Origin of the sequence: Microcoleus sp. Pol10D4 (assembly GCF_036701555.1) — a bacterium.
GTDB lineage: Bacteria > Cyanobacteriota > Cyanobacteriia > Cyanobacteriales > Microcoleaceae > Microcoleus.
Genome location: NZ_JAUBRA010000018.1, coordinates 1 through 57,671, shown reverse-complemented (window position 1 = coordinate 57,671; position 57,671 = coordinate 1). Strand labels below are relative to the sequence as shown.

Annotated in this window: 50 protein-coding genes and 1 pseudogene (1 of these 51 running past the window's edge); 25 read left to right on the top strand and 26 right to left on the bottom strand. The window is 44.5% G+C overall.

The window, feature by feature from the left end:
* Together QUA36_RS11980 and QUA36_RS11975 are read left to right on the top strand one after the other, a co-directional pair.
* Positions 1-13, top strand: the final stretch of a protein-coding gene (locus QUA36_RS11980; protein WP_333164777.1) for an ABC transporter permease. The gene continues 767 nt to the left of window position 1, outside the view; the window shows 13 of its 780 coding nt (coding positions 768-780); its start codon lies off the left edge, out of view; the stop codon is at positions 11-13.
* Positions 14-200: 187 nt separating this feature from the next.
* Complete coding sequence (locus QUA36_RS11975) at positions 201-839, top strand: Uma2 family endonuclease (RefSeq protein WP_333457601.1); 639 nt, start codon at positions 201-203, stop codon at positions 837-839.
* Positions 840-898: 59 nt separating this feature from the next.
* On the opposite strand, the gene QUA36_RS11970 is transcribed toward QUA36_RS11975, so the two are convergent.
* The 6 genes from QUA36_RS11970 to QUA36_RS11945 all read right to left on the bottom strand — a co-directional run bounded on the left by QUA36_RS11970 (position 899) and on the right by QUA36_RS11945 (position 8,124).
* Entirely contained in the window at positions 899-2,788 is a 1,890-nt protein-coding gene (locus QUA36_RS11970) for a hypothetical protein (protein ID WP_333457599.1), read from the bottom strand.
* A 159-nt stretch (positions 2,789-2,947) separates the two neighbouring features.
* Complete coding sequence (locus QUA36_RS11965) at positions 2,948-3,622, bottom strand: nitroreductase family protein (protein ID WP_333457597.1); 675 nt, start codon at positions 3,620-3,622, stop codon at positions 2,948-2,950.
* Positions 3,619-3,795 carry a hypothetical protein gene (locus QUA36_RS11960; RefSeq protein WP_333457595.1) on the bottom strand — a complete coding sequence of 59 codons (177 nt, stop codon included), beginning with the start codon at positions 3,793-3,795 and terminating at the stop codon, positions 3,619-3,621. Before QUA36_RS11960 ends, QUA36_RS11965 begins: the two co-directional genes overlap by 4 nt.
* The gene (locus QUA36_RS11955) at positions 3,792-4,778 is read right to left on the bottom strand and encodes a GntR family transcriptional regulator (RefSeq protein ID WP_172185941.1); all 987 of its coding nucleotides are present in this window, start codon (positions 4,776-4,778) and stop codon (positions 3,792-3,794) included. Before QUA36_RS11955 ends, QUA36_RS11960 begins: the two co-directional genes overlap by 4 nt.
* A gap of 208 nt (positions 4,779-4,986) precedes the next feature.
* A complete protein-coding gene (locus tag QUA36_RS11950; RefSeq protein WP_445251277.1) occupies positions 4,987-6,549 on the bottom strand; it encodes an adenylate/guanylate cyclase domain-containing protein in 1,563 nt (520 codons plus the stop codon).
* Positions 6,550-6,735: 186 nt separating this feature from the next.
* Positions 6,736-8,124 (bottom strand): aminopeptidase P family protein, encoded by a 1,389-nt coding sequence (locus QUA36_RS11945; RefSeq protein ID WP_333457593.1) that lies wholly within the window; start codon positions 8,122-8,124, stop codon positions 6,736-6,738.
* A gap of 396 nt (positions 8,125-8,520) precedes the next feature.
* On the opposite strand from QUA36_RS11945, the gene QUA36_RS11940 reads away from it, so the two are divergent.
* Both QUA36_RS11940 and QUA36_RS11935 read left to right on the top strand, forming a co-directional pair.
* Positions 8,521-8,964: a DUF4332 domain-containing protein gene (locus tag QUA36_RS11940; protein WP_333164792.1), complete on the top strand. Its 444-nt coding sequence runs from the start codon at positions 8,521-8,523 to the stop codon at positions 8,962-8,964.
* A gap of 85 nt (positions 8,965-9,049) precedes the next feature.
* Positions 9,050-9,409 carry a Spx/MgsR family RNA polymerase-binding regulatory protein gene (locus QUA36_RS11935; RefSeq protein WP_333457591.1) on the top strand — a complete coding sequence of 120 codons (360 nt, stop codon included), beginning with the start codon at positions 9,050-9,052 and terminating at the stop codon, positions 9,407-9,409.
* A 2-nt stretch (positions 9,410-9,411) separates the two neighbouring features.
* Here the strand turns inward: QUA36_RS11935 and QUA36_RS11930 are convergent, their stop codons facing one another.
* From QUA36_RS11930 to QUA36_RS11915, 4 genes are all read right to left on the bottom strand, one after another.
* Positions 9,412-9,840, bottom strand: coding sequence for a GNAT family N-acetyltransferase (locus QUA36_RS11930; protein WP_333457589.1), 429 nt, complete (start codon positions 9,838-9,840; stop codon positions 9,412-9,414).
* Positions 9,830-11,440 (bottom strand): cyclic peptide export ABC transporter, encoded by a 1,611-nt coding sequence (locus QUA36_RS11925; protein WP_333457588.1) that lies wholly within the window; start codon positions 11,438-11,440, stop codon positions 9,830-9,832. The genes QUA36_RS11930 and QUA36_RS11925 overlap by 11 nt, the downstream gene beginning before the upstream one ends.
* A gap of 140 nt (positions 11,441-11,580) precedes the next feature.
* On the bottom strand, positions 11,581-12,186 hold the full coding sequence (locus QUA36_RS11920; RefSeq protein WP_333457586.1) for a Uma2 family endonuclease: 606 nt from the start codon (positions 12,184-12,186) through the stop codon (positions 11,581-11,583).
* Positions 12,187-12,339: 153 nt separating this feature from the next.
* Positions 12,340-13,911, bottom strand: coding sequence for an NAD(P)H-quinone oxidoreductase subunit N (locus QUA36_RS11915; protein ID WP_333457636.1), 1,572 nt, complete (start codon positions 13,909-13,911; stop codon positions 12,340-12,342).
* A 265-nt stretch (positions 13,912-14,176) separates the two neighbouring features.
* Here QUA36_RS11915 and QUA36_RS11910 point away from each other — a divergent pair, with 265 nt between their 5' ends.
* The 5 genes from QUA36_RS11910 (at position 14,177) to QUA36_RS11890 (ending at position 18,753) form a co-directional block, all read left to right on the top strand.
* The gene (locus tag QUA36_RS11910; RefSeq protein WP_333457584.1) at positions 14,177-14,392 is read left to right on the top strand and encodes a hypothetical protein; all 216 of its coding nucleotides are present in this window, start codon (positions 14,177-14,179) and stop codon (positions 14,390-14,392) included.
* 35 nt (positions 14,393-14,427) lie between these two features.
* Positions 14,428-15,420 (top strand): ABC transporter substrate-binding protein, encoded by a 993-nt coding sequence (locus tag QUA36_RS11905; protein WP_333457582.1) that lies wholly within the window; start codon positions 14,428-14,430, stop codon positions 15,418-15,420.
* The gene (locus QUA36_RS11900) at positions 15,417-16,409 is read left to right on the top strand and encodes an ABC transporter substrate-binding protein (protein WP_333457580.1); all 993 of its coding nucleotides are present in this window, start codon (positions 15,417-15,419) and stop codon (positions 16,407-16,409) included. Before QUA36_RS11905 ends, QUA36_RS11900 begins: the two co-directional genes overlap by 4 nt.
* Positions 16,406-18,496 (top strand): SpoIIE family protein phosphatase, encoded by a 2,091-nt coding sequence (locus tag QUA36_RS11895; RefSeq protein WP_333457579.1) that lies wholly within the window; start codon positions 16,406-16,408, stop codon positions 18,494-18,496. The genes QUA36_RS11900 and QUA36_RS11895 overlap by 4 nt, the downstream gene beginning before the upstream one ends.
* A 122-nt stretch (positions 18,497-18,618) precedes the next feature.
* Positions 18,619-18,753 (top strand): helix-turn-helix domain-containing protein, encoded by a 135-nt coding sequence (locus QUA36_RS11890; RefSeq protein ID WP_333164821.1) that lies wholly within the window; start codon positions 18,619-18,621, stop codon positions 18,751-18,753.
* 70 nt (positions 18,754-18,823) lie between these two features.
* Here the strand turns inward: QUA36_RS11890 and QUA36_RS11885 are convergent, their stop codons facing one another.
* Complete coding sequence (locus QUA36_RS11885; RefSeq protein ID WP_333457577.1) at positions 18,824-19,837, bottom strand: poly(ethylene terephthalate) hydrolase family protein; 1,014 nt, start codon at positions 19,835-19,837, stop codon at positions 18,824-18,826.
* A gap of 491 nt (positions 19,838-20,328) precedes the next feature.
* On the bottom strand, positions 20,329-21,102 hold the full coding sequence (locus tag QUA36_RS11880; RefSeq protein WP_333457575.1) for a VOC family protein: 774 nt from the start codon (positions 21,100-21,102) through the stop codon (positions 20,329-20,331).
* A 389-nt stretch (positions 21,103-21,491) separates the two neighbouring features.
* Between QUA36_RS11880 and topA the strand changes: the two genes are divergently transcribed.
* Positions 21,492-24,263, top strand: a complete 2,772-nt coding sequence (topA, locus tag QUA36_RS11875; protein WP_333457573.1) for a type I DNA topoisomerase — start codon at positions 21,492-21,494, stop codon at positions 24,261-24,263.
* Between the two features lie 191 nt (positions 24,264-24,454).
* A complete protein-coding gene (locus QUA36_RS11870; RefSeq protein WP_333457571.1) occupies positions 24,455-24,709 on the top strand; it encodes a hypothetical protein in 255 nt (84 codons plus the stop codon).
* Between the two features lie 28 nt (positions 24,710-24,737).
* Here QUA36_RS11870 and QUA36_RS11865 read toward each other — a convergent pair whose 3' ends face one another.
* The gene (locus QUA36_RS11865) at positions 24,738-25,385 is read right to left on the bottom strand and encodes an MvaI/BcnI family restriction endonuclease (RefSeq protein ID WP_333457569.1); all 648 of its coding nucleotides are present in this window, start codon (positions 25,383-25,385) and stop codon (positions 24,738-24,740) included.
* Between the two features lie 49 nt (positions 25,386-25,434).
* Positions 25,435-26,256 carry a site-specific DNA-methyltransferase gene (locus QUA36_RS11860; protein WP_333457567.1) on the bottom strand — a complete coding sequence of 274 codons (822 nt, stop codon included), beginning with the start codon at positions 26,254-26,256 and terminating at the stop codon, positions 25,435-25,437.
* A gap of 5 nt (positions 26,257-26,261) precedes the next feature.
* Between QUA36_RS11860 and QUA36_RS11855 the strand changes: the two genes are divergently transcribed.
* Positions 26,262-26,465, top strand: a complete 204-nt coding sequence (locus QUA36_RS11855) for a hypothetical protein (protein WP_333457565.1) — start codon at positions 26,262-26,264, stop codon at positions 26,463-26,465.
* A 261-nt stretch (positions 26,466-26,726) separates the two neighbouring features.
* Here the strand turns inward: QUA36_RS11855 and QUA36_RS11850 are convergent, their stop codons facing one another.
* Complete coding sequence (locus QUA36_RS11850; RefSeq protein ID WP_333366281.1) at positions 26,727-27,074, bottom strand: DUF5615 family PIN-like protein; 348 nt, start codon at positions 27,072-27,074, stop codon at positions 26,727-26,729.
* Between the two features lie 4 nt (positions 27,075-27,078).
* Positions 27,079-27,438 (bottom strand): DUF433 domain-containing protein, encoded by a 360-nt coding sequence (locus QUA36_RS11845; RefSeq protein ID WP_333366284.1) that lies wholly within the window; start codon positions 27,436-27,438, stop codon positions 27,079-27,081.
* Between the two features lie 635 nt (positions 27,439-28,073).
* Between QUA36_RS11845 and QUA36_RS11840 the strand changes: the two genes are divergently transcribed.
* Positions 28,074-28,322 carry a hypothetical protein gene (locus QUA36_RS11840; protein WP_333167058.1) on the top strand — a complete coding sequence of 83 codons (249 nt, stop codon included), beginning with the start codon at positions 28,074-28,076 and terminating at the stop codon, positions 28,320-28,322.
* A gap of 221 nt (positions 28,323-28,543) precedes the next feature.
* Here the strand turns inward: QUA36_RS11840 and QUA36_RS11835 are convergent, their stop codons facing one another.
* Together QUA36_RS11835 and QUA36_RS11830 are read right to left on the bottom strand one after the other, a co-directional pair.
* Entirely contained in the window at positions 28,544-28,783 is a 240-nt protein-coding gene (locus tag QUA36_RS11835) for a DUF5615 family PIN-like protein (protein ID WP_333457563.1), read from the bottom strand.
* A gap of 1 nt (position 28,784) precedes the next feature.
* Positions 28,785-29,006: a DUF433 domain-containing protein gene (locus QUA36_RS11830; RefSeq protein ID WP_333457634.1), complete on the bottom strand. Its 222-nt coding sequence runs from the start codon at positions 29,004-29,006 to the stop codon at positions 28,785-28,787.
* Positions 29,007-29,865: 859 nt separating this feature from the next.
* On the opposite strand from QUA36_RS11830, the gene QUA36_RS11825 reads away from it, so the two are divergent.
* The 4 genes from QUA36_RS11825 (at position 29,866) to QUA36_RS11810 (ending at position 34,915) form a co-directional block, all read left to right on the top strand.
* Positions 29,866-32,340: a phosphoketolase family protein gene (locus QUA36_RS11825; RefSeq protein WP_333457562.1), complete on the top strand. Its 2,475-nt coding sequence runs from the start codon at positions 29,866-29,868 to the stop codon at positions 32,338-32,340.
* A gap of 144 nt (positions 32,341-32,484) precedes the next feature.
* Positions 32,485-33,564 (top strand): ATP-binding protein, encoded by a 1,080-nt coding sequence (locus tag QUA36_RS11820; protein ID WP_333457561.1) that lies wholly within the window; start codon positions 32,485-32,487, stop codon positions 33,562-33,564.
* Positions 33,557-34,273: a DUF3226 domain-containing protein gene (locus tag QUA36_RS11815; RefSeq protein ID WP_333457559.1), complete on the top strand. Its 717-nt coding sequence runs from the start codon at positions 33,557-33,559 to the stop codon at positions 34,271-34,273. The genes QUA36_RS11820 and QUA36_RS11815 overlap by 8 nt, the downstream gene beginning before the upstream one ends.
* 3 nt (positions 34,274-34,276) lie before the next feature.
* Positions 34,277-34,915 carry a histidine phosphatase family protein gene (locus QUA36_RS11810; protein WP_333457558.1) on the top strand — a complete coding sequence of 213 codons (639 nt, stop codon included), beginning with the start codon at positions 34,277-34,279 and terminating at the stop codon, positions 34,913-34,915.
* Between the two features lie 45 nt (positions 34,916-34,960).
* On the opposite strand, the gene psaK is transcribed toward QUA36_RS11810, so the two are convergent.
* Positions 34,961-35,221, bottom strand: coding sequence for a photosystem I reaction center subunit PsaK (psaK, locus tag QUA36_RS11805; protein WP_333167067.1), 261 nt, complete (start codon positions 35,219-35,221; stop codon positions 34,961-34,963).
* A gap of 228 nt (positions 35,222-35,449) precedes the next feature.
* On the opposite strand from psaK, the gene QUA36_RS11800 reads away from it, so the two are divergent.
* Complete coding sequence (locus QUA36_RS11800; RefSeq protein ID WP_333457556.1) at positions 35,450-36,661, top strand: acetate kinase; 1,212 nt, start codon at positions 35,450-35,452, stop codon at positions 36,659-36,661.
* A 236-nt stretch (positions 36,662-36,897) separates the two neighbouring features.
* Here QUA36_RS11800 and QUA36_RS11795 read toward each other — a convergent pair whose 3' ends face one another.
* Positions 36,898-39,123, bottom strand: coding sequence for an ATP-binding protein (locus tag QUA36_RS11795; protein WP_333457554.1), 2,226 nt, complete (start codon positions 39,121-39,123; stop codon positions 36,898-36,900).
* Between the two features lie 50 nt (positions 39,124-39,173).
* On the opposite strand from QUA36_RS11795, the gene QUA36_RS11790 reads away from it, so the two are divergent.
* Positions 39,174-39,365 carry a hypothetical protein gene (locus QUA36_RS11790; protein ID WP_333457553.1) on the top strand — a complete coding sequence of 64 codons (192 nt, stop codon included), beginning with the start codon at positions 39,174-39,176 and terminating at the stop codon, positions 39,363-39,365.
* A gap of 78 nt (positions 39,366-39,443) precedes the next feature.
* Here the strand turns inward: QUA36_RS11790 and QUA36_RS11785 are convergent, their stop codons facing one another.
* A complete protein-coding gene (locus QUA36_RS11785) occupies positions 39,444-44,957 on the bottom strand; it encodes an AAA family ATPase (protein ID WP_333457551.1) in 5,514 nt (1,837 codons plus the stop codon).
* Between the two features lie 1,081 nt (positions 44,958-46,038).
* Here QUA36_RS11785 and bchB point away from each other — a divergent pair.
* Positions 46,039-47,565 (top strand): ferredoxin:protochlorophyllide reductase (ATP-dependent) subunit B, encoded by a 1,527-nt coding sequence (gene bchB, locus QUA36_RS11780; RefSeq protein WP_190659189.1) that lies wholly within the window; start codon positions 46,039-46,041, stop codon positions 47,563-47,565.
* Between the two features lie 52 nt (positions 47,566-47,617).
* On the opposite strand, the gene QUA36_RS11775 is transcribed toward bchB, so the two are convergent.
* Positions 47,618-48,682 (bottom strand): cold shock domain-containing protein, encoded by a 1,065-nt coding sequence (locus tag QUA36_RS11775; RefSeq protein WP_333457549.1) that lies wholly within the window; start codon positions 48,680-48,682, stop codon positions 47,618-47,620.
* A 603-nt stretch (positions 48,683-49,285) separates the two neighbouring features.
* Here QUA36_RS11775 and QUA36_RS11770 point away from each other — a divergent pair.
* Complete coding sequence (locus tag QUA36_RS11770; protein WP_333457547.1) at positions 49,286-49,744, top strand: hypothetical protein; 459 nt, start codon at positions 49,286-49,288, stop codon at positions 49,742-49,744.
* Between the two features lie 254 nt (positions 49,745-49,998).
* Here QUA36_RS11770 and QUA36_RS11765 read toward each other — a convergent pair.
* The 3 genes and pseudogenes from QUA36_RS11765 to QUA36_RS11755 form a co-directional block, all read right to left on the bottom strand.
* A pseudogene (locus QUA36_RS11765) lies at positions 49,999-50,133 on the bottom strand (Mo-dependent nitrogenase C-terminal domain-containing protein); the annotation flags it as partial.
* 120 nt (positions 50,134-50,253) lie between these two features.
* Complete coding sequence (locus QUA36_RS11760) at positions 50,254-51,090, bottom strand: SGNH/GDSL hydrolase family protein (protein ID WP_333457545.1); 837 nt, start codon at positions 51,088-51,090, stop codon at positions 50,254-50,256.
* A 560-nt stretch (positions 51,091-51,650) separates the two neighbouring features.
* Entirely contained in the window at positions 51,651-52,028 is a 378-nt protein-coding gene (locus QUA36_RS11755) for a Mo-dependent nitrogenase C-terminal domain-containing protein (RefSeq protein ID WP_333457544.1), read from the bottom strand.
* A 470-nt stretch (positions 52,029-52,498) separates the two neighbouring features.
* On the opposite strand from QUA36_RS11755, the gene QUA36_RS11750 reads away from it, so the two are divergent.
* Positions 52,499-53,089 carry a rhomboid family intramembrane serine protease gene (locus tag QUA36_RS11750; RefSeq protein ID WP_333457542.1) on the top strand — a complete coding sequence of 197 codons (591 nt, stop codon included), beginning with the start codon at positions 52,499-52,501 and terminating at the stop codon, positions 53,087-53,089.
* A 121-nt stretch (positions 53,090-53,210) separates the two neighbouring features.
* Here the strand turns inward: QUA36_RS11750 and QUA36_RS11745 are convergent, their stop codons facing one another.
* Entirely contained in the window at positions 53,211-56,120 is a 2,910-nt protein-coding gene (locus QUA36_RS11745; RefSeq protein WP_333457540.1) for a PAS domain S-box protein, read from the bottom strand.
* Positions 56,121-56,255: 135 nt separating this feature from the next.
* Here QUA36_RS11745 and QUA36_RS11740 point away from each other — a divergent pair, with 135 nt between their 5' ends.
* The 3 genes from QUA36_RS11740 to QUA36_RS11730 form a co-directional block, all read left to right on the top strand.
* A complete protein-coding gene (locus QUA36_RS11740; protein WP_333457538.1) occupies positions 56,256-56,492 on the top strand; it encodes a hypothetical protein in 237 nt (78 codons plus the stop codon).
* A gap of 439 nt (positions 56,493-56,931) precedes the next feature.
* Positions 56,932-57,312: a hypothetical protein gene (locus QUA36_RS11735; RefSeq protein ID WP_333457536.1), complete on the top strand. Its 381-nt coding sequence runs from the start codon at positions 56,932-56,934 to the stop codon at positions 57,310-57,312.
* 153 nt (positions 57,313-57,465) lie between these two features.
* Positions 57,466-57,671, top strand: a 206-nt coding sequence (locus QUA36_RS11730) for a helix-turn-helix domain-containing protein (RefSeq protein ID WP_333457534.1), incomplete at its 3' end; no start/stop codon positions are given.

The window sequence follows — 57,671 nt, the reverse complement described above, 5'->3', positions numbered from 1 at the left end:
AATAAAATGGTAAATGGTAAATGGTAATTGGGCATTGGGCATTGATAATTGGGCATTGATAATTGGTAATATAATGTAGGTAGGAACTTGCATTTAGCCTTATTTTATTGAACAGGCTTTCCGACCTGTTCAACACAGAGTGAGTTATCTTGTGGGGTGAGAAGAATAGCCCGCCCCAGTCATCACTAAGGAGAATAGACATGATTCAAATAGCAACTAAACCGCTAAATTTTGAAGAATTTGCAGCATGGAAGCCCGAAAATGCACGTTATGAACTGCACAATGGAGAGATTGTTGAAATGTCACAGCCATTAGGAGACCATGAAGAAGTTATCGGTTTTTTAGCCTCTGAGTTAACTGCTGAGTTTAGAAAGGTAAAACTTCCGTACTTCATCCCCAAACAAGCATTAGTTAAGCCACTGGAAAACGAATCAGCTTATTCGCCCGATATTCCGATATTAAATCGCCCCAACTTAGCGTCAGAACCTATGTGGAAAAAATTCTCAACCGTGACTCAAGGCGCATCAATTCCGCTGGTTATTGAAGTAGTTAGTACGAATTGGCAAGATGACTACATCAAAAAAGTAGGCGAATACGAACTAATCGGGATTCCTGAATATTGGATTGTGGATTATCTTGGTTTGGGCGGCCGCAGGTTTATTGGCAACCCCAAGCAACCAACGATATCGGTTTATCAGTTGGTTGATGGTGAGTATGAAGTTAGTCTATTTCGGGGAGATGAGACAATAGAGTCGCCCACTTTTCCTGAGTTGAATTTGACGGCTAAACAAGTTTTTCAAGCTGGATTGACCGCAGGTGAAATTGCTGGCGATGCGTGAGTGTAAATATGCCGATCGCTCTGACAGATTTTTTGCCCTCACGCACCCTACAGCTACAACTACTTTGGTTCGTGACTCCCAATACGCTTGCCTTCGCCATCGTACACCTGCATCGGGATTTTCGCATTTTCGGCGATCGCCTCCAAAGCTTTTTGCAATGTTTGAACGTGGTTTTCTACAGCTTGGCGAGACTTCACAGCATTGTTGTTGTTTGCTTGAATGAAAGTTTGTTGCAATTTCTGCACGTAACCTGGAGTCATCTGCACCGCAATCAAATCTTTGCTAACAGTATAGTCGCAAATCTTGGGGTTGCCTTTGCAAGTTCTATCTAAATCGGTGCGGGCTTTTTGCAGGTTCCTTTCTTCCTGCAACTTTACTTCTGCTTGCTGCAATGAAGTTTTGTAGGAAGCGATCAGGGGTTGGGCTTTCTGAGAATAGGCAGTTGCCGCAGGCACTTGCTCGGCGTAACTCAAAGCTCTTCGCCAGGATTCTGATGCTTTAAACCAGGCGTTTTTGCCCTCAAAAATTTGAGCTTCTGCTGCTAAAGTCACAGCTTGAGTATACGCATTTTCCGAAATTCCTTCGACATTTTTGCGCTCGCGAGCTTCTGAAAGTTTGGTTTCGTATCTGGGAACTAGCAGTTTAGCTTGTTGGTAAGATGTCGTGTTCGTGGGAATTTCTGATAGGATGTCGAGGGATTCTTCCCAACCTGATTGCACTTGAGCCCAAGTCTCGGCTGTCTGAGCTACTGCTTCGCGAGCTTCTGCTATTTGGGCTATACTTTTGGCATCGAGCAGCGTTTTTTCGGCTTTTTTCTCTGTGCTTAATTGCCGATTTCCAGTTGCTAAATTCTTCCGGTATTCCTGCTTTTTTTTCTGAGCAAACGGATAAACTGGACTGTCTGTGGGGATTTCTCCGAGTTCGGCGATCGCACTTTGCCACAGAGCTTGTGCTTCCTGCCCGTTCTCGGCAGAATAAGGCGGATTTTGGGTTTTCTGAGCTGCTGACTGTGCGAGGCGCGCTCCATCGATCGCAGAATTTAAATTCTGATTTTGCGAACGGTAGCTTTCCAAGGCGCTTTGAGCTTCACCGCGATGAATTGACCAGGAGGGAATCGGTTCCAAAAGGACGATCGCCTGTTTTAACTGTCGCTGCGCTTCTTGGGGGCTGTTGGCAACTTTTGACGTTTTCAGCGTCTTCGTCGAATTCTCGCTCAACTGTTTGGCATTAGCTAAAGCACTACATTCTCCGATGACGCAGGGGCGGCTCAGCATATAATAACCGCCTGCCAAAACTAGCGCGGCGACACTGATGATTCCTGCTGCAGCCAGCATCGCAAACGGTGAACGCTTGGGTTTTTGGGCAACTGTTACCGCTTCCATATCCAGCGGATTGAAGGGATTGTCTCCAATATCTGCCGGGATTGCAGCTACCCTAAAGGCGATCGGATCGGAATTGCTGGAGCTCTCAGAAAAATTGGGGAAATATTCTTCATCCCACGCATCTTTCTCATCCGTTTCTAACGGTATTTCCTCCTCTACATCCGCCGTCTGGGCTACATTTTCTGTTAAGACTATCCCGGTTTCTTCTGCGGGGGGATGCTCTGTTTTTTTGAACAACTGCACTGTTTTTGGTCTTGACAAAACAGGGTTGTGCATGGTAAAAGAATGGAAAACATAAGGCTGTTTTTGCCCGGTAATTTTTAGGCAAAGTCCAATCTGTTGAATAGATTCTGGTTCTATTTCGAGAATTGCTGCTTCTAGCACCGCAAAAGTCGGTTTGGCTTTGAGAACTAAACTGCGCGGGTGTTCTCCCACAACCGTTAAAGATTCATCTCGGAAATCGCAACTAATATAAAGCGGTAATTTTTTAAATCCGGCTGCTTGCAAGTGCTGCTGCAACTTTACTTCGAGAATTTGTGCGTTGCTTTGTCGCGTTGCTACTGTCATATTTTCTCCTCTGTCTAATCTCACCACTTTCGATTTTAGATTTTGAATTTTAGATTTTAGATTGCAGAATTGTCGGGATTTTTGATTAGTTTGAACTTTTGCACCGATTCATTCCAAATCTTAACTCTTAAAATTCAATTTGCAACAAAATCTTAACTCTCAAATCTCAGCTTGCAAAGCCTGTCCATAACTTTCGCTGTAATAAACTTGAGTCACGTCAAAACGCCCGCCATATTGTTTGAAAGGTGCTGCTGCATAACCAAGTGGCAGCAAACAGCAAACATCTACTTCTTCGGGAATTTGAAAGGCTTCTTTCACCTTAGCGCTGACAAAACCTTCCATTGGACAACTGTCTACCCCAAAACTTTTAGCTGCAATCATTAAGTGAGCTACTGCGAGCATTGTATGTCTGTTTGTCCAAGCTTCTAGGGAGTCGAAGCAGGGACGGTTCTCGAACAATTGCGGGATTGCTTGTCGCATATAACCGGCTAAATTGTCATTCATTGCCCCTGTGGTTTTGCCCAATTCGATGACGGCTTCGGTGTTTTCGGGCCTGCCTGCGCGCCGATCGCCACAACAGATTAATACTACTGGGGCTTCTACCACTTGGCGCTGATCAAAGGCGCAAGCTTTTAATTTTTCTTTGCTGGCTGGGTCTTGAAGTACGATAAACCGCCAAGGCTGCAAGTTGTAACCAGAGGGCGATCGCACTCCCAATCGCAAAATCTCTGCCAAGATTGCTGGGGGAATCGGATCGGGTTGGAAACTGCGCGCGGCCCGCCGGCTTTCGATCGCGGTTTTAACATTAATTGAAGGTTGGATTTCAATTGTCATGGATAATTGGTAATTGGTAATTGGGCATTGGGCATTGGGCATTGGGCATTGGGCATTGGGATTAAGGCCTTTGGCATTGGGATTGGGATTGGTAACTTAAAAAAGTTGAATTGTTTTTCTTCCTTCTTCCTTCTTCCCTCTTCCTTCTTCCTTCTTCCTTCTTCCTTCGTCATCCCAAGCCCAACTCGCGCTTGAGCAAATTAATCGACTTAGAGCCGATGTAATTTTCGGAGCATATCAGTTGCGGGGGACGAATAATATCTTCTCTAGCCGCATTGATGGCAGCTTTAACTGTAGCAAAACTCGGTTGGTCGCAAAAAATTGTTCTGGCCGATCGCACGATCGAGTTAATCTTGTACTCGTCTGACACCAAGGCCGTCATCACCAGCAAATCCTCTCCCCGGATGCTGTGGATGATGACTTCGGTCGATCGTAGCATTCCCGGACTCAGGCTAACGAGACCCAAATAACTGTCTTTCGGCAAACCCCCGACTAACTGAATTTCCTGGCTGTAGTCGTAGATGTCTACGGGAATAACTCGCACCGAACGTGGTGCCGAAATCGATTCTGCTTCTCCGATAAAATACCGACTCGTGATCACAGTTCCCGAAGAGATTTGATCCAAAAAAGTACCTAGCTGTTCCATCGGCACTAACTGTATAGGAATGCGGAGAGCTTGTTCGAGTTCTTTCGCCATTAGTTCACCCACGCCGATGTCTTCGGTGGGGGCTGTGACGACCACTCGGGCGCTGCACCTGAGCCGCCAGTCAATTTCGGCCAAAAATAATTCCCTCGCTTGGTTGAGCGTACAGCCCTGTTCCAGCAGTTGATCGATACTTCCTTGCACTATTTTGTTGGCAAGGGGATATTCTTCGAGGATCGGAGATTTGAGTTTGTTGCCTACAACTTCGTTGCCTTGGGCGCGGACGTAAATGCCCGATCCTGCTTGGGCTTCTACGAGTCCGGTATTTTCGAGCTGGCGGTATACTTTGCTGATGGTGTTGCGGTGCAAACCCGTCTGCATGGCTAGCTGTCTGGTGCTGGGCAAGCGGTGTCCGGGCGGAAATTGTCGCGAGGCGATCGCAAACCTGATTTGATTGAATAGTTGGGTGGATGCTGGAATATCGCTATCGGTTTGAATATGAAATTGAACCATTATTAAAGGCTCCGACGACTTCAACTTAGTATTTTTATAACGTCGAGTACCGCGCCTAGGATTGCTCCGATATCTCTGTCTATAGCATAATCTTATTTGGTTGATCTAGAGCAGCCGTTCTGCCACAGGACGATCTCGCATTCGAGGCAATCGATCGCAGCCTCCGGCATTTCCTCAACAATCAGGTACTTTCAACTCTTAGCTTTATTTACTCTGCAATTTTGAGATCGCTTACTGTTTTTCTCCCACTCAGCAAATAAGTCTGCATTGGCCCTTTACCTTTAATCTCGATCTCCCCACGATCTTCAAATTCATATTTATCCTGCAGCAGCTCATAAGTATAGTGGCTGACTTGAATGCGACCTGTTATGCCGTGAGATTCCATGCGGCTGGCTGTATTCACGGCATTTCCCCACAAATCGTAAATGAATTTTTTAGTTCCGATTACCCCCGCTACCACCGGGCCGCTATTAATCCCGATGCGGAGGTCAAATTTGGCGTCTAGCTTCACATTTAATTCCTTAATTGCTGCTAGCATATCCAGCCCCATTTCGGCGATCGCCTCTGCGTGGTCTGGACGTTCAATGGGAATACCCGCTGCTACCATGTAAGCATCCCCGATCGTCTTGATTTTTTCTAAGCCGTGCTTCTCACTCAGTTGGTCAAAAACCGAGAAAATTTCATTCAGTAAGTATACTAATTTAGTTGCGGGCATGGTAGTAGAAATTTGGGTAAAATTCACCAAGTCAGCAAAAAGAATTGTTGCTTTTTCAAACTTGTCTGCAATCACTCCCGGTTTGTACTTCAACCTGTCGGCGATCGGTTCTGGCAAAATATTTAGCAGTAAACTTTCAGTTTTTTTCTGTTCTTTCCTGAGTGCAGATTCCATCTGCCTGCGCTTAGTTATATCATGAAAAAACACAGAAATGCCGTCATGAGAAGGGAAAACCCTGACTTCCAACCACACTTTTAAGGGACGATAATATTTTTCAAAAGCCACTCCAATTTGTTTGGCTACAGCTTCATGATACTCTTTATAAAAATCAGAATTTCTGAATTCGGGAAACTCTTCCCAAAAATTTTTACCATAAAGTTCTTCCTGCGAGCGCTTCAAAAATTGCGCTCCTTTGTAATTGATGTAAGTAAATCGCCACTGGGTGTCAAAAGCAAAAAAAGCATCGCTCATTCCTTCTAAAAAATTGACAATTTGCTCGTCTGTAGAACGGAGCTTTTCTTCTACTTGTTTGTTCTTTATCTGCGCGCGCTTTAATTTAGTCAGATTGATTCGCAACTCCATGTGGTTGATAATTTGCCGCCCTAAAGTCCGCAGCGCTTCTAGCTGTTCTGGGGTGAGATTACGAGGAACTGTATCTATCGCGCACAAAGTGCCGATCGGATAACCGTCAGGAGTTACTAGCGGCGCTCCAGCATAAAACCGAATATTGGGATCGGAAGTTACTAGCGGATTGCCGACAAAGCGATCGTCATCTAGAGCATTGGGTACAACTAGCAATTCGTTGGGATTTAAAATAGCGTGGGCGCAAAAAGCTGACTCTCTCGGAGTTTCTGGCGCTTCCAGACCAACTTTTGATTTAAACCACTGTCGGTTAGAATCTATTAAGCTTACTAAAGCAATCGGAGTGCCACAAATATAAGATGCTAAAGCTGTTAGGTCATCAAAAACTGCTTCGGCTTCTGTGTCGAGAATGTTGTAGTTGTGAAGTGCTTCTAGCCTCTCTTCTTCGTTGCTGGGCAAAGGTGCAGCTTGCATCGGCGGCGGCGAGGATACAGGTTTGCGAACAATGCGTGGACGTGGAAGTATCAGTGCTACGAATTTTCTGACTTGCGAGAGCAGTTTTTTAACTACTATCGAAAGATTTCTTGGCCAACCTTTATTCATCTTTATCTTTTTTCACACCTGATAAAACTGCGTATGTGCGATCGAACTCGGCTCAACTTACGTATTTACCGCAACTAACTCCTCAATCTCCGGAGCTTGTGTGGGCAATTTCCCTGTCAATACTTCTCTACCCTCATCGATGACAAGTATATCATCTTCTATGCGTATCCCTCGCACATCGGCAAATTTTTCCAACTCTTCCCAGTTTACGAAATCTTCATATTTGGCGCGGTTTTCTGGGTTATTTAAGATAGCCGGAACTTGATAAAATCCCGGTTCGATCGATACCAGCATTCCCGCACGCAAAACTCGATTCAGCCGCAAAAACCCCAACCCAAACCGGCTGCTTCTCGTTCTTCCTTCTTCATAGCCAGCCAAATCTCCTAAATCTTCCATATCGTGAACATCTAAACCAATTAGATGTCCGATACCATGTACAAAAAATAGCGCATGAGCATCCATTTCTACCAAATCTTCAACATTGCCCCGCAAGATACCTAACTCAACCAATCCTTCCGCCATAATTCTAGCAGCTAACAGGTGAATATCTTGATATTCCACCCCCGGACTAATTTTATCAATACAAGCATCGTGTGCTGCCAAAACTACATCATAAATCGCTCTTTGAGTCGGAGAAAACTTTCCAGAAACAGGCCAAGTGCGAGTCACATCAGCCGCCCATCCCGTTGATGTTTCCGCACCAACATCTGCTAATAACAAATCTCCTGCTTGTAGGGAATTGTGATAATGTTCGCTGTGCAGAACTTCTCCATGCACAGTCACGATACTAGGATAGGCATAGGTCATATTTTCCGAGATGATGACACTTTCCATTGCAGCCCGCACCCCGGCTTCAATTTGAGCATTTCGGGTTGCCGCCATTCCCGCTTTATGAGCTTCTACAGTGACAGCGGCAGCTTGACGCAATTCGGCCAAACTGCCTGCATCGTGGCTCAGGCGAAGAGATATAATCGCCTTAGTTAATTCTAGATCGATGCCGATTGGGGATTTGGGCGGTGTCAGAGGGCGAGCGAGAATTTGAGACTGTTGCAACTGAGTCCAAGAATCCTGAATTGCGATCGTTGCTGCATTTGTAGATCGCGATTTCAATTCGGCCATTGGGAAAGCAGCATCAGCCCCAATTAGTTCGGCAATTTCTGCTCTTTTCGGCATTTCTCCGTGCCAAAGAGTGCTACTAGCAGGTGCGTCATCTAAGAACAATTCTAATTTGCCCGATTCTAAGCGAATGGCAGCATTTTCTAAGGGCAAACCAGCAAAATATAGAAAGTGACTGCTGGCACGAAAGGGATAAGTAAGTGCCGGATAATTGCGGGGAATGCTGCGCCCCGACCAGAGAATTACCGGAAAATTAATTAAATCGGCCAGTTTTTGCCGCCGTTGCTGTAAAGTATTAGTTGACAAATTATAACCTCGTGTAATTGTCATGGGTAAAAACCTATAATTTTGAGTTTGGTTTGCAGTCAGCCACAAGTTTTTTCATTCTCAGCATTAAATAACTAAAATTCTGACTGCAAACTTGGCAGGCAGTTTGGCTAAAATTCTCATCGGTAACTTCTTTTGTGCTAGCATTTATAGGCTGTATTTTTTATAGTCATTGTCGTCATCGCCGGGATGATTTGGTTAAGCAGTAAGCCTGCTCCACAGGCAGAAAAAATAGGCTGAAAGTGCTACTTTGCAGGCAATTAGCATAAATATCACAACACCCGCAATTAGTCAAATTCCTTGGTCGGGTTTTTGTTGATTGGGTGACGTGAGCGAGAGCCTCTATTGACTGTTTGATATATGAGACTTTAAAGTATAAGTAAAATTAACAGAAAAAACATGAAAATTTCTCATAAAGCTCCTCAAACTTCTGTGCAAGTACGCGACTGGCCGATCGCACATTTACCGGGATTGAGCAAGGAAAACCAATCTCAACTGGAAGAGTGCAGCATCACCACAACCGGACAACTAATTCGCCAGACGAAAACGCAGGCGGCGAAAGTGTTGCTAGCCAATCAATTACAGATTAACATTCAATATGTTAATAAATGGGTAGCGATGGCAAATTTGGCTCGAATTCCGAGTGTAGGGTGTCAGTATTGCGGGCTGTTACTGCACGCAGGCGTTGCTTCTCCGGCTCAATTGGCTCAAATGCCCGTGGAGAGATTGCACCAACAAGTTTTAAGGCTGCACGTAGCGACAATGCAGCGCAATGACTTGACTCCTTCAGTCGATCGCGTGCAAAAATGGGTTCAACAAGCTAGATTAGTCAGTAGTCATTAGTCAGTAGTCATTAGTCATTAGTTAGTTGTCAGTTGTTATTAGCCAACAGTCAACCGCCAACAGTCAACAGTCAACAATCATTATTATGTCAATTCAAGTTTACGGAATCCCCAACTGCGGAACCTGCAAAAAAGCTTTCCAGTGGCTCAAAGATAGCGATGTTAATTACGAGTTCATTAACACAAAAGAACAGCCTCCGACTCGCGAAACAATCCAAAGCTGGGTAACTGCTTTGGGTTTTCAACCCATGCGAAATACTTCCGGTCAATCTTACCGCGCTTTGGGCGATGACAAGAAAAATTGGACTAGCGAACAGTGGGTAGATGCTTTTGCTAAGGATGCGATGCTGCTCAAACGTCCTCTTTTCGTTAAAGATGGAATGGCTGTTTTAGTAGGTTTCAAAGAAGACGTAATTCGAGAAAGATTGGGGCTTTCAACAAGCTGAGTTCAGCCTGTTGTGCGCCGCAAAAACTTAAGTTCGCCCATATCATCCGAAAAACCCCAACGCTCGTAAAATGGCATCATGTTCGGCAAACAATTCAGATAAAAATGCTCGACAGCTTGCAGTTCGGGATGAGTTAAAACCGCATCCATCAACTTCGCACCCAGTCCCATCTTTCTGTGTGTCGGCTTGATAATGACATCAAAAATCATGGCTCTGTATACGAAATCGGTGATGACGCGGGTAATGCCAATTAGCCGATCGCTCTCATCGACAAAACCAATCATAACATCAGTCGCAGCCAGCATTTTCACAACATCCTGCCGCGTCCGCTTGTCGCTCCAAAACTCGTTTTTGTACAAATCCATCAAGTCGGAAACCTGGCTTTCGGTCAAAGTTTCGACAATTCGGTAGTTATCCATTTTATCGGTCATACTCTACTTTACCGTAATCTAGTTTAATTGCGCGATCGGCTAAATCAAAATAGCGATCGTCGTGACTAATCACAAACACCGTTTTCCCCCGCCGCTTCAACTCCGGTAGCAACTGCTTGTAAAAAATATCCCGGAAAAACGGATCTTGATCCGAAGCCCATTCATCAAACAAATAAATCGGTCTATCTTCCAAATACGCCGTCAGCAAAGCCAGCCGCTTTCGCTGTCCCTGAGACAAAGCCGTAGTTGACAAAACTCCATCTTTCACCTCAACTTTACTCTCCAAATGAAACTCTCGCAAATATTCAGCCGCCTGCTTGTCCAAATCGTGATTAGTCATCCCCAAAAGCCTTTCAAACAGATAGAAATCCGAAAAAATAGCCGAAAAATGCTGCCTGTACCACTCTCGATTTTCCTCAGTAATTGGCTGACCATCTAGGAGAATTTCTCCCGATTCAGGAATGTACAAACCAGTGATTAACTTAGCTAAAGTAGACTTACCGCTGCCGTTACCGCCAATTATAAACACCAATTGACCCGGATGAAACTTCAAATTAAGCTCGCCCAAAATAAAATTGCTGTCTTCTTTTTCTCCTGGATAGCTGTGAATTACTCGATTTAACTCCAGTGTCTCCCACTCAGCAGTTTGAAACGGTTTAACCGTTGAATTTATCTCAGCTTGACTCGCCAAAGCCAATCCCATTCTCTCTATCTTTTCCACAGAAGTATTAGCTCGAAATATTGCTGGCAACCTTTGCAAAATATTTTGAAACGGAGACATTAAATAGGTACTTGTCAGAATATAAGCTGACAAAACCGGAGTAGAAACTGGCACAAACTTCGGTAAAGCAAACAGCAGCAAACCCATCAGCATAAAAAATAGCAACTGACCCACTCCAATTGCAACTGCACCAGTATTCAAAGCAGTCACGTTATAATCGCGGGAAGCATCAGCACTCACCTGCAATTGTTCCGTAAAAAACTCTTGGCGGCGCAAGGAATGCAGTTTAAGTTCCTTAATTCCATCAGTAATACTGCGAAAATGCTTAAATAATATATCTTGTTCTTCTCTGGCTAAATCGAAAAATTTTCGCATTTTGCTGAGCAACAATTGCACCGTGCCAATCATCAGCACAAGGAAACCAAATACAACAACAAAAACCGTACCCGAAATGGTGCTTAAATAAGTTAAGCAGCCGACAACAACGGCGATATCAACACAGAGAAAAGGAATCAAAAATATAGTATTAGAAAGCGTTCCCACATCATCGGTGAGAGTGGCCAGCAAGCGGTTAGCGCCCAACTCTTCCAAATTCCGCAAAGGAGTAGACAAAATGCCACGGCTCAAACTCAGCCGCAGATTGTAAACAGCTTCTTGAGAGAGATAAATTAACAAAAATTGGGATACAAAGCCACTCAAAAGAGCCAAGATTGCTAATCCCGCAAAATACCAGACTAAATTAGCATTGGAATTGTCGCTGATTGCACGATTAATTAGGGAAATTAACATAGCGCTGCAACCGCCGCTGATTAAGCCTGTGAGTATGGCGATGGAAACATTTAACCAAGAAGCTTTTAATAGTAACCAAATTACATTCATCTAATTTTACTCTTAATTTAAATTTGGAAACTCTGTTGCAAAAAAACCCAATCCCCCACTTCTTGGTAACAATCTCGATTACTACTGAATAAATTTGATTTTGAAGTCGAGCCTCTTGATATTCGCATCCCCCAATAGCATTAATTTTCTTCTTGTACTTCCGTTTCCTGGCTTTCAAATACAACCAGCTCATAAATATCGAGCATCGACATTTGCACTTCCACTGAAGCAAAGGAAACTATTGCTGATTCTGCCTCATATTCCCGAAACAACCATTCATTTGATTCTGTTTTAATATATTGTGCGACTAAAAACTCAGATTGATTGACTAACACATATTCGCGGAATTCAGGGATCGAGCGATAAAACCGAAACTTATCCTCTCGATCGAAATCCTTGGTAGACTTAGAAAGCACTTCCACAATCAGCACAGGATTGAGTATTTCATCTTTCCGTCCCTCTGTGCAAACTAATTCTCCTTCAACTACCATCACATCTGGATAAGTCCCGCGTCGATACCGAGGAATCCACAACCGCAAATCGCTCATAAATGGTCTGGCATTCTTTCCCCGCAAAGCAGATTTTAAGAACGCATAAATATTACCGATTATCTGGCTGTGATTAATACTACCACCACTCATTTGTACAATTTCTCCATCGCGGTATTCATTTCTAAACTCAGCAGTTTCCTCTAAGTCCCGGTACTCATCTGGAGTATAAAACTTTTTCTTACTTTGTACTAACATTGTTGCCTCTGTACTAACTTTTATCTGCATTTATCTGCGTTTATCTGCCTACATCTGCGGTCAAAAATCATAATTAACAGTATATCACAACAAAAAAGAAACGCCCAACTTCAAAGAGTCAGGCGTTTTCCACTATGTCAAAACCAGGAAAAATTAATCCCGGCGAGACACCAAATTAGATTCAATTTTCGCAGCTACAACAGGTTGCACATGACTCAAGGCCGACTGCAACATGGGAGTTTTGGTAATAGCATCATTAGCCAAATTAAACAAAGGGTTTGACAAAATTCCCGCCAATGTAGTCGCCACCAAAGTGAGTACAACGCTGACTTGCAAAGGCCGCATTCCCTGAAGGTTCCAGCGAATTTCGGGATAATTTTTTACCGCGTCTGACATTTCTTGAGGTTCTTTTACTACCATCATCTTGACAACGCGGATGTAGTAGTAAATCGAAACTACGCTGGTAATTAATCCCAGAATAACTAAGCCGTAAAGTCCTGCTTGCCAGCCGGCCCAGAACAGATAGATTTTGCCGAAAAATCCAGCTAGGGGCGGAATTCCACCGAGAGAAAGCAGGCAAATACTTAAGGCTAAAGTTAACAGCGGGTCTTTTTGGTACAAACCTGAGTATTCGCTAATTTGGTCGGTTCCAGTCCGCAGCGAGAACAGGATGATGCAGGCGAAAGCACCCAAATTCATAAACAGGTAAACCAACAGATAAAATATCATGCTGGAGTAACCGGCTTCTGTTCCTGCAATCAAACCCAGCATCACAAAACCGGCTTGGGCGATCGACGAATAAGCCAAAAGCCGCTTCATGCTTGTCTGGGCGAGGGCAACCACATTTCCCAACACCATGCTGAGAATGGCTAAGGCCGTGAACACGAACTGCCACTGTTCGATAAGTGCGGGGAAAGCAGTTGTTAACAAGCGGATTGCTAGGGCAAAACCTGCTGCTTTGGAACCGACAGAAAGAAAGGCAACAACGGGTGTAGGAGAACCTTCGTAAACGTCAGGAGTCCATTGGTGGAAGGGAACCGCAGAGATTTTGAAGGCGATGCCGGCGATCGCAAAAACCAAAGCAATCACCAAACCGAGAGATTGACCTTCATTCACAGTAGAAAGGTTAGCCGCGATCGCACTCAGCTTAGTTTCGCCGCCCGACAAGCCGTACAGCAGCGACAGCCCGTAGAGAAACACCGCCGAAGAAGACGACCCAATTAACAAATATTTCAAAGCAGCTTCATTGGAACGGGGGTCGCGTTTTGTGTAACCCGTCAGCAAATAAGACGAGATACTCAGAGTTTCCAACGAAATAAAAATCATCACCAATTCATCAGCGCCGCTGAGGAACATTCCCCCCAAAGTAGCGGTTAGCAAAATGCCGATAAATTCCGCTAAAGCAGTACCCGTTTGCAGTACATAGCGGACGGATATCAAAATAGTGACAGCCGTACTCAAAGCGATAATTCCGCGAAACACTAAACTCAAGGCATCGCTGTTAAAACCGCCCAGAAACGAGATGGTATCCGTGTTATCCCACTGCAAACACAAGGCAGCGACGGCGGCCAGCAAACCCGCAACGGCAACGTAGGGAGTCCAAGCCGAGGAACTGCGGCCTACGATTAAATCGCCGACGAGAACCACCAAGAGGGTGATGATGACAATTCCCTCTGGCAAGATAGTTCCAGCATTTAGCTGGGCAGCAAGAGTAGCAAAATCCATATTTTCAGGCAGGTTGGGTAGTACAAGCCGCAAAGGCTGTAATGGGCTGTGAACTTGTAAAAATTCTTTACCAAACACAGATTGTAGCGGATTACAGCTTCGCGATCCCAGTTGGACAGATGTTTGTTGCCGGAGAGTTGATACTCGGTAGCGGTTTTGCATAGATTTGCGGGCATTGTAGAGATTGCTGACTGATGTCACCTCCGACGAGAGTCGCGATCGACCATAACTGGCACAATGTAGAAAGTTAAACCAGTAATTCGGCATGACTGACTCGCTAAGTGCCTACAAACGGCAGATTCTCAATGACTTCAACAACCGCCCCGACTACGAGAATGAATGTCACAAACAGGCTGCAACTCGGTTAGTAGAGTTGGCAAAAGTGCGATCGGGCAAGCTTGTTATAGATATAACCACCGGAACAGGTTTAGTGGCGATTGCGGAGGATGCACTTAGGTCGATCGGACTCAAGAAAATATGAGTCCCCTTTTCTACACCAGGAATGCTTTACATAGTATGTCTAAACTACTCAATTACATCTGTATATTTATTATTATCGGCTGCCTGCTGTTTGCTTGTCATTCCCCGGAATCCCTAAAAGTAAAACGCCCTCCCCTGAAAGTATCTTGTGTACCTTTTGTTGGCTATACACCTCTCATCATTGCTCAAGAGAAAGGATTTTTCAAAGCGCAAGGGGTAGACGTGGAGCTCAGCTATGTAGACTACTCACAATTCCAAGACGCGGATTTCAGTGCAGGGAAGTATGATGGGATCGGATTGACTTTGGGCGATTTTATAATCTTGAGTGCCACAAATCCTGATATCCAAGCTGTGATGGTTTTGGATGAATCGACAGGTGCAGATGTGGTAGTCGCGCAATCGGATATTAAAACAATCCCTAGCTTGAAAGGAAAAAAGCTTGGTACACATCTAGGCAGCTTTAGCGAAGTTTTCGTTACTGAGATGTTGAAAACCTCTCAACTGACGAGCGATGATGTTAGGCTGGTTAAAGTCGAGGCTTTAGAAGTTCCCAATCGCTTACAAAACAATTCTATCCAAGCAGGACATACTTGGGAACCGCATCTTTCTGAAGCATTAAAATTAGGGGCGCATATCCTGTTTACAAGCAAACAAACCCCAGGCTTAATTGTGGATTTGATCGCGTTTCGGGGTGAGGTGATACGCGATCGCCCCGAAGATATTCGCGCCTTTGTGCGAGGCTGGCTTCAAGGCTTGTCATATTGGGAAGCCAATATTCCCGAAGGAAACCAGATCGCGAGCAAAGCGTTCAATATTCCCAGCAAGACAATCTCTTTCGACGGAATAAATCTTACTGACTTTGCAGAAAATCAAAAATTCTTTCAATCAGACAGTCCTAATTATATCTACAAAACAGCCAAGAAATATGCGGACTTTTTTATTCGCGCTGGCAATGTGACGCGCCTTCCCAATCTAGAAAATTTGTTCAATTCTTCTTTCTTAGCCCCCCCTCCTCGTCTGAAACCATGAAGCGATACTTTTTCAACAGCATCTTTATTATTATTACCTGCTGGCTGCTGTTTGCTTGTCATTCTCCGGAATCTCTAAAAGTTAAACGTCCTCCCCTGAAAGTAAGTTTTATCTCTTTTGTTGGTCATAGACCTGGCATCATTGCTCAAGAGAAAGGATTCTTCAAAGCGCAAGGGATAGACGTGGAACTCAGCTATGTAGACTACTTACAATTGCAACAAGCAGATTTCAGTGCAGGGAAGTATGATGGGATCGGATTAACCCTGGGAGATTTTATGATCTTGAGTGCCACAAATCCCGATATCCAAGCTGTGATGGTTGTGGATGAATCGACAGGTGCAGATGTGGTAGTCGCGCAATCAAACATTAAAACAATTCTTAACTTGAAAGGAAAAAAGCTGGGTGCAAATCTAGGCGGATTTAGCGAAGTCTTCGTTACTGAGATGTTGAAAATCTCTAAGCTGACGAGCGATGATGTTAGGCTGGTTAAAGTTGATGGTTTAGAAGTTCCCCAGCGCTTACAAAACAATGCTATCCAAGCAGGGCACACTTGGGAACCGCATCTTTCTGAAGCATTACAATTAGGGGCAAAAATTTTGTTTACAAGCAAACAAACCCCAGGCTTAATTTTGGATTTGATCGCGTTTCGGGGTGAGGCGATACGCGATCGCCCCGAAGATATTCGCGCCTTTGTGCGAGGCTGGCTTCAAGCCTTGTCTTATTGGGAAGCAAACATTCCCGAAGGAAACGCGATCGTGAGCAAAGCGTTGAATATTCCCAGCAATACAATATCTTTCGAGGGAATAGACCTCACTGACTTTGCAGAAAATCAAAAGTTCTTTCAATCAGACAGTCCTAATTATATCTACAAAACCGCCAAGAAATATGCGGACTTTTTTATTCGCGCTGGCAATGTGACGCGCCTTCCCAATCTAGAAACCTTGTTCAATTCTTCTTTCTTAACACCCCCTCCTAGTCTGAAACCATGAAGCGAGCCTTTTCCAACAGCATTCGTACAAAGTTAATCGTGTCGTTTCTCGTCGTTGCTCTGATTCCCTTGTTGCTGTTAGCATTTATCAACAAAGAGACAACTGAAAAGGCATTGACCGACAACGCACGACAAGCCCTATCTGCGGCGGCTACCGAAACCGCTCACAGAATAGATGGGTTTATCGATGCGAATCTCAATGCCGTGCGCGTAGAAGCGATTTTACCAGGTTTGGCTGCCTATCTGGGCCTACCTCCAGAACAGCGAAATGGTAGCCCCCAAGAGATGTTAGCGACTGAAACCTTAACCAGGCTCAGTCGCAAAGATATGCTTAATATTATCTCCTATGCCTTGCTCAACTTAAAGGGACGGAATGTACTCGATACGAATACACCGGATGTTGGACGAGATGAATCCGGTCAAGATTACTTCCAAGAACCGCTCAAAACTCAACTATCTTTTGTTTCTAGTATTAGGCAATCGCCGACAATTCCCAACCTCGTTACGCTCTTCTTTAGCAGTCCTGTTCGCGATGCGAAGGGAAATATATTGGGTGTATTGCGGGTTACATACAATGCCACATCTGTCCAGCAGTTGGTGACTCGCGAAACTGAACACGCAGGTGCAAAATCCTTAGCAGTTCTTTTAGATGAACACTATATCCATTTGGCACATAGCACTAAACCTGAACTCCTTTTCAAATCAATTGTGCCTTTGTCACCCAATGTTGTAGCGAAACTGCAACGCGAAGGGCGTTTGCCTAAAACTCTAACGAAAGAACTTGCAATCAATTTGCCCGACCTCAAGCAAGCATTAGACACTAAACAGCCCTATTTAACCACACGATTGGCAGCTACGGGTAATAATGAGTTGAGCCTCTTAGCGATCGCCCGCCTGAAATATAAACCTTGGTCAGTCCTTTTTGCACAGCCCATTGCCGTTGCCCTAGCACCTGTAGAAAAACAAATACGTGATGCACTTCTTTTATTAGCAATCATCGCCACAATTGTAACTATCATCGCTTTTGCGATCGCACAACTATTAACAAAGCCTGTGATTTACCTCACCCAAGCAGTTGCCCAGTTTACGGCGGGTAACTTAGATATGCGTGTGAAGATGCGATCGCGAGACGAAATCGGTCTGCTGGCACGATCCTTCAACAGCATGGCGAGGCAAATCCAAGAATCCTTTGAAACCCTCGAAGACAAAGTTAAAGAACGAACAGCAGAACTCGCTAGTGCTAATCAGGAAATCATTACCCTCAACGAAAAACTCAAAGTAGACAACCTCCGCTTAGGTGCAGAAGTGAATGTGGCCCGTCAGATCCAGCAAATGATTTTGCCCAACCCTGATGAACTGGAAATTGACGGACTAGATATCGCCGGATACATGGAACCCGCCGATGAAGTAGGAGGCGACTACTACGACGTGCTACAGATCGATGGTGTGGTCACGCTGGCTATAGGTGATGTCACCGGACATGGCTTGGAAAGCGGCATTCTGATGCTGATGGCGCAAACCTCAGTTCGCACTCTGCAAGAGATCCGTGGACTAGACCCGGTTCGATTCCTGGATGTACTCAACCGTACCCTCTACAAAAACGTACAGCGTATGAATTCTGAGAAAAGTCTGACGCTGGCGATTTTGAGCTACTCCGAAGGACTGATTAGCATCAGCGGTCAGCATGAAGAAACGCTAGTTGTGCGAAAAAATGGAGAAGTTGAGCGCATCGACACGATGGATTTAGGTTTCCCGATCGCTTTAGATGATGATATCGCAGGCTTCATCAGTCACATCCTGATTGAGCTAGAACCTGGAGATGGCGTGGTGCTATATACTGATGGCATTCCAGAAGCCTATAACATCCGCAAAAAGCAGTATGGACTTAAGCAACTGTGTGAAGTGATTAGTCAAAATTGGTACAAGTCTGCAGCAGAAGTTAAGGATGCGGTGATTGTAGATGTACGGCAACATATCGGTAAGCAGAAAGTGTTTGATGATATTACGTTGCTAGTCTTTAAGCGGCAGGCTGACGTTACTGAAAATGGAGATTTAGTTAATAATATCATTTCCCAACAAGTATGCTAAAAAGAAGCTTAGACTTTGAGAAATACTTGATGAAAGTAAACTACCAACAAAGAATTGATTTAACAGCAGACGAGTTAAAAATAATTCTGTCCGAGTAGCGAACTCTACCTAATAAACAAAAAATACAGGCACTTTATTGCTTAAAAACTGGATCGAGTCAAAGCCTTACAGATGTAGCTGAACCTTTAGGTGTACATAGAATTACTGTACATAGATGGTTAAAACAATATAGTGCCGGCGGTCTGTCAGATAAGTGATGCCCAATAATAAAAATGTAGGCACACTATCTATTAGCCTTAATCTATCTTACGTTTTTTTTAAGTGGAGCTACTTAGAAGATGGTTTGGGAACTGCAACGGTGGTAACACGGACATTCGGATCGAGGGCGTCACCTTGAGAGTAAATATAATCAAATGCCGATCGATCTTTAAGCATATGTGCCCGCAAAAACAGGGCGCTCCAACGGGCGATCGTTTCAATACCCACGGCTCGCTCTAAGGTAGCAGTATTGCGATCGGGCATTGCACCAGCGGGGTTATTAACATTGGTGATGCTAAAGTGATTTGCACCCATAACAGTAATCAAAGCTTTGGGTGGTGTTTGAATTTGGTCAAAGGTGCTTTGAGCTCGATCGGGCAGGGCGACACCATCGATAGATCCTTGAATCAACGCCACTGCAATGCCATCATTAGCAATGGCGACAAATTCATTTGAAATCGGATTGCGTAAGTTAGCTCCAAAAAATGCACCTGCTAATAGTTCTTTCGGGCGCGTAAATGGCTCTTGACACAAATACAATTCTGGGAGACATTTGTTAGCAATCACCGATAACCCCACTGCACCACCAAAAGAATGACCCAATAAACCAAGGCGCTGCGTATCGATAACAGACGCGATCGGAGATGTGGGCTTTGTGTTTTCGATCGCCATTTGAGACAAAACCGCTGCAATTTGCGAAGTTTCCGACGCCAAATTAGGCGGTGAAGTGGGATTGAAGGGCGAAGGGCGCAAATGGTTCGGAACGACTACCACAAAGCCGTACCGCGCCACATGACTAGCGTAATCTGAATAAAATGATTTATCTACAAGCACACCTTGCAATAACAGTACAATGGGGAAAGAGTAATTACCCGAATTAAGATCAGATGGTTTAGGATAATAAATGTCAGCTAAATCGTTATTACCAGATATTATCGTACTGTAAAAGCTAGTTTCTTTAAAAGGCGGTGCATAATCGATTGTTGTGGCAAAGACTTTGCTAGCAAGGACAACAAACGCAGCAATTGCACAAACAATTGCTAGGGTTTTTGCGGAAAAAAAATCAGGGTTTAAATTCATCATTATTTTGGGTTTGAGAGTGCGTGCATAAGCTACTGAAAAAAAGCAAGTCGGCGACGGTTGGTAATTTATTTAAGGAGCGTTGCCGGGAAAGATTTCGGACTCTGTGACTAAGAGTATCAACTTGCCATTAATGGAAGTTTTTGTAAAAATTGCAAATAAACTGACTCATAAATAAACACGATTCCCGATTTTAGACCCTTTTTGACTACTTTTATTTTAGCGTGGCTTATAACCCGACCAAATCTTCTTTATAAAAACGTTTTTTAGAGTGGTGAATCGGAATTTCGGTGCAGGGTGGTTTCATTCTCAGGAAAATCATGGTTTTATATGGGTAGTGCTACCCCTACTCCCCGTGCCTACCCCCCACCGACGAGCGAAGGGCCGTTTCAGGCATCGGGGCAACCACGGGGGGTTTGCCCCGAAGCGAGAATGAAACAGCCCTGGATGTTAAATGGGTTCTATAGAACTCCTTGTTAACTGGCGGCTTGAGATTACCAACTGATAATAAGCGGCAATCCTGGCCGAAAATCTACCTGTTGTCCCTGCACTTCTCCATCAAAACCAAGCTCCACAAAATACTCGGTTCCTATCCGTAACTTTAGCTGATTTGTCTCAAGCACTGCTTGAAGTTCAGGTGACGGATTATTGGCAGCAGGACTGACTAATTCTACACGAGTAATTTCGCGGAAACCAACACTATGATCCAAAGGCTGTGACTTATCAGCAGAGTATTGATCGGGACGTTTACCAAAGGAAATTTGGAAAAGCATGGGCTCAGTCAAAACATCAATATTTGTTCCTACTGCGATACTCATCGTTTCAGGTAAATAAGGTGGACGATATGCCCAACTAGAAAATGCAACTGTGTCCTCAGAACCTTTGGCGGGACGCAAACAGATGCCAAATGGACACGCACCATTATTCCGATTTGTCGATCGCTCCCAAAGACGAGTCAAATGAATTCGCTCCGACTTCGCCTCTTCTGGATCGTGAATCCATAACAATTCCAACATTGCGTTATGGAAAAAGAAACAGCGATTGGCTGTACCTTGTCCGCGATGAATGCGAGATCCACCCTCAACTAAACCGAATGAGGATAAACGATTAGCTTCCGAAGCACCAATATCAGTAAGGATGAAAAAATGGTCGAATTCAAATCTCATAGCATTGTTGATAGAATTGAGCGATCGCTCAATTAATTTTAATCCTCTGTGATTGCTTTTTTTGCGATCGCCACGCTGATGCTGCACAGCGTACTGTACCAAATTCCAAAACCTCTACTCAGTAAATCTTTCCCAATCTAAAATCTAAAATCTAAAATCTAAAATCGCGCAATCGATCGCCCCAGCCTTCAAGTTACAACCAGATTGAGGAACCATCCGCCCGCATCCCGCAGTCTCAACATCCAGTTAGCGACAATTCTGCTAAAGTCAGGTCATCCAAGGAGTGCATCTTGTAGAGACGCGATTCGCAGCCTCTGCCCCCAAAGCAGTAAAATCCCATCAGCTTGTCACCTGCCACCCGATCGGCAGTAAGTTAAAAATTAAGGTAGTTTGAAAATAATCGCCCAAAGTTGAAAGAAGCCTTGACATCTGACCTACACTCTGTAATTTAGACCCTCTAGCTGCGCTGCCATCCATATTTAAAAGATGCCATGTCAACCTTAGTCATCGTCGAATCTCCCACAAAAGCCCGTACCATCCGCAACTTCCTGCCCTCCACCTACCGTGTAGAGGCATCGATGGGCCATGTCCGCGACCTACCATCCTCCGCCGAAGAAATACCAGAAGCCGTTAAAGGAGAAAAATGGGCGCAACTCGGCGTAAACGTGGAGGCAGACTTTGAACCCCTCTACGTCATCCCGAAAGATAAAAAGAAAATTGTTAAAGAACTCAAAGACGCCCTCAAAGACGCCACAGAACTGATTCTAGCCACTGACGAAGACCGGGAAGGCGAAAGCATTTCTTGGCATTTGCTGCAAATCCTCAAACCCAAAGTGCCCATCAAGCGGATGGTGTTTCACGAAATCACCCGCGAAGCAATCCGCGATGCTTTGACTCACTGCCGCGATATCGACAATCGAGTTGTACAAGCCCAAGAAACTCGCCGAATTCTCGACAGACTCGTCGGTTACACACTCTCTCCGCTACTGTGGAAAAAAATCGCTTGGGGTTTGTCCGCCGGTAGAGTCCAGTCAGTCGCTGTACGCCTTTTGGTGCGCCGAGAACGGGAACGCCGCGCTTTCCGCCAAGGTAGTTACTGGGATTTAAAAGCCCTTTTGGAAAAGGGCAAGATTTCTTTTGATGCCAAACTCGTGACTGTCGGCAATGTAAAAGTTGCAAATGGCAGCGATTTTGATGAAAATACCGGGCAAATTATTGCAGGCCGCCGTGTACTTTTGCTGAACGAAGAACAGGCGCGGGCTTTACTTTCACGCATTCAAAACAAACCTTGGACTGTCGGGAATATTGAAGAACGGCCAGTCACCCGCAAACCTTCGCCGCCGTTTACGACCTCGACTTTGCAGCAGGAAGCTAACCGCAAACTGAGGCTGGGTGCGCGGGAAACCATGCGAATTGCCCAAAGTCTCTACGAACGCGGTTTTATCACCTATATGCGGACGGATTCGGTACATTTGTCCGAACAGGCGATCACAGCGGCGCGCAGTTGCGTGCAAGAACTTTACGGCAGCGAATACCTCAGCCCCCAACCGCGCAAATACACGACGAAAAGCAAAGGCGCCCAGGAAGCCCACGAAGCTATCCGTCCAGCAGGCAGCACTTTTCGGACTCCGCAGCAAACGGGATTGGATGGGATTGATTTCCGCCTCTATGATTTGATTTGGAAGCGGACAGTCGCTTCTCAAATGGCCGATTCCCGCCAAACTCACGTCACTGTATTAACTCAGGTAGAAGATGCCGGTTTCCGTTCCAGCGGCAAACGCATTGATTTTCCAGGCTTTTTGCGGGCCTACGTGGAAGGTTCCGACGATCCGAATGCGGCGTTGGAAGACCAAGAGGTGATTTTGCCGGCGCTGAAGGTGGGGGATAAACCTAATTGTAAGGATTTAGAGGCAGTTGGCCACGAAACTCAACCTCCCGCCCGCTACACGGAAGCTTCTCTGGTGAAAATGCTGGAAAGCGAAGGTGTGGGCCGTCCGAGTACCTACGCGAGTATTATCGGTACAATTGTCGATCGGGGATATGCCAAATTAATAGCTAATGCCCTAATTCCGACATTCACCGCTTTCGCCGTCACCACTTTATTGGAAACACATTTTCCTGATTTAGTAGACACCGGTTTTACTTCCCGAATGGAACAAACCCTCGATGAAATTGCCACCGGCGAGGCGAAATGGCTGCCGTATTTGCAAAAGTTTTATACAGGGGAAACCGGACTCGCAACCCAAGTTAAAGAACAGGAAAGCCAGATTGATGCGAAAGTTGCCCGAACTGTGGTGTTGGAGAATCTCACCGCCAAAGTTTGCATCGGCAAATTCGGCGCATATCTGGAATCTGAAAGCGAAGAAGGCGTCGTAAAAGCATCGATTCCCCAAGATTTGACGCCGGCAGATTTAGATCCGGAACAAGTGGAGTTTCTGTTAAAGCAAAAAACCGAAGGCCCGGAAAAATTGGGTCTTCACCCGGAAACCGGGGAACCGATTTATGTGCTGATTGGCAGTTATGGGCCATACGTTCAGTTAGGGGAAGTTTCGGAAACGAACAAGAAACCGAAGCGGGCTTCTTTACCGAAGGGGACGGATAAGGATAGCGTGACGCTGGATATGGCGGTGAGTTTGTTGACTTTACCTCGGTTGTTGGGCACTCACCCGGAGACGGGGGCGAAGGTGCAAGCTAATTTGGGGATGTACGGGCCTTATGTGGTGCATGACCAGGGTAAGGTGGGGAAAGATTATCGATCGATCAAGCCGCCGGATGATGTTTTGACGATCGAGCTCGATCGGGCTTTAGAGTTATTATCGCAGCCGAAAGCCGCCCGCGGCAGCAGCAAAACAGCTAAACCTTTGAAGGAATTGGGCGCGCATCCAGAATCGGGAGAACTTATCAATGTTTACGACGGCCGTTATGGGCCCTACGTCAAACACGGCGATATCAATGCTTCTTTGGCTAAGGATGAATCTGTGGAGAATTTCACCTTACAAAAAGCACTGGATTTGTTAGCAGCGAAGGAAGCAGCGGGAGGCGGTAAATCTAGCAGCAAGTCGAAGAAGTCAACCAAGACTGCGGCGGCGAAATCGGAAACTGCGGCGAAGAAAACAACTACTGCGAAGAAAACCACTGCGGCGAAGTCAGAAACTGCTGCGAAGAAAACCACTGCGGCGAAGTCAGAAACTGCCGCGAAGAAAACCACTGCTAAAAAGACGGCGACTGCGACAACAGCCAAGAAAACAACTAAGTCAAGTTAGCAGGATTTACGCACTGTACGGTCAGAAACCGGGTTTTTTGCAATAATTTGTTTTAGCAGACAGATACGGTAAAAAACCCGGTTTCTTCGATCGCGCCGTGCGTAAGTAGGTCGGCTCTTTCTAAAGGAATCCTTTGGTTCTCATGATATAATCAAAACTATCCATGTAGTAATTGGAGTAATTGAATCGCCATGATAGCTGAACTTATGGTACAACCTTCCTACTGGATCGATCGTGAGATTTCGATTCAGAAAGTCAGAAATCTTTACTTATTCAAATTTACCGAAAACCTGCAAACTAGATTAGAAGAACTAGCCGACAGAAAAAAGGCTAATCTTTTAACTTCAGAAGAGGTTGTAGAATTAGCAAGCTTACTAGAACTTGATCGGATTTTTACCTTAATTAACGCTAAAGTTATAGCAGCCTCATGTCAGTTAGACACTTAATTAATTAGCAGTGCCAATCAGAAATATGTTAAGGCTTGATAGGCAGTGGAACAGAATACCCCTCTCCTAAGATATGTGCGACAAAGCTAGTTCGAGCGTAGAAAGCACGAGAGGTGCTGCCATGCCCTGGCCCTTTAGTTCTTGGCTGCACAAGTTTGCCCATTTTTCCAGTAAGGTTTGAAAATCCTTGAGTTATAATCGTTTCTCGAACAAGGTTGTAGTCTGCTTTCACTTGCTCGTAGATTTGAGGATTATCAAGATCGAAGGAAGCCACTGAATGCACAAGAGAACGATTATCTGCTTGGCTCTCAAATACCCGTGCAACAACAACCATTTTCTGTAGTTTGTTGAAGAGATGGCTTTCCTCAAATTCTTTACTTGCGACTTCTACTGGATCTATCATCGTGATTGCCATCGTTTCTTTGACTTTGAGTTCCCCTGTTCGTTTAGGTATTAGTGGAACCAGCTTTAGCTCCCAACTACCAAAATTAGGCGATCGAGATGAGTTAAGGGCTAATCCCAAATAGCGTTCAATTGTATGCCCAGCCCAACCCTTGTTTTTATTGTCTTTATTACCTACTTTGCTCCAAACCGTTACACGATGACGATCTGCTAGTTGTCGAAGATCTTGACCTACTAATGTAGTGAGTCTTTTAATTGCCTCTACTCTTTCCATAGATAACCTTACTTAAATGGCAGTGGTAACTCTACTTGACGGGGATTAATTAAACCGAAGTTATTCCCGGCCGGGTACTTCCGGTTAAACGTTTAATCGAGAGTTCAACATGACCAGCATCTGCTTCACAACCAATAAATTTCCGCCCTAATGATAAAGCTGCAACTCCCGTTGTGGAGGAACCAGAAAAAGGATCAAAAACTAGATCGTCTGGGTTTGTGCTTGCTCGAAGGCAACGCGCAACAAGGTCAATAGGTTTTTGTGTCGGATGCTTACCATAGAGTTTTTCATCTTTGCCAGGAGTAGACATTCGCCAGACATTCTTCATCTGTTTGTCGCCATTCTCAGCCTTCATTTCCTCATAATTGAATGTGTAACGTTCTTTTCCTTTACGTGCTTTGGTTGCCCACAGGATTAGTTCTGTTGAATGAGTGAAACAGCGGCACCCCAGATTTGGAGGTGGAGCAGGTTTTTCCCAAATAATATCATTGAGAATACGAAAGCCAAGCTGCTGCATAGCAAATCCGACTGATGGATACACATGGAGAGTACCCGTTACCCAGATGGTACCAGTTGGTTTAAGAAGCCGATAACAAGCAGCCAACCATGCTTTGTTAAATTCATGGTCTAGCTCAACACCTTGACTGCGATCCCATTCCCCCTTGTTTACCTTGACCATACGACCAGCGACGCAGGTAATACCATCATTGGAAAGGTTGTAAGGCGGATCGGTCCAGATGCAGTCTACGCTTTCAGCAGGCAGCAAAGCCATGAGTTCCAAAGTATCGCCGTGATAAAGGTGAGACAGTCCATCATGCGATCGCCAAACTAGCTCCGGCTTTAGCTGTTCAAGTTGTACTTGTGAAGTCATAAGGCTTGTTTACTACTCGGTTGATAGTCGAAAAGCACAATCTAGATTTTAGATTGGAGTTGAAAGCTTATCACAAATTTCGATCGCCCAAGGTCGATCGCCCAAACCCCATATCCCTCACCTCGCGCTGGTCTAAAATCTCCTGGGCCGCAACAAAGGCGATATGTGCGATCGACTTTCACGACAAAACTGCGGCAATCCAGAACTAGAAAGCGTACTATACCGCAAATCGCCCACACTGGAAAATTTTAATACTTTGCTTGAGTAAAACTTGACACAGATCCAAACCATGAATTATATTAGACCTATGGATGCAGCAGACATGATTTAATCATGACATCCCGTTACCCACGAGGGTCTAGGAATTCCGGTAAAGACGTTCTGAATACCAAAATTTATATTTTGGCGAAGGCTCCTTAAGGAGCCTTTGTTATTTTAGGGCTTCGGTAATTCCTTATTATTGAATTCAATTAAGATATGGACGGCGGCCCTGAGCGATAGACACGAATCACTTTTTTCGTCAATGTCTCAGCAGTAGATATTGCATCATTAATATTAGCAGTCAGTCTAGCAATATCGTCATCTCGCGTGCAGGCAATAATACCACAGTGGTCAGGTTGCAGCTTGTGCAGTTGAAAGAAATCCCGTCGGTTGACGGTCAAAACAGCCCGATTTTCAATGATGGCAAATGCTAATACATCCTCATCAGGTAGTCCAGCATTTCCTGCTTCTTGAACAGTCAGGACATCATGCCCCAAAGACCGCAGGTTTTGCACGACTTGCCGAGGAAATTGTTCGTCTGCGTAGAGACACGCCATAGGTTTATTTGATATTTTCAGGTGTATCTAACATTTCGTCCGCCTCATCTTGCAGTCTAATTGCTTCCTCAATTTCGTCAGGATAAGCTTCAGCATAAGCCCAAACATTTACCAAATCAGCAGCACTGAGATGGGGATAGCAGTCTAGGATAAAAGCATCGGTAGCGCCGTCATTGTGATAGCTGGCGAGCAACCAAACGGGAATGCGAGTTTCGTGAATACAAGCATCACCGCCCATCACGCCGGGAGTTTTTGTAATCGGGCGGCCGCTGTTTTTCAGGCTTTGGGTTAAGATGCTGATTGCCTCAGCTTTCTCGGTTGGCGTTAATGCCAAAAGTTGTGTTTCTAATTCTTTGATTGTCATGGAAATTTTAGGATTTATGAATTATGTAGCTATTTGCTATTATAGTGCGCTCGCCCGAATCAGTTGACTCTAGATTGCAATCGAGGGAGCGTGAAAATTTTGATAATTTTTTTGATTATAGCTTGCTTGACAAAGCACAAAATATAGCGGTTCTCAAAAAAGTGAGGTATGCCCACGGAGGCCACGGAGGCCTATGCCCATGAGTACCTCATATGAGAGATCGAAAGGCTATATGTAGTGTTTTGGGGCTAGATAATCATGTGTTTATACCAGTTCCAAATTAAGGCTGACTTATAAAATATTAGCCAAGCTGGCAAAAGTTGGTTTGTACTTCCGTCCTTAAAATTCTCTTCGGTTCTCTTCCTTTGTCTCATAAACGTCTGCGCGGTTCGATCGCCCTTATTCTTTTTGAGACATCTCAACTCAAACGCTTGTCAGGGCTCGCTTTTGGGCTTACTTGTCACCCGTCAGCAAAATCATCCTATTTACTTATTGACAATTGCTCTTCTCTCTTGAATTGTCAGGGAACGAACATATAAGGTTAAAAATTGTATCATAAGCAACAGAAAGTACCGAATGCTTTATGTAGTGCTCTACAATGGAGAAAAGAAACAAGATTAAGAGGCGCGATCGCTATGGGTATCAATGAAAACTTAGACTGGGAAGAAGCATTTGAGTACCGAGCGGGCTTAACAGTGGAGTTGAAGTCCCAGCCAGGTGTTTTCGATACGATCGCTTACTATGAAGTGATGATGGTACCGCCCATCTGGTTAGAAAATGACCCCCGTCCCCGCTATCCTCACGAACTGCGAGTCGTTTCCCAGCAGCCAACTGTGTCCAATGTTTGCCGGATTTCAGAGAGTCCTGTTTTAGTCGCCTCCTAAGTTTTTTCAGCCGGAAATATCGGCGATGGCATCTAGCCAGCAATCAAACCGATGCAGTGATTTTCAGATTGAGATTGCTTGAGTTTACTTTGTAGCGATCGCTTAAGATATAGATTGCGCCGAGAGTGCGATCGACTCAAATCACTTGACCTGTTAATGTTTCAAGTGAGGAAATAGCCTGATTAATGTTACCAGCCCTTCTTGTTACATCATCCTCTCCCCTACAGACAATGTATTCCAGCATGATCAGACTGTAAGCTGTGCCGTCTGATAAAATAACGGCGATTTTGATTTAAAACAGCTCGATTTTCACTGACTGTAAAAGCTAACACTTCTTCGTCCGGATTTTTTGGGTTATCCTTTCCGGCTGCTTGCACTGTCAGAATATTGTGAATCATAGGGCGCAGCAATTCTACAACCACTCTGGGAAATAGTCCGTAAGTATGAACACGCGCCATCATCTTAATCCTCGTGATTCTCGCGGGTATCTATTTCAATTTCATCTGAAAAAGCCGTCGCATAAGCCCAGGCATTAGCTAAATCAGTACCAGTTACTGTGGGATACTTATCTAAGAGTTTGGATTCGTTGATACCCAAGCGGCGAAAACTCACCAGCATTAAAACACGAAGGCGACGATTTTTCATACAAGACTCACCGCCACAGACACCGAGAGTTTTGCTAATTCATTGTTAGGTGTTAGCTAAGTTTTGGGTTAATAATTAGATAATTTGAGCTGGATTTTTTGGCGTTAAGGCTAGGAGTTGTGCTTCTAATTCTTTGATTGTCATAGCACCTATTTGATTGAAAAATTCTGTAGGTATTTGCTATTATACGCAATTCCTTTCTCTCTGCTCTGTTCCTCTGCGCCCTCTGCGCCTCTGCGGTTCATAAAAAAAAAGCCCGTTCACAAATTCAATAGCATTGCTATATATTTTTAACTTCTTGATAAATCTGTAAATTATAAAAATTGCTCACACTTTTATCCTGAGTTTAAACGAACATAAAAAACTTTAACAAAAAAGGAGTCAGGCCATTTTAGATTTTAGATTTTAGATTTTAGATTGGGAATGACTGAGGACATAAAACTTTGGATTTTGCCTACAGTTGCATTTTTTTTGAATAACTGGTATCAGCCATCTGCAGGCACAAAGTAAAATCAAGTTCAGGTATAAATCATTATGGCTTCTACCTTGAGAAGTATATTTTTCGGGACTTGCACAACAGCTCCTACCACTCGCAACATATACTAAGGATCAGTGGGAAGTGTACACCCTACAAAAAATTTTGTGTAAATCCTATTTTATATTGCTGAATTCCTTGATCCCCGTAATTGGTCGCATTTATTCGAGCAGAACTGTGCGATGTTTAGCCATAAATTAACATTGATTTAAACTTTTATGGAGACATAAACGAGCTAGAATTCAATAGTTGGTGTAGAAGACATGGAGTTTAAATACAAAATGTCACAGATAACAAATTAATATCGATCGCACTTCTTGATCGCACTTTACAAAACAACCACAACTTAGGAGTCAATCGCTGATGATGCTAGGAACAACCGAGATCCCGCAATTAAAGCCGCTTTCCGACTCAGAACTACACAAAATGAACGCCTACTGGCGGGCGGCAAACTACCTATCCGTCGGACAAATCTATCTCCTCGACAACCCCCTACTCAAAGAACCCCTCAAAATCGAACACGTCAAACCGAGACTCCTCGGACATTGGGGCACCACTCCAGGCCTCAACTTCATCTACGTTCACCTCAACCGCATCATCAAAGCCCAAGACCTCAACACCATCTACATCGCAGGCCCTGGACACGGCGGGCCGGGCTTGGTCGCCAACACCTATCTCGAAGGCACTTATACCGAATATTACTCGAACATTTCCCAAGATGAAGAGGGTATCCAGCGGCTGTTCAAACAATTCTCCTTTCCCGGCGGTATCCCCAGCCACGTCGCCCCGGAAACCCCCGGTTCGATTCACGAAGGCGGCGAACTCGGCTACGCCCTCGTCCACGCTTACGGGGCGGCCTTCGACAATCCCGATTTGATTGTGGCGGCCGTTGTCGGTGACGGGGAAGCCGAAACCGGCCCGCTGGCTGCTAGCTGGCACTCTAACAAGTTTCTCAACCCGGTTCGCGACGGGGCCGTGTTGCCGATTCTGCACTTGAACGGCTACAAAATTGCCAATCCAACGCTGTTGGCCCGTATTCCGCGCGAGGAATTGGAAAGTTTGATGGTCGGTTACGGCTACAAACCTTATTGGGTGGAAGGTTCAGACCCGGAAACGATGCACCAGTTGATGGCTGCAACTCTCGATACCGCGATCGGCGAAATTAAGGCGATTCAGGAAAAAGCCCGGACGGAGGGCTATTCGGGCCGTCCCCAGTGGCCGATGATTGTGATGAAAACTCCCAAAGGCTGGACGGGGCCCAAGGAAGTTGACGGTAAGAAAACTGAGGATTATTGGCGATCGCACCAAGTCCCACTTTCGGAAATGGCTTCTAAGCCGGGACACGTCCAACTCCTCGAAGATTGGATGAAAAGCTATAAGCCGGAAGAACTCTTCGACGAAAAGGGCAAGTTAATTCCCGAATTGGCCGAACTCGCGCCCAAGGGATCTCGACGGATGGGGGCAAATCCCCACGCTAACGGCGGCCTGCTGCTGCGAGACTTGAAAATGCCGGAATTTGAAGACTTTGCCGTTGACGTGCAAAAACCGGGCACTGTAATGGCAGAAGCAACCCGCGTTTGCGGCCGCTTCCTGCGAGAGGTGATGAAACTGAATCAGGAAAACGCCAATTTCCGCATTGTCGGGCCTGACGAGACGGCCTCAAACCGCCTCGATCCGGTGTTTGAAGTGACGAACCGGGTGTGGGCGGGCGAAATTTTGCCCGAAGACGACCACATCTCCCCCGACGGCCGGGTGATGGAAGTCCTCAGTGAACATCTATGTCAGGGATGGCTGGAAGGCTATTTGCTGACGGGACGCCACGGCTTTTTCTCTTGCTACGAGGCGTTTATTCACATCATCGATTCGATGTTCAACCAACACGCTAAGTGGTTGAAAACTACTAACGATATTCCTTGGCGCCGACCGATCGCCTCTCTCAACTACCTGCTAACTTCTCACGTTTGGCGACAAGACCACAACGGTTTTTCTCACCAAGATCCGGGTTTTATCGACCACGTAATTAACAAGAAAGCGGAAGTGGTGCGGATTTATTTGCCGCCGGATGCGAATACTTTGCTGTCTGTAACGGATCACTGTCTCCGCAGTCGCCACTATGTCAACGTGATTATTGCAGGGAAGCAGCCGGCATTACAGTATTTGGATATGGATTCTGCGATTAAACACTGTACCGCAGGCATCGGTATTTGGGAGTGGGCCAGCAATGATAAAGGTGGCGAACCGGATGTGGTGATGGCTTGCGCGGGTGATGTTCCGACGCTGGAAACTTTGGCTGCTGTTGACATTCTCCGCCGAGATTATCCGGATTTAAAAGTGCGGGTGGTTAATGTGGTGGATTTGATGACTCTTCAGCCTTCGACAGAACATCCCCACGGTTTGTCTGATAAGGATTTTGATAGTTTGTTCACGAAAGATAAGCCGGTGATTTTTGCTTTTCACGGCTATCCTTGGCTGATTCACCGATTGGCTTACCGCCGCACGAATCACTCGAATATTCACGTTCGGGGTTACAAGGAAGAGGGTACGACTACGACGCCTTTTGATATGGTGGTGGTTAATGACCTCGATCGATTCCATTTAGTTGGAGATGTACTCGATCGCGTTCCGAAACTGAGTTCTGTAGCAGCTTACGGCAAACAAGCTATCCGTGACAAGCTGATCGAGCACACGCAGTATATCACTGAGCACGGCGATGATATGCCGGAAATCCGTGACTGGAAGTGGCCACACGCGGGCCCGGTTTCGCCGGAAGCGCCGAAGGAAACGAAAGATCCGACGGCGACACCAGATCAAACTGTGCGATCGGGTGCACCGGGCTAGGTGCGATCGCTTCTTTTCATCTGCGTGAATCCGCGTTAATCTATTGTCATCTGCGGTTAACAAATTCTCTTTTTTTAACCGCAGATGAGGGCAGATTAACACAGATTAACGCAGATGATTTAGATTAATTCAACAGGAGCGGTAATGCTGAAAGAAATAGAAATCCAAAATTTTAGGTGTTTTGAGCAAATCAAAATTTCGGGGTTTGAAAGAGTCAATTTAATCGGCGGTAAAAATAATGCCGGCAAGACAGCCTTGCTAGAAGCACTTTTACTGACTGTGGCTCCACAATCTAGAACTCTAACAATGCTAAGAGATTTTAGAAACGAGTCGTCAAAAAGCTTACCAGCTATGCCTAATAGAGGATGGAATACATTATTTTGTGTACCAGAAGAAAATAAATTTATAGTAATTTTTAGAAAAGAGGATAATAATAACCCCTATCAACTAGAAATATCGCTCAATAGCTCCGTGAATCTAAATCAGGTTTTGACTGGTGAAGGTGCAGAAAAAATAATAGATTATTTGTCGAGGGACGACTCACGTTTCTCTGGACTAACTATTAAGTTAACAAGAAACGGACAGGAACTTGCTACGTCCTCTTCTATAGCTGGTTCCCCGGGTCCAATAATTGCTAATAGCATTTCTACTACTGAGGGATTACCAATCATTCCATCCTTTCTCAGAATTTCAGGAAAAGAACTCACAGAAGCATACGATCGAGCGCGTTTGGATGACAAAGATAGCGAAGTTTTGAAAGCTTTTCAAACTATTGACCCTACGATCGAATCAGTAGAAAGTTTTTCAATTGGCGAACCCACACTTTACTTAAGAAGAAAGGGCGAAAAGCGTTTGCCTTTATCATTGTTTGGAGATGCCATGAACCGAGTTGCACAAATTATTCTTAAGCTGGTAAACAGCGAACACAAAATACTGCTAATTGATGAAATAGAGAATGGCATTCACTATACAAACCAGCAGAATTTTTGGAGAGTGTTATTTCGGTTGGCGGTTGAACTAGATACGCAGATTTTTGCTACAACTCACAGTTTAGAGATGCTGCAAGCATTTGCTTATGTTGGCTTAGAACTCAATCAGAAATGCAGCAGCGCATATTTTGAACTAGCCAAGAAACCGAAAACAGATCAAATAATCGGCATCCGGCGCGATTTAGAAACCTTGAATTACGCACTAGAACATAAAAAAGGAGTGAGAGGTGAGTAATATTATCATAGTAGAAAGTAAAAATGATGAAGCTTTTATGAAGGCAATGATTGAGGTTCTTAACTGCGACATACACGTAGAGGAACCTATTTGTATAGAGAATTATGAAAGTTTGAAAGGGTTGAGTGAAGAACAGTTAAAAAATACTTTAAACGAGTTAAAAGCCCAGATGCAAAAAAATGATGATATAGAAAAGATTGGGATTATTATTGATATTGACAACTATTCCGAGCCAGAGCGGTTAGAATGGGTAAATAAATGTATACAACAGGTGTTTAAATCTAATAAAACATTGTCAAGCACTAAACAATTTATCGATATTTGTGGAGATAATGGAACAAAGGCACAATTGGCTTGTTACTTTACCAATTTTGAAGGTAAAGGCGAACTGGAAACGCTTTTAAAGGGAATAAAGGCTAGAGAATCTCCTCATGCTGATTGTTTGGATAGTTGGAAAACTTGCATAGAAAGCAAGGGAAAGAAAATCAAGCAGAAAGATTTTGATAAATTCTGGGTTAACACCTATCTGAGGTTTGATACTTGCTCAAAGCAGGAGCAGAAACAAGCAGGAGGGAAATGCAGTATGTCTGGGTTTGATTATGTTATGAAACACAAAAAAGATATTTGGGATTGGGATAATCCTGCTCTCGATGATTTGAAGGAGTTTTTACACTCTTTTGCTAACATAGTAAAATTCACACACAATTAACTCATGAGCTTAAAAATCTACTTTGTACGACACGGTGAAACGACTTACAGCAAGACTGGCGGTTTCTGCGGCCATATCGATCCAGAATTAACGCCCGTAGGTTCTCAAATGGCAGAACAATTTGCCGCCACTTACGCAAAATTGCCTTGGGATGCTGTTTATGTCAGTCCGATGAAACGCACAATTGCCACTGCAAAACCTTTGTGCGATGCTGTGGGAATTGAAATGCAGCTTCGCGACGGACTGAGGGAGATTAATTACGGTAAGTGGGAGGGCAAAACAGTAGAAGCGGTCAAAAAAGAATACGAAGAAGATTATATTAATTGGCTGACTGAACCTGCTTGGAATGCACCGAATGGCGGCGAGACTTCCGTGGAAATTGCTAGCCGATCGTCGTTAGTTATCGCAGAAATTCAGGAAAAGTACAAGAGCGGTAATGTTTTGGTTGTCTCGCACAAGGCGACTATTAGAATTATTCTGTGCAGTTTGTTGGGGATTGATTTGGGACGTTATCGCTATCGCATTGCCGCTTTAGCAGCTTCTGTCAGTATTGTCAAGTTTGATGTTCGTGGCCCGTTGCTGGAGGTTTTGGGCGATCGATCGTACATGGATGAAACTCTGCGGAATTTACCCGGTACTTGAAATTACGGGTAGGGTGCGCGCACTGCCTACCCTGAGTGTCTGAAACTAAATCGCGCCTATGTAAGACAATCCTAAAATAGTACCTGCTCCCAAAATATGACCAAAGGCCATAGTTCCCACAACTGCACCCAAACTCAAACCGCCGAACATACTGGATGAGGGCATTGCTGGGCCTGTGTGAGGCTTTTGGATGGTTGATTTGCCGATCGCAATAGCTAAAATATTGCAAAGAATCATAATCAAACCGATCGTGGGGCTCCACTCTACGGTTCTGGCGACAGTGGCAAGTAAAATTGGTGTAAACATCGATCGGCTCCTTAAACTTTAGTAAATGAAAATCTGCATAGAAGATATATCAAAAGAATGCAACTGTTAGCTACACATTGCATTAAGAGTTAATTTTTCGACATATTTCTTAATAATTTTCCCAGGATCTCAAGGTTTCTTAGTCTGTGCAGGCGGACGAAAGTTTGACAAGACGCGATTTCAATTGCCTAGCGATCGAAAGAACGAATCAACAGGACATAATAAAGCATGAAAATACTGGTGTTAAATGCGGGTTCTAGCAGTCAAAAGAGCTGTCTTTACGAGTTAAACGATGTCCTGCCCGATCGACCTTTGCAACCCCTCTGGTCAGCTCAAATTGATTGGACTCACCAGCAGGGTATCGCAGAGTTGAAAGTCAAAACAGCAAAAGGCGATCGACTTGAAGAGGAGTTTGCCTCAGACTCTCGCAAAGATGCTATTTCTCGAATGCTAGAGACTCTGTGGCAGGGTAAAACTCAAGTTATTAATAGTTTAAAGGAGATTGATATTGTCGGCCACCGCGTGGTACATGGCGGGCAAGACTATCAGCAAAGTACGTTAATTTCGCCGGATGTTAAAAAGGCGATCGCCCGTTTATCAGTTTTCGCCCCTGTCCACAATCCGGTTAACCTCGAAGGCATCGAAGCCCTTGAAAAAATCCTTCCAAATGTGCCGCAAGTAGCAGTATTTGATACCGCTTTTCACGCACAATTGCCGCCCGCAGCCTTTGTTTATCCCGGCCCCTATGAATGGCTGGAAAATGGGATTCGGCGCTACGGTTTTCACGGGATTAGCCATCAATATTGCGCGCGTCGGGCCGCCGACATTCTGGGTCGAGATTTGGCAGATTTGCGGTTGATTAGCTGTCATTTGGGCAACGGATGTTCTCTGGCGGCCATTCGCGGTGGCTGGAGTGTTGACACGACGATGGGATTTACGCCTTTGGAAGGTTTAATGATGGGAAGTCGATCGGGTTCGATCGATCCAGGCATCCTCATTCATCTATTAAAACAATCCGATTTTACTGCTGAGAAACTTGATGGTATTCTCAATCGAAATTCTGGTTTAAAAGGGATTTCTGGGGTGTCTAGCGATCTGCGGCAGATAGGAGATGCGATCGCCCAAGGTAATCAGAGAGCTCAACTTGCTTTGGATATTTACATCCATCGTTTGCGTGCCGGAATTGGTGCCATGCTAGCGAGTTTAGGAGGGTTGGATGCTTTAATTTTTACGGCGGGAGTTGGGGAAAATTCTGCTGTTGTGCGGGCTGCTGCTTGCGAAGCTTTTGGATTTATCGGGTTAAAATTGGATGGGGATAAAAATCAACAGTCACCGATTGATCAAGATATTGCGACAGTGGATTCAGCGGTGAGAATTTTGGTAATTCATACACAGGAGGATTGGGAAATTGCGCGAGAATGCTGGAAAGTTTATCACTAATTTATTTTATTAATTCCTACAACAGCAATGCCCACTCAGCTTCGCAGAATGCTCAACAATCACGATCTGCGTCACCGAAATTTATCTAATTCATCTGCGTTTATCTGTGTTGATCTGCCCTCATCGGCGGTAAAAAAAAGAGAATGTATTCACCGCAGATGACAATGGATGGACGCGGATTTACGCAGATAAAGAGAGGTAGAGACGTTTATTCTTCCATTTTCCCTGAAACATCATTACTCTTTCAGCCCTGCTGTGGGTTGATGGTGGCGCCGATTACAAAACTTGCCTGGGGCGATCGGAATTTCAATAATAAACTCGCTCCCCTCTCCGGGTGCAGAAACGCAAGTCAATTTTCCGCCATGAGAACTGACAACAATCGAGTGAGAAATAGACAATCCCAAACCAGTTCCCGAACCCACAGGCTTAGTTGTAAAAAATGGATCGAATATCTTGTGCAGCACCTCAGTGCTTATCCCCGGCCCGCTGTCGGCAATTCTAATTATGACAGAATTCCTGTCAGTCACCTCTGTAGAAATTGTAATCGTAGGCTGGTGATGAGAGTTTGGCGGGTAATCTCTTGCTACGAGGAGAGCATCGATCGCATTGGTGAGAATATTCATAAACACCTGATTGAGTTGTCCGGCGTAGCATTCCACCAGGGGTAGAGAACCGTAGTTTTGAATCACCTCAATAGACGGTCGTTCCGGTCTATTTTTGAGGCGGTGTTGCAAAATCAGTAGGGTGCTGTTAATACCCTCATGGATATCCACTGCTTTAAAATCTGCTTCGTCCATCCGTGAAAAGTTCCGCAAAGACAGGACAATTTGGCGGATGCGATCGGTACCCATCTTCATCGAAGACAGCATTTTGGGCAGGTCTTCTTGCAAGAACTCCAGGTCGATTTCTTCGGCTACGATTTGAATTTCGTCAGCAGGGTTAGGATAGTGCTGTTGATAAAGCTGCACGAACTTTAACAAATCTTGGGTGTATTGCTGTGTATGGACGAGGTTGCCGTGAATGAAGTTGACCGGGTTGTTAATTTCGTGGGCGACTCCACCAACCATTTGCCCCAAACTAGACATTTTTTCGCTATGAATTATCTGTGATTGGGTGCGTTGCAATTCACTTAGGGCGTTTTTGAGTTCAACGGTGCGGTATTCCACCCGGTCTTCTAATTCTGCATTACTTTTTTCTAAGGCGGTAAACGATTCGCGCAGTTGTCTTGCCATCTGGTTAAAGGAGTTGGCAAGGGCATTGAGTTCTTGAATACGGCTGTCTTCTACAGCTTGGTCGAAGTTGCCAGATGTTATTGCCTCACTCGCCCGATTCAGTCGCAGAATCGGACGCGCAATCCAGCCGGAGGTGAGAACGCCCATCCCACAAGCTACCCCCAATGCTGCTAAGCAGAGCAAGATTGTGGTGCGAGTATTGCTATCAATCTGTGCCATGAATTCGCTTTCTGGCACACTCACCACCACTAACCAATCCAATCCATATTGGTCGCGCCAGGGAGTGAGTTGCACATAGTAGAGTTCTCCCTGAAAATCAAGTCGGAGATCCGTGTCTCCAGAAATGGATTGAAACCCTTTGAAGCGTTGCTGGATTTGTTTGGCAATTCCCTGCACTATGGGATTGGGACTGTCGATCGCCTTCAAACGCCGAATCTCGTCTTTAACGGTGGTAAAGGGTTGTTCTTTCGCAGAATTTGCGATCAACAGCCCATTTCGTTCCATGATGAAAACCTGCCCTGAGCTACTGACATCTATATTCCGTAAGAAATCGCTCAGTTTCAACAGATGGATATCGACTCCAACCATTCCTAGCAAGCGATTATTTGTGTCATAGATGGGGCGACCCGCCGAGGCAACAATATAAGGATGACCGGGATAATTCCAGGTATAGATCCGCGACCAAATAGGTTTACCTGCTTTCACGGGTTCGGCGTACCAGGGTTCAGTAAAGCTACTCCAATTAGTTACACTAACGATACGGGTACGATTACCCCGGTCATCGGTGGCGTAGGTTTGGAGATTGTTTAGAGGTTTAGGACTCCAATCATCGATCACGACGTTTTTGCCGTCGTAGCGTGCGGCTCCGGCCCCATAACCAGTCGTCAGTCCGATGCCGATGTAAGTCAGGTCATAGGCCTGCATTTGGTGCCAGAAATACTTACCGACGGTTTGGCGATCGCGCACATCTAGCAATCCCATCCGAATCGCATCGGCGTTAATCCGAATCACTTGATGCGGAATAGATAAATAAGCATTCAGATGTTGATTCACCGTACTGCTGGTTCGATCCATCAACCGATCCGCCAAATCGTTTACCGCTTTTTGCCCATTTTTGAACGACAAATATCCCACCAGACCGACCGCTCCAAAGATTTGCAAAACAAATGGCACGATCAGTATGAGCTGCAATCCGATCGCCTTAGTTTTGCCGAAGTGACGTATTTTCATGCTCTAAAATTACTTTTATTTGAGTATGATCTACTATCTACCGTTCGATCATGAAGATACAAACAATATTTACTTTTTTAATTAAAAATCTGACAGTTTTTATGCTTTGCCGGAGCATCCCTCGTCGTAATGAAAAGTCCTCAGTGCGGCTGCAAAAGGGCGATCGCGCTTTTGTCGAAACCAGAGCGATCGACTTTAATGCAGAGTTTTCGCCGAGCTTGAATTGCGAATTCAAAGTTTAGTAAATGCAAGGCGTGGCCGGATTGTTAAGGGTTGCTAGCTGGGATTGATTTGGGGATGTTGCTTGATAGTAGGGCCGATTACAAAACTTGCCTGGGGGCGATCGGAATTTCAATAATAAACTCGCTTCCCTCTCCGGGTGCAGAAACGCAAGTCAATTTTCCGCCGTGGGAACTAACAACAATCGAATGAGAAATAGACAATCCCAAACCAGTTCCCGAACCCACGGGCTTAGTTGTAAAAAATGGATCGAATATCTTGTGCAGCACCTCAGTGCTCATTCCCGGCCCGCTGTCGGCAATTATAATGATGACAGAATTCCTGTCAGTCACCTCTGTAGAAATTGTAATCGTAGGCTGTTGATGAGAGTTTTCCGGGCAATCTCTTGCTACGAGGAGAGCATCGATCGCATTTGTCAAAATATTCATAAATACCTGATTCAACTGAGACGCATAACAAGTAATTAGGGGTAGCGTGCTGTAATTTTTAATCACCTCAATTCCCAAACGCCCGCCCTCTTTTCTCAGGCGCGGTTGCAGCAACATCACCGTACTGTCTATGCCTTGATGGATATCTACCGACTTCATTTGCGCTTCGTCGAGGCGAGAGAAATTCCGCAAGCTTAGCACAATATCTCGGATTCTTTCCGCTCCTACTTTCATGGAATCCAGCAGCTTTTGCAAATCCTCGCTCAAAAATTCCAGCTCAATTGTTTCTATTTCTTCTACAATTTCATCAGCAGGTTCGGGATAGTGCTGCTGGTAAAGATCAATCAATTTTAGCAAGTCTTTAACGTATTCGCTAGCCGGATTAAGATTGCCGTAGATGAAACTTACAGGATTATTAATTTCGTGAGCTACACCAGCCACCATTTGCCCCAAACTAGACATCTTTTCCGTTTGGATTAATTGAGCTTGAGTTAGTTTCAACTCGCGCAAAGTTTGTTCTAAACGCTCGTTTTTTTCATTTAACTCCTGCGTCCGCTCTTGCACTTTCTGTTCCACCGAGTTGTAAAGCAGAGCATTTTCCAAAGAAATAGCAACTTGGGAAGAAAGCAACCTTAAAACTTCCAATCTGTGGGGAGTAAATGCTCCGACAGTCAAATTGTTTTCTAAATAAAGAATGCCGATCAGTTTGCCTTGATTGATGATTGGAGTACACAAAATAGATTGCAGTTTGTGTTTAGCGATGTAAGGATCGGCTGTGAATAGTCCCTCAGCCGCCGCATTGCTCAACACCAAATCCGAGCGAGTCCTTTCCACATAATTAATCACCGTCACAGGTAAATCATGATATTCTCCAACAGGCGTAAATTGCAGAACAGCTACATCTTCAGCAAATACTGAGGCTTTAGCAGAAATCAACAGTTGACCATCTCTAACTAAAATTAGAAAACCTAATTGAGCACCCGCATTTTCTAAGGAGATTCTCATTAAAGAAGCCAGCAACTTATCGAGGACAATTTCGCTAGAAATCGCCAGAGAGGCTTTCATTACCGTTGCCAAATCCAGCACTCTCGCATCGCTGCCAGTAGAAGTATGAATAGTTGTAGTAGTTTGACTGTTGTTAAAACTTCCGTTGATTGGCGTCATTTCCCGCAACTGCGGATACTTCTGTTCTAAATCTTCTACTTTGCGAACTGCACCCCAGCGCAAGTAGCACGAGTGAGCTTCGCGCAAGTGGATTTTGGCATATTGATACTTGCCTTTACTCAACCAAAACTTAGCTGCTAGTTCATTAGCTAGCGCTTCATTTTGGACAAACTCATTGTCTTGGGCTAAATTTATAGAGAAATCGTACAGTTCGACAGCTTCTGAATCTTTCTTGGAAATTCGGGCTATTTCTGCTTGTACTAAAAGGTACTTGTGCAGAAAATTTTCTGCACAGTTGTCTGCCCAAATTTTCATCTGTTTTTGGTTTTCCTCTAACTTTTCCAAGTATTCCTTTTGCTTGTCTTCTGAAACATTTGGGAAAACAGCGGCTAAAGTTAGAGAAAAGAAAAAATTCCATTCGGTAGCGGGTATCGCTCCGGTAATAAAAGATAGCTGTTTTTCTACTTCAAAAGCTAGTTGTAGGGCTTCGTTGAAGTTGCCGTACCAGTACATTACCTGGCATTTGCGAATCTGATAAAGGCAGAGCGAGTACAAATTTTGATGAGCTTGACAGTTGTGTACGTATTCAGCTTCGCTGATATCTTCGCTTTCAAATACAAACTTTTCAGGAGTTAGTTTGCTCAAGTTACGCAGGATTAACTCTACCCCTAATAATATATCCGTTACGAGCTGATTTTTGGTCTTTTGGCTGAACTGCAAATACCTGCTCGTATCGACCAGAATTTGCGAGATTTCTTTACCTTGAAAAAATGAGTTAGCTATGCGGTTGGACAGGATATAACCCGCATACTCTAAATCTCCTGATTCTAAAGCTGCTTGATATCCTTCATTGCTGATTGCGTGGGAATCTTTGATGTGATTGAACCAGTAATAAAAAATACTGACCAAGGATGAACAAGCTCTGCATTTCAAGCCGATATTGCCAGATTTTTCGCTGAGATTCAGCGAGAGCAAGCCGAATTGATACGCAGCTTTGTAATCTCCCGAAACTGCGTTTAAGAACATACCGTAGCCAGCATAGCAAAGAGAAGCTTCGGGTACTAAACCGTATTGTAGAGAAAGATTGACTCCTTTTAAAACGCTGACTTTCCACAAGTCGGGATTTTTGAGGTACGCCGATGTCAGCAAGTTTGTAATTAATTTGACTGCAACTTTTTTGTCGGGTACAGTCATTTCGGGGGCGTCAATTAGGGAAGCTATTTCTCTACCGGCTAAAATATTTGTGGCTGTTGTAAATTCTTCGGATATGACTTTTTGTAGCCCGTCTAGCGGCAAGTCAATGCCTAGCAAGTCCAAAGCTTGGATTCCGGCTTTAACGGCTTCTTCGTACTTCGCCCGTAGGGTGTACTGCACGATCAGCAGGTTGTAAATTTCTACTTTTTCTAAGGGCGATCGCGCTTTTTCCAGAGTTATATTAATAAATTCTTCAGAATTCTCGAAATAACCGTTTAAATACTCAACATTTGCCCGCTCCATGTGCAAGGCAAAGGCTAAATCGTAGTGGGCATCCCACATATCGGCGCTCAAACCATCCATGCCTGCAGTCAAATACTGCAAGGCAGCAACATAAGCAGTGGCATCTTTGGCTCTGCGGGCCGCGTCTAAATTCAGCGTTGCCAGTTCAATTAATTCTCGATCGTCTTTAATTAGCGATCGAGCCACATTCAAGTGATCGACTAATTCAAAGATTCTGTCAGCGCGATATTCAGCCGGGGTGTTTTCTAGGATTTGCCTGCCTATTTTCAGGTGAACTGCCTTTTTTTGCGAGTCGTCGATCAGAGCGTAAGCGGCTTGCTGTACGCGATCGTGCAAAAATTTATAATTCAGAATTAATAGCGGAAATAGCACGTAATCTAATGACTTGCTTTCCAATTCCGAAGTTGGCAGAATCAGTCCCGACTTAATCGCCGGCAACAGGTGAGAAAAAGTTTCCGAGGCTTCTTTTTCATGAATTAAAGAAAGAGTATTTAAGTCAAATTCGTTGCCCAAACAAGCCACTAAACGCAAAACTTGCTGCGTTGAACTTGGCAGTTTTCTCAATTTTTGTACCATCAAATCTACTACATTGTCAGTGATAGCGCACTGCTCAATTTGAGTCATATCCCAATGCCAGCCGCCCTTGCTCCCCGACTGGGGCGGGTGAAAAACTAGCAGGTTTTCCTGATACAATGTTTGCAGGAATTGATTGACAAAAAAAGGATTGCCGTCGGTTTTGCTGATTACCAATTCAGCTAATGGTTTGACAGATTCTCGATCGCTGTGCAAAGTCTCGGCAATCAAATGAGTTATGTTTTCCACCCCCAGTGGCGACAAAGCAATCTGATTAATGATAGCTTCCTGATTCCGCAGCGTCTCCAAAGTCATCATTAAAGGATGAGTGGGACTAACTTCATTATCCCGATAAGCACCAATTAAAAACAGATATTGCGTAGCTTCATCTGTCATCATCAATTCGATCAATTTGAGAGTAGCCGAATCAGCCCACTGCAAATCGTCGAGAAAAATGACCAGCGGATGTTCTGGCTGGCAAAATACGCGAATGAAATTTTGAAATACTAAATTAAAGCGGTTCAGAGATTCCGTCGGTCCCAATTCAGCTACAGGAGACTGAGCTCCGACAATTAGTTCAACTTCGGGAATGACATCAATAATAATTTGCCCGTTTTGACCGAAGGAACTGCGGAGTTTTTCGCGCCAAACTGCTAATTGAGCTTCGCTTTCAGTTAACAGTTGCCGCACCAATTCCGAAAAAGCGCTGACAACGGCCGAGTAAGGAATAGTTCGCTTGTACTGGTCAAACTTTCCCCAAATAAAATATCCACGTCTGCGAGTGATAGGTTTGTCTAAAATCTTCACCATTGCAGATTTGCCAATGCCGGAATAACCGGCAATCAGCATCATCTCGCTGCGGGATTTATGCTGTCCTCTCGCCAAAACTGACAAGGGAATTTCTTTTTTCGATTTGCTCTCTTTTTTGATGACAGAAATTTGAGAATTGTCGGTGCGGTAGCCTCGATTATTTGTGGCTGCTACCCGTTCAAATGCCGCTAAAAGAGTTTCAACTTCTCGCTGTCTGCCGTAAAGTTTTTGAGGGATTTGAAATTTGTCGGAAATATCTTGGCTGCCGAGAGGAAACTCAGAAACAACCCCAGAGGTTTGCCACTGAAACAGGCAGGATTCCAAATCGGCTTTTAGTCCCCAAGCACTTTGATAACGCTCCTCAGCGGTTTTTGCTAACAATTTCATCACAATATCTGAAACAGCTTTAGGAATTTCTGGGACTATTTCAGCGAGAGGTACTGGCTGTTTGGCGATGTGACAGTGAACTAACTCCATGGGATCTGTAGTGGGAAAAGGGAGTTGTCCTGCCAGGATTTCATAGAATGTCACGCCGAGGGAATAAAAGTCGGTGCGGTAATCGACTACCCGGTTCATTCTGCCGGTTTGTTCGGGCGACATATAGGCTAAAGTGCCTTCTAAAAAATTAGGGTTTTTATTGGGAATATTTTCCAGGTTGGATGCAGTTGAGATGCTAAAATCTATGAGTTTAACTTGTCCTGTAGCAGGATTAAAAACTATATTAGAGGGGTTGATATCTTTATGAATTACATTTTTTCCGTGAATTTCTCCCAAAGTTTCAGCAACTTTGATAGCCGTAGTCAGAAATCCTAAAATGGTAAATTTTTGGGAAGCCATAAATATTTTTAAAGATTCCCCGCCAAAATCTTCTAAGATCATTGCCAGACTATTTCTAACCTGTTGCAATTTATACACTTTCACAACTCCGTCCAACAGGCTTAAGTTGGCAGTGATCTCATATTCGCGCTTGTATCTATTAAGTTCTTCAGGAGTCGGATAGTCTTCTTTGATAAGTTTGATAATAACAGGTTGGTTGTTCTGCTCGTTGTGACCGCGGTAAACCAGGGAAGTGCTGCTTTCATAAATGAGAGCGAGAACTGCAACGCCGGGAATTGCCATCATAGTTGGGTTCTCTCAAATTAGGTGTGCTTGGTCAATGTTACAGGACTGACGCGCGGCGGGCTAGAAACCCGGTTTCTTCGTTGCTAGTCGTTGACAAACCCAAGATTTTATCGTGTAAATCGGGTTTCTTTTCGTAAATCCTATGTTATTCTTCATTATCGCTCAAGAGCTATCTTTTGGGATGTGTGGGAAAGCAGGCCTTGACAGCAAAGAGCTACTGCTGACAAAAGCACGCTGGGGCTTTCGTCACCTCAGCAGTTAGGTAAACAAGATCACAAATACAGGATTTGTGCAAGGATTTACTCTAATGCTCGATCGCCATGCTGACAACCAAATCATCTCCGATTCCAAGCAATCGCTTGACTTTAGGGGAGCTTAACCACATCTCGTGAAAATATGCAAGTGGTGAAAGATGTATTTTTTTCCGTGAGAAGGCCCGAATTGTGGGTGCTTTAAAAAAATCGGCCGGTGCAAATCTTAACTATAATTGGCGACCGAGGCGCTGAGGGAAGTAAGTGTTGCTTCGGAATCTGAAATTTTCTTCAGTTCTATCTATTTTGACCATCGATTAACAATACTAACTGACCTAAATTATCCAAAATACAAGCGCCCGGATTCATTCCTTCGCAGACTCAGGACCCAGAAATAAAAAACCTGTATCCCATAAAGGAACCCCCGAATTTATCCGTGGGGTCAATCCTTCAATTCTAAAATCTAAAATCTAAAATCTAAAATCTAAAATCGATTGACCGTTTGAGCAGAGTAAATTTGACAAAAAATGCTGAATTATTGCACCTTGTCTGGTGCGAGGCAGCGAACCCTACATTAATCAAATTTGCCTAACTCTTAAGAAAATTTTAGGAAAGATTAAGAATTATTGCCATAAAACCCAGGTAAAGTGGTTTAAATTGCGAGTCAAATGCCAAGCAGACAAAGCGTTTGAGCATTTCCCAAATGTGTAAATCCTCAGAAACTTAGTATTTCTCAAGGATTCATCCGGTGAGAAAATCAGAAACAACCTTAAAATTTAGCAGTAATCGCCCGATCGGGCAATTCTCAACCAGCACCAGGAAAAAAACCTATGAAATTGGCTTATTGGATGTACGCAGGCCCAGCCCACATCGGCACTTTGCGCGTCGCCACTTCCTTCAAAAACGTCCATGCAATCATGCACGCACCGATTGGAGACGACTATTTTAACGTCATGCGTTCCATGCTGGAGAGGGAACGGGATTTCACTCCAGTAACTACCAGCGTCGTTGACAGACACGTACTGGCGCGGGGTTCGCAAGAACGGGTGGTGGACAACATCACCCGCAAAGACAGAGAAGAACACCCAGATTTAATCGTGCTCACCCCGACTTGCACCTCCAGCATTCTGCAAGAAGACTTGGAAAACTTCGTGGAACGAGCTCAATTGGATGCCAAAGGCGATGTATTGCTGGCGGATGTTAACCATTATCGGGTAAACGAACTGCAAGCTGCCGATCGCACTTTGGATCAAATCGTCCAATTTTACATTAACAAAGCCCGCAAAAAAGGCGATTTAGTAGAAGCCAAAAGCGAAAAACCATCTGTCAACATTATCGGTATGTCTACGCTGGGTTTCCACAACCAGCACGACTGCACCGAGTTGAAACGTTTGATGGCAGATTTGGGCATTGAAGTCAACGAAGTTATTCCCGAAGGTGCTTCGGTTCACAACTTAAAAAGACTGCCGCGCGCTTGGTTTAACTTGGTTCCTTATCGGGAATTGGGGATGATGGCCGGGGAGTATTTGCAAAAAGAATTCGGCACGCCGATGGTGGATATTACGCCGATGGGTGTGGTAGAAACGGCGCGCTGTATCCGCAAGATTCAGCAAGTTTTGAATGCTCAAGGTGCGGATGTTGATTACGAAAACTTTATTGACCAACAAACTCGGTTTGTGTCGCAGGCTGCTTGGTTTTCGCGATCGATCGACTGCCAAAACTTAACTGGCAAAAAAGCCGTCGTATTTGGCGATAATACGCACGCTGCGGCGATGACGAAGATTTTGGCTCGCGAGATGGGAATCCACGTTGTGTGGGCTGGAACCTACTGCAAACACGACGCTGACTGGTTCCGGGAACAGGTAAGCGAGTATTGCGATGAAGTGCTGGTGACGGACGATCACGGGGCGATCGGAGATGCGATCGCCAAAGCGGAACCTTCGGCAATTTTCGGCACCCAAATGGAACGCCACGTAGGTAAGCGGTTGGATATTCCCTGCGGCGTAATTGCTGCACCGATTCACGTCCAAAATTTCCCGATCGGCTACAAGCCATTTTTGGGTTATGAAGGCACGAATCAGTGCGTAGATTTAGTCTACAATTCCTTCACTTTGGGAATGGAAGACCACTTGCTGGAAATCTTCGGCGGCCACGATACCAAGGAAGTGATTACGAAGGGTATTTCGGCTGATTCTGATATGGGTTGGACGAAGGATGGACAGGCTGAGTTGAATAAAATCCCTGGCTTTGTGCGGGGTAAGGTGAAGCGGAATACTGAGAAGTTTGCGCGCGATCGGGGGATTGATAAGATTACCGTTGAGGTTCTTTACGCGGCGAAGGAATCTGTCGGCGCGTAGTTAGTTGATGGGGTGGGCATTTGGCCCACCTTACTCAAAATGCAAAACTGCTTTAAGCAGGAATGAACTTTTCTATACGAGATAGTAGATTAAGGGCCAAATCATCTTCTTCTATCACATCTCGGTTTAATCTCTCTTGAAGTAGCCAAATAAGATGATTTACCGAAACTTCCTTAACTTTGATATTACCGTAATCACTGATTTCTCGCGTTTGACCTAGAGTAATAATCCAAACTTGTTTGCTTTTGCCATCAATTCTAAGAGTTTTTTTCTTTTGTACACCGTCTGAAGATCTCAGGTTAAATGTCAACTGAGCCTGCTCAAGCTTATTTATATAGTTTTCAATCTGGTCTTTTTTATATTCTTCAAAACCCTCCCTGAGCGTGCAATCATACATTACTGCAAGGTTGCCAATAATGAAAAATCCATCGGCTCTACCAGCTTGGTTTCTTTTGTCATATTGATAGAGATAATGGATGCCCAAATTTTTCAGTAATAAAAAAGTCAAGTCCTCAAATTCACTTGAGCTGGTTGTATGTACTATTCGCTTAAATTGCTCAATTATTTGGTTTTTAAGTTCATTACAGGTGATAGGAGTGGGGAGCAACTCAGCAGGAGTATTATTTTGCTCTATTTGGTCAACATCAAGAAGTTGGATTCTATTGGCAAATCGTCTCCCATCTTCGCTCTCACCAATGGTAAAGGTAACTGCATCGCCTACTTTCAAACTTTCAAATTTATTATCTTCTACTTCCTTGGCTATAAAATAGAGTTCTTGAGTGCTTCCCTCAAGCGTAATGTAACCCCATTTTTTGTTAGTAAAAATATTTTTTACATACCCAGGAAAACGAAGTTTTGTTGTAGAAAACCGATGATATCCTTCGCTGACTAATTCTATTTTATTAGCAAAAAACCGCTGGCCATCCTTGCTTTGACCAACAGTAAAAGTAACGACATATCCCGGCTTCAAAGTTCCAAATTTATCGTGTTCAACTTGTGAAGCGATAAAATAAAGGTCATCAGTTTTATCATCGGGGGAAATGAATCCGCCTCTTTTATCACTAAAAATTTTTACCACTCGTCCTTGAAAACGGCTTGTCTCTGAAATTTCCCCCATTTTTGGCCTCGAATACTGAACGATGATTGAGAAAGTAATATTTTATCTGAAAATGATTAAATCTCTCGTAACTTTAGAATCAGCTTGAAAGAGTATTTGCTACAATTGATTTATCAAATAAGTATACCTTAGATATTATAAGCCAATCCACACATAATAAAATGGTAGCCCTGCATTGTCAGGACTACCCGATCGCACTTATCGCAATTGATGAAAATTAGCATCCGCGCCCGCAGTTGGCGCACAATATTTAAAATAATTCTCTGCTTTGTTCTGGCGATCGCCTGTTAGTACATAAGTCCTCTCAGCAATCCAAAGTGCCACTTATTTAATTGTCCGTCGGCTAGTCAGTTGCAGGGAAACTAAAAAAAAATATCATTCTCAGTAACGAGCTTTCGACTATACATTCAATCCTCTGGTGGGGCGGGCTTCTAGCCTGCCCCTAAAAGCTTATTGAGAATAGTGCCCGATCTCAGGGGAAACGGAAATTGCATCCAAGGATTTCCTCCTTGAGGCCAATTGTGAAAACTGTACTGTTCGATCGCCCTAATCAATCCAACTTACCTAGATTAGACGCATCAACATCTTTTAAAGGAATGACTTATGAACTTCACAGCAAGACTCACACAAACCAGCTTACTCGGTTTAATGCTATTTGCCAGCAATCCAGCGGCAACCTTTGCTCTAGGACAATCGAACACAAGCACTGCACCAACAGCGTCTCGCACTCAGTCTCCGATTGAAACCATACAAATAGCTAATGTATCCACTCCCCAAAAACTGGTGAGGGATTTTTGTGCTCGCAAAAGACAGAAAGTGGAAAACTATTTCGAGACCAGCAACTTTCGGATTTATCTGTGCTACAACCACGCCAATCAAGTATATTACTACGGCGTTAAAAAGAGTAACGGCAGCACGATCGCCCTGCGTGCTCGAACTGAAGAGGGGACTGGTTACGTGGCCAAAAATGGCACCTACGATTACATTGTTACAGGAGCTAGCCTTAGTATTTATAACAAAGGTAAACGCATTCTCGAACAACGAGTGATTCGCTCCCTTTAGCATTTAAATGCGATCGGGCTTTCAAGCCCCGACTTCTTCAAAAAGCCGGGGATATAACAGAATATCTGGCTTTTCTGCTGAGGCAGACGAAAGTTTGTGTAATTTAACCTCGAACTCAAATGACTGGCGCTTCGCCACATTTGAGTTTGAGGTTAACAGGTTTAAACCGCAGAATAATCTCAAAATAAAAAAACCCTCCCCAACAAGGAGAAGGGAGGGTGAAAAGACAGTGAGAAATTTAAGTTTTTGCAGAATTAACAATAAGGAGTTACATCTTCGCCACACTCGTCAGCCAAATAACACAAAGCTCGAAAGCGCAGCCCAACGATTTGCTCGTAAAGCGGATTTAACTTGCACAGTGGCGGAATGGATAATAAAGTGCGATCGCCCACGAGGAAAATTTCTACAATATCAGATGAGCCAATTTTGCTCTCCTGCAAAAAATTATGTCAACCTCTACGAAAAGGCAGCATCCCGCTCTTGTTGCGCCCGTCGGGCCTTAAAATGGTTTAGCGAAGCATCCCCAATTCAGATTTAATCATCCCGCTCTCCTGCACAACAGCCGATGCTGCTTCCCCCAAAATTTTGTGTGCGGCAGTCGTCGGATGAATGCCGTCCCAAAACAAAAATTGATCGGGACTACCACAAACACCTCCACCCGATAAACACGCACTCGTCACATTAGTCAAGCCATATTTAGCCGGGTTTGCGATCGCTTCCCGATAAAGCGCATTAGCATCCAGAGTCGCAATCTTTAAGTCAGAATGCTGTTGACTTAATACCTTAACCGTCCGCCTCAAACCCTGATTGTGTGCTTGTGTTAATGCAGTCAGCCTTGCAGAATTAGCGCCTGTTCGCGTCGCCGGTAACTGCCCCAAATCTGGTAAATTTGCCAGCAGGATATTTTTGGCACCCACATCAGCAAGAGACGCGATCGCCCTCGCCACATTTTCAACGGGAAGATTAGCATTATTTACCCCCTGCAAATAATCATTGGCACCCGCCCACAGTACATACAGCGCATGAGGATTTGCCTGTTTTTGGGATTTAGTCCATGACTGAACTTGAGCTAACAAACCAGGGACAAGGCTATTGCGATCGCTCCCCGTTGTTGCACCTCCATAGGCAAAATTAGTGACTCGTTCAGGCGGCAACTTTAGGCGATCGGCAAGATACTCTACCCAAACTTTACCATTTGAGTAACGCCCTTGAAAGTAAGTCGAACGAGGCGGATATTGACCCCCGCTCGCTCGAAACACCGTTCCCATATCCGAAAGACTGTCCCCAAATACATAAATTTCATTGACAGCCTCAGAACTTTGAGCTGATAGGGTGAGTGCAACCATAAAAGATAAAACCGCAATAATTACGGCAAAAAACGTTTTTTTTAACACTTGGTATTAGTTAGATCCTTGAAATGTTTGATAATTTGTACCGTTATTTACCAAGTTCGTGATTTTGACATTTAGTCTTAGTGATATTCTTGAAATCGCTTAAATATTTGCATCAATTACTAATATATCAATTTTGTAAAAAAAATGTGGGTAGTAAAGCTGAACTTTAATTGCGGTTTGCCTCACTCCACTGCTCAACCTACATAGATTGGTGATGTCCTTGACACTTTTCTAATGGTATCTAGCTCATAGCGCTGTGGCGGGGACAAAACCGTACATATTTTGGGAGATTACCCAATAAAGTTAGGCAAGAGGCGAACCACGAAAACCTCCCAAACACCTACCCTTGAGGTAAAGATAAATAAAAAAAGAATGGATTTAAAGATGATTTACTCGACGATCGAGAAATTGAGCGCACTTTTTATCCCGGAAAGCCTGCACAAAACAAAAACCCTCCCCAACAAGGAGAAGGGAGGGTGAAAAGACAGTGAGAAATTTAAGTTCTTGCAGAATTAACAATAAGGAGTCACATCCTCGCCACACTCGTCAGCCAAATAACACAAAGCACGAAAGCGCAGCCCAACCACTTGCTCGTAAAGCGGATTTAACTTGCACAGCGGCGGAATGGATAATAAAGTGCGATCGCCAACTTTGACTTCCCGCTCAAACGGACACTGGCTGGGAATAAACTTACACAGCAACCGAGCCAACTTTTGACTTTTAATTGCAGTGTTATCAAGCCATTGTTTTAGCGGATGCAAGGGGTCAAAGTGTGGCTTTTGACCGTAAGGTTGAGAATTTGTAGCGACATTAACGGCTGTTTCTTGTTTGCCAAATCCTACCCAATTTGGCAGAGTTCGGTAGGAGACTGTATGATCAAATACGTTCATTTTGCTCTGTTCCTCTTTAATAACGAGGTGCCAAGAACTCTCTGTAGAGCTTGTGCTATATTATCTACAATCAGTATCTACAGCATCTCGTTTTGCTTTACCGGATTGAACTTCTAAAATTCATGACTTAGGGCGAGAAAAGTAGTTCCTGATTTTTTTTAGTCACGGTGTGCGATCGAAAAAGTGTCCTCATTTCAAGCCCAACAATTGATTGATAGGGTAAAAATTCTGTCTTCTACGTTTTAGCTTCAACCTTGGGTTGAGTCTCCTTTTGTAGTTCAATTACAATTGTGACGCATCGAGGTGAATTATCCTATACGTGTAAATGCGGAATTTTTAATAAAACTTATAATATTTCTAAATAAGCTCTGCTGCAAAAAACCCTGAAACCTCGACCCAACAATCTTTGCTCGCGATCGCTCAGAAACTCCTACAATAAGAAATAATCGGTATCACCGCCCTCACCACCCATGAGCAACCCAGAAACCAAAGCTATCACCCGCGAATTGCAAAGCCACGCCGCTATTCTCGGCGGCTTCGTCTCCCTCCTCTGGATTATCGAAATTGTCGATGCCTTCCTGTTCGGAGGCAGGCTGGATGTCTACGGAATCCGCCCCCGCAGCCTCGAAGGACTTCAAGGCATCCTGTTGATGCCTTTTCTGCACCGCAATTTTGCTCACTTAGCCGCCAATACCCTCCCTTTTGTGACATTGGGTTGGTTGATTATGCTGCGAGAAATTAGCGACTTTTTTATCGTGAGTGCCGTCACTGTGCTAGTCAGCGGATTCGGAGTTTGGCTGACCGGCGCGCCTAATTCAGTTCACATTGGTGCCAGCGGATTAATCTTTGGTTACTTCGGCTTCTTGCTGCTGCGGGGCTATTTTGAACGCAGCTTTACCTCTATTTTGGTATCTTTAATTGTCGGTTTCTTCTACGGCAGTTTAATTTGGGGAGTTTTGCCCTCGCAGCCGGGAGTTTCCTGGCAAGGGCATTTCTTTGGCTTTGTTGGCGGGGTATTAACAGCCCAAATTTTGGGCCGGCAGAAACGACGAGTTAACTAGAATAAGACTGAGGCTGCATCCTATCATCACCTTGGTTTATTGCTCATAAATTATCTAAAAGCGCAGGTTTTTGTCAAGAAACCAGGTTGTTTTTGTAGCAATTGCGTCCACGAAAGTATGCCTAACTGCTGACCAATAATTCAACGCGGGCCGGCAAGCACACTGTAAAAACCGAACCGCAACCTAACTCGCTTTCAACTTGCATATCGCCACCCATCATCACGCAAAAGTGACGGCTAATAGTCAATCCCAAACCGGTGCCGCCATACTTGCGCGTAGTTGATGCGTCGCCCTGCATAAATGCTTGAAATAAATGCTGCAATTGTTCGGGGGGAATCCCAATGCCCGTATCAGCTACGCGAAAAATTATTGAGTCGGAATGTTCTGCTATTTCTTGAGTGGTTAAGCTATCATGTTTAACTCTTTCAATGCAAAGGGTAATAGTGCCCTGTTCCGTAAATTTGGCTGCATTGCTCAGCAGGTTGAGCAATATTTGACGAGTTTTGGTAATGTCAGCATACATTATTCCCAAGTCGTCACCACAATCAACTTGAAACTTATTAGAATTTTTATCTACCAAGGGTTTGACAGTAGAAACTACCTCGTCAATTAAATTAACCGGGTTGAAAGTTTCTAAGTAAAGTTCCATCCGACCCGCTTCAATCTTAGAAATATCTAGAATGTCGCTAATTAAAGATAGCAAGTGTTTTCCCGCTGTTTGAATTTTGTGCAAGTCGGGGATAAAATCTTCGCAGCCTAAATCCTCAGCGTCTTCTTTGAGCATATCGCTATAACCAATAATCGCGTTGAGGGGAGTTCGCAATTCGTGGCTCATATTAGCTAAAAAGGCGCTTTTGGCTTGGTTGGCAGCTTGAGCTGTTTGAGCGACTTTTTGGAATTCTTCTGCTAATTTGCGCTGGGTAATATCTTCGGCAATACCGACGATGCGGTAAATTTCCCCTGTTTCGTTGCGGACTGGAAAAGCCCGATCGCGCACCCAGCAAACTGAACCGTCCGTTGGCGTAGCCCCCGTAGGGGATCGCACTACTCGATACTCCTCATCATAATCGCCCCGCACCTGTTTCTCAAAAGCAGCCTTGACGCGATCGACATCCTCCGGGTGAATAGCATCCCAAAAAGCCTCCGGTTCTGACTGCAAACTCTGACAGCTCAAATTCCATATTTTCTCGCAAGCAGGGCTCACATAAACTAGCTGCTTTTGATTGGGTTCTCTAATCCAAAATACCTCATGAATATTTTCTGCCAACTGGCGAAACCGCTCCTCGCTAGCCCGCAACTTCTCCACAGCACTGTGAAATTCAGTCACATCCTGAATCAGCGATGCCACCCCAATGATGCTGCCGTCAGCATCAACCAAAGTCGTATTGTACCACTCGCACAGAATTATTTTGCCGTCTTTTCTGATGTTCTCGTTAAGGCTGGTAACTCCTCCTTGATTAGTGAGCAAAGTTATAGATAGTTGGCTGACATACTCCTTAGCACTTTCAGGAACTATGAGATCGACTCCGTGGCGTCCCATAGCTTCCAAGCGATTGTATCCAAAAATTCTTTCTGCTGACAAATTCCATTCCGCTACTTCAAAGTTTAGATTCCATTCAATCGCTCCCAAAGGAGTTTGGTGAAGATGGAGAGCCAGTTTTTGCTGCGAGTTTTTCAGAGAAATAATTAATTGATTTTTGTCGGCGATCGCAGATTCTACCCGATCTTCGAGAGTAGTAAACGACTCTTCCAATTGATCCGCCATCATATTAAAAGAGCGAGCCAGGACACCCACCTCATCCTCTCGCTCTACAGACGCCATCAAGCGGGAATCTACCGCCATCCCATCCCATTCTCCCCGGGACAAAGCCTCCGCAGCCTTGCTCAGACGCCGAATCGGTACAACAATCCACCTAGAAGTCAGGGCGCCAATCGCCGTTGCCAGCACCAAAGCACCCAGACACATCACCACAGTATACCGAGTGTTAGCATTAATCCTTTCCATAAAATCGGCTTCAGGAACTGTCACCACAATCAACCAGTCGAGGCCCCTGCTGTCTAAAAGCGGCGTCACCTGTAGAAATTGCCGTTGACCGTCGATCGTAAAATCTAATTGGCGAGATCTGTCAATTTTGTGCAAATCCCCGAAGCGTTCTGTCAAATAGCGGGCGGTCGATCGAATTAGAACATTCTTGCTGCTGGTTGCCACAATCCGTTTCGCAACACCATTGCTAACAATAAATGGCGGTTCCAGAGTAGAATTTGCAACCAATTGCCCAGACCTTTCTACAATAAAAGTCTGTCCTGATTTGCCAATTTTTAGAGTTTCCAAGAATTGATTGAGCTTGGAAAGTGCCAAGTCAGAACCCAGGATGCCAATCAGTTTCCCATCATCGCCATAAACTGGTTGAGCAGCCGTAATGGCTAGTTTGGGAGCGTCAAAATAATTATAGATTTTACTCCAAGTCGGTTTGCCTGCGCGGACCGGAGCTATGTACCAAGGTCGGACGCGGGGGTCGTAGTTGAGAGTAGTTTTTAATAGTTTGGTTGGTTCCTCCAACTCTGACAGCCCGTAGCTATGCAAATTATAGCCAGTAGATGGATTAGAAATCTGAACTTGCAACTTGCCGTCGTCGAGGCGTTCAACTCCAATAAAATCTTTTTCTTCGGATGCAAATTGAATGTAGCTAATTTTATCAAAAATTTTGATTTGTTTGTAGAAGTAGCGTTGCAAACTATCACTATCCTGCACGTTCACAATGCCGAGACGGATGGCATCGAGATTGAGCTGATTGATTTGGTGTGGCGTTTCAATATAACTATTAATATGTTGCTGAATACGCGATGTGACTTCTGTCCGCAGTTGTGCGGCAACATGGTTGACGGCTATCCGCCCGTTCCGCAGCGACAGCCACCCCGTCAACCCTACCGCAGCGAAAGTCTGGAGGGCAAAAGGCACAACAAGGACGATGCGAATTGGCACTTTGCCCGACATTTTTAAAATCTGGTCGGTCAGATATTTGATTGGCATGGTAAAGCAGAACTATTATGAACCCACAACATTCTGGTCATTCGATTTTAGATTTTAGATTGACACCACGGATAAATCCGGGGACTTGAGGATGCAAGGATTTTGGATTTTGGATTGATTCCACGGATAAATCACGTGGCGGGTACCATCAAGAAATTATTGCTCAAGTACAACTTGATGAGCGCAGGTTTTGAAGTTGAGATGGTTTTAGTAGGCAAAGTGCCGTTAATAACTCGGAATCTGCCGCTGGCAACTGAGTTTTTAACGACTGCCACCGCCATCTTAGCGCGATCGGGAGCTTTGGGAACATTGGCGATCGAGATGAATGCAGTATCAATCCTGGACTCACTCTACAGGCTCATACTATTATAGATTTGAGATTAAAGAATTAAAAAATTGAAAAACACTGGTTCTGTAAGGGTTTAGAATTTGCCTACTGTTGCATTTTTTTTTGAACTGGTATCTCAAACCTGGTTTTTTTAGCATTTTGGCTGTCTGCAACGAACTATTTTCGTTAAAAACAACCGATGGATCGCCGCCCGTGCGTCAAGCACTAACTATTTTTCCACTTATGAGGCGCGCTAATCAAACCAATCGAGTTTTGGTTGACTCATGCCTGAAATGACGTATTTTGGCGTTTCAACCCGGTTGCTGCGTCAGTTCTATTTGACCGATAGCGCGATCGAAAGTTATAAGTTTTGACAGGAAATTTAATTGATATCTCCACAAGCAGCTACTTTTGATAGAGTACAACTTAATTGCGACTGGGTACAATCAGCATAGTAGGATGCAACTAGCGGAGGCATGAATGATGAACGCAGTTATTGCTACTCTTGGCACTGCTCTCGGACTGAGCTCACTTTTTATCGGTTTGACCCCGGCGGTTCTCGCCCAACAAAGACTGCAACCAGCGCCCCAATATTCGGAAACGACTTTATCTGGGGACTCGTTGAGGACTGTGGAGGACAGAACCTTAGACTCGGACTACCAAAACTTGATTGGTGAACCAGAAACGGCGGCTAATTCTGCTAGAAGGGAAAGAAGCTTGGGCGACACATTCCGCCTCAAAATCGAGGGCCCCTTGGAATTTATTACTACTCCTTCGGATGCCCAGCGTCAAGGAAATCCTTTACCTCCCAAACAAACCGACAGCGGTACAGAAGCGGGAGTTCAGCTTCAGCTAGGACTTTAGCAATTTTAACTAATGCGAATGGGAAGTCCCGCGCTCTACCGAAGGTGAGCGTCGGGATGAAAACGCAGCCCGAAAATAAATTGAGCGACAGCGAATCAATATCGTTTTTTTGTGCGCTATGATGATTTTATCGGTATTCTGCAACCTTGATAAATGTATAAAGCTTACAAGTACAGAATTTATCCCACAGATGAGCAAGAGGTCTTGCTTGCAAAGTCTTTTGGCTGTGTGAGATGGTTCTGGAACTATGCTTTGAATTTATGTCAAGAAACTTACAAAAAGACTGGCAAAGGACTATCTAGGGCATACATACAAGGCTTGCTCCCTGCACTCAAAAAAGAATACGAATGGTTAAAAGA

Bases quoted from the DNA above. Each gene is read 5' to 3' on its own strand.
- QUA36_RS11975 (WP_333457601.1), top strand. From the start codon at position 201: ATGATTCAAATAGCAACTAAACCGCTAAATTTTGAAGAATTTGCAGCA.
- QUA36_RS11970 (WP_333457599.1), bottom strand. From the start codon at position 2,788: ATGACAGTAGCAACGCGACAAAGCAACGCACAAATTCTCGAAGTAAAG.
- QUA36_RS11965 (WP_333457597.1), bottom strand. From the start codon at position 3,622: ATGACAATTGAAATCCAACCTTCAATTAATGTTAAAACCGCGATCGAA.
- QUA36_RS11960 (WP_333457595.1), bottom strand. From the start codon at position 3,795: ATGACGAAGGAAGAAGGAAGAAGGAAGAAGGAAGAGGGAAGAAGGAAG.
- QUA36_RS11955 (WP_172185941.1), bottom strand. From the start codon at position 4,778: ATGGTTCAATTTCATATTCAAACCGATAGCGATATTCCAGCATCCACC.
- QUA36_RS11950 (WP_445251277.1), bottom strand. From the start codon at position 6,549: ATGCAAGCTGCACCTTTGCCCAGCAACGAAGAAGAGAGGCTAGAAGCA.
- QUA36_RS11945 (WP_333457593.1), bottom strand. From the start codon at position 8,124: ATGACAATTACACGAGGTTATAATTTGTCAACTAATACTTTACAGCAA.
- QUA36_RS11940 (WP_333164792.1), top strand. From the start codon at position 8,521: ATGAAAATTTCTCATAAAGCTCCTCAAACTTCTGTGCAAGTACGCGAC.
- QUA36_RS11935 (WP_333457591.1), top strand. From the start codon at position 9,050: ATGTCAATTCAAGTTTACGGAATCCCCAACTGCGGAACCTGCAAAAAA.
- QUA36_RS11930 (WP_333457589.1), bottom strand. From the start codon at position 9,840: ATGACCGATAAAATGGATAACTACCGAATTGTCGAAACTTTGACCGAA.
- QUA36_RS11925 (WP_333457588.1), bottom strand. From the start codon at position 11,440: ATGAATGTAATTTGGTTACTATTAAAAGCTTCTTGGTTAAATGTTTCC.
- QUA36_RS11920 (WP_333457586.1), bottom strand. From the start codon at position 12,186: ATGTTAGTACAAAGTAAGAAAAAGTTTTATACTCCAGATGAGTACCGG.
- QUA36_RS11915 (WP_333457636.1), bottom strand. From the start codon at position 13,911: ATGGATTTTGCTACTCTTGCTGCCCAGCTAAATGCTGGAACTATCTTG.
- QUA36_RS11910 (WP_333457584.1), top strand. From the start codon at position 14,177: ATGACTGACTCGCTAAGTGCCTACAAACGGCAGATTCTCAATGACTTC.
- QUA36_RS11905 (WP_333457582.1), top strand. From the start codon at position 14,428: ATGTCTAAACTACTCAATTACATCTGTATATTTATTATTATCGGCTGC.
- QUA36_RS11900 (WP_333457580.1), top strand. From the start codon at position 15,417: ATGAAGCGATACTTTTTCAACAGCATCTTTATTATTATTACCTGCTGG.
- QUA36_RS11895 (WP_333457579.1), top strand. From the start codon at position 16,406: ATGAAGCGAGCCTTTTCCAACAGCATTCGTACAAAGTTAATCGTGTCG.
- QUA36_RS11885 (WP_333457577.1), bottom strand. From the start codon at position 19,837: ATGATGAATTTAAACCCTGATTTTTTTTCCGCAAAAACCCTAGCAATT.
- topA (WP_333457573.1), top strand. From the start codon at position 21,492: ATGTCAACCTTAGTCATCGTCGAATCTCCCACAAAAGCCCGTACCATC.
- QUA36_RS11870 (WP_333457571.1), top strand. From the start codon at position 24,455: ATGATAGCTGAACTTATGGTACAACCTTCCTACTGGATCGATCGTGAG.
- QUA36_RS11865 (WP_333457569.1), bottom strand. From the start codon at position 25,385: ATGGAAAGAGTAGAGGCAATTAAAAGACTCACTACATTAGTAGGTCAA.
- QUA36_RS11860 (WP_333457567.1), bottom strand. From the start codon at position 26,256: ATGACTTCACAAGTACAACTTGAACAGCTAAAGCCGGAGCTAGTTTGG.
- QUA36_RS11850 (WP_333366281.1), bottom strand. From the start codon at position 27,074: ATGGCGTGTCTCTACGCAGACGAACAATTTCCTCGGCAAGTCGTGCAA.
- QUA36_RS11845 (WP_333366284.1), bottom strand. From the start codon at position 27,438: ATGACAATCAAAGAATTAGAAACACAACTTTTGGCATTAACGCCAACC.
- QUA36_RS11840 (WP_333167058.1), top strand. From the start codon at position 28,074: ATGGGTATCAATGAAAACTTAGACTGGGAAGAAGCATTTGAGTACCGA.
- QUA36_RS11835 (WP_333457563.1), bottom strand. From the start codon at position 28,783: ATGATGGCGCGTGTTCATACTTACGGACTATTTCCCAGAGTGGTTGTA.
- QUA36_RS11825 (WP_333457562.1), top strand. From the start codon at position 29,866: ATGATGCTAGGAACAACCGAGATCCCGCAATTAAAGCCGCTTTCCGAC.
- QUA36_RS11820 (WP_333457561.1), top strand. From the start codon at position 32,485: ATGCTGAAAGAAATAGAAATCCAAAATTTTAGGTGTTTTGAGCAAATC.
- QUA36_RS11810 (WP_333457558.1), top strand. From the start codon at position 34,277: ATGAGCTTAAAAATCTACTTTGTACGACACGGTGAAACGACTTACAGC.
- psaK (WP_333167067.1), bottom strand. From the start codon at position 35,221: ATGTTTACACCAATTTTACTTGCCACTGTCGCCAGAACCGTAGAGTGG.
- QUA36_RS11800 (WP_333457556.1), top strand. From the start codon at position 35,450: ATGAAAATACTGGTGTTAAATGCGGGTTCTAGCAGTCAAAAGAGCTGT.
- QUA36_RS11795 (WP_333457554.1), bottom strand. From the start codon at position 39,123: ATGAAAATACGTCACTTCGGCAAAACTAAGGCGATCGGATTGCAGCTC.
- QUA36_RS11790 (WP_333457553.1), top strand. From the start codon at position 39,174: ATGAAGATACAAACAATATTTACTTTTTTAATTAAAAATCTGACAGTT.
- QUA36_RS11785 (WP_333457551.1), bottom strand. From the start codon at position 44,957: ATGATGGCAATTCCCGGCGTTGCAGTTCTCGCTCTCATTTATGAAAGC.
- bchB (WP_190659189.1), top strand. From the start codon at position 46,039: ATGAAATTGGCTTATTGGATGTACGCAGGCCCAGCCCACATCGGCACT.
- QUA36_RS11775 (WP_333457549.1), bottom strand. From the start codon at position 48,682: ATGGGGGAAATTTCAGAGACAAGCCGTTTTCAAGGACGAGTGGTAAAA.
- QUA36_RS11770 (WP_333457547.1), top strand. From the start codon at position 49,286: ATGAACTTCACAGCAAGACTCACACAAACCAGCTTACTCGGTTTAATG.
- QUA36_RS11760 (WP_333457545.1), bottom strand. From the start codon at position 51,090: ATGGTTGCACTCACCCTATCAGCTCAAAGTTCTGAGGCTGTCAATGAA.
- QUA36_RS11755 (WP_333457544.1), bottom strand. From the start codon at position 52,028: ATGAACGTATTTGATCATACAGTCTCCTACCGAACTCTGCCAAATTGG.
- QUA36_RS11750 (WP_333457542.1), top strand. From the start codon at position 52,499: ATGAGCAACCCAGAAACCAAAGCTATCACCCGCGAATTGCAAAGCCAC.
- QUA36_RS11745 (WP_333457540.1), bottom strand. From the start codon at position 56,120: ATGCCAATCAAATATCTGACCGACCAGATTTTAAAAATGTCGGGCAAA.
- QUA36_RS11735 (WP_333457536.1), top strand. From the start codon at position 56,932: ATGAACGCAGTTATTGCTACTCTTGGCACTGCTCTCGGACTGAGCTCA.